General features: G+C 46.2%; 53 protein-coding genes and 1 tRNA gene (2 of these 54 running past the window's edge). 22 read left to right on the forward strand and 32 right to left on the reverse strand.

Features of this window, described 5'->3' with window-relative positions; all coding sequences use genetic code 11:
• Nucleotides 1-15, reverse strand: partial view of a hypothetical protein gene (locus tag Q0N89_RS01690; RefSeq protein WP_294033087.1) — the 5' end (the start) only. Its footprint begins 288 nt before the window's first position; 15 of the gene's 303 nt are visible here — the first part of the coding sequence; the start codon lies at nucleotides 13-15; its stop codon lies off the left edge, out of view.
• 53 nt (nucleotides 16-68) lie between these two features.
• Here Q0N89_RS01690 and Q0N89_RS01695 point away from each other — a divergent pair, with 53 nt between their 5' ends.
• Nucleotides 69-278 (forward strand): hypothetical protein, encoded by a 210-nt coding sequence (locus Q0N89_RS01695; protein ID WP_294033088.1) that lies wholly within the window; start codon nucleotides 69-71, stop codon nucleotides 276-278.
• A gap of 153 nt (nucleotides 279-431) precedes the next feature.
• On the forward strand, nucleotides 432-1,823 hold the full coding sequence (locus Q0N89_RS01700; RefSeq protein WP_294033089.1) for a DUF3482 domain-containing protein: 1,392 nt from the start codon (nucleotides 432-434) through the stop codon (nucleotides 1,821-1,823).
• 142 nt (nucleotides 1,824-1,965) lie between these two features.
• Here Q0N89_RS01700 and Q0N89_RS01705 read toward each other — a convergent pair whose 3' ends face one another.
• The 5 genes from Q0N89_RS01705 to Q0N89_RS01725 form a co-directional block, all read right to left on the reverse strand.
• On the reverse strand, nucleotides 1,966-2,421 hold the full coding sequence (locus Q0N89_RS01705) for a hypothetical protein (RefSeq protein ID WP_294033090.1): 456 nt from the start codon (nucleotides 2,419-2,421) through the stop codon (nucleotides 1,966-1,968).
• A gap of 111 nt (nucleotides 2,422-2,532) precedes the next feature.
• Nucleotides 2,533-3,849, reverse strand: a complete 1,317-nt coding sequence (locus Q0N89_RS01710) for an AarF/ABC1/UbiB kinase family protein (protein WP_294033091.1) — start codon at nucleotides 3,847-3,849, stop codon at nucleotides 2,533-2,535.
• A gap of 80 nt (nucleotides 3,850-3,929) precedes the next feature.
• Entirely contained in the window at nucleotides 3,930-4,715 is a 786-nt protein-coding gene (locus Q0N89_RS01715) for a HesA/MoeB/ThiF family protein (protein ID WP_294033092.1), read from the reverse strand.
• Nucleotides 4,712-5,611, reverse strand: coding sequence for a peptide chain release factor N(5)-glutamine methyltransferase (gene prmC, locus Q0N89_RS01720; RefSeq protein ID WP_294033093.1), 900 nt, complete (start codon nucleotides 5,609-5,611; stop codon nucleotides 4,712-4,714). Before prmC ends, Q0N89_RS01715 begins: the two co-directional genes overlap by 4 nt.
• Before the next feature lie 12 nt (nucleotides 5,612-5,623).
• Nucleotides 5,624-7,171 carry an MFS transporter gene (locus Q0N89_RS01725; RefSeq protein ID WP_294033094.1) on the reverse strand — a complete coding sequence of 516 codons (1,548 nt, stop codon included), beginning with the start codon at nucleotides 7,169-7,171 and terminating at the stop codon, nucleotides 5,624-5,626.
• 194 nt (nucleotides 7,172-7,365) lie between these two features.
• Between Q0N89_RS01725 and Q0N89_RS01730 the strand changes: the two genes are divergently transcribed.
• Nucleotides 7,366-8,307 (forward strand): LysR substrate-binding domain-containing protein, encoded by a 942-nt coding sequence (locus Q0N89_RS01730; RefSeq protein WP_078253841.1) that lies wholly within the window; start codon nucleotides 7,366-7,368, stop codon nucleotides 8,305-8,307.
• A 173-nt stretch (nucleotides 8,308-8,480) separates the two neighbouring features.
• On the opposite strand, the gene Q0N89_RS01735 is transcribed toward Q0N89_RS01730, so the two are convergent.
• Nucleotides 8,481-9,923 (reverse strand): DASS family sodium-coupled anion symporter, encoded by a 1,443-nt coding sequence (locus Q0N89_RS01735; protein ID WP_294033095.1) that lies wholly within the window; start codon nucleotides 9,921-9,923, stop codon nucleotides 8,481-8,483.
• Between the two features lie 312 nt (nucleotides 9,924-10,235).
• Between Q0N89_RS01735 and xseB the strand changes: the two genes are divergently transcribed.
• Nucleotides 10,236-10,463, forward strand: a complete 228-nt coding sequence (xseB, locus tag Q0N89_RS01740; protein WP_294033096.1) for an exodeoxyribonuclease VII small subunit — start codon at nucleotides 10,236-10,238, stop codon at nucleotides 10,461-10,463.
• A 59-nt stretch (nucleotides 10,464-10,522) separates the two neighbouring features.
• Here the strand turns inward: xseB and Q0N89_RS01745 are convergent, their stop codons facing one another.
• Both Q0N89_RS01745 and Q0N89_RS01750 read right to left on the reverse strand, forming a co-directional pair.
• Entirely contained in the window at nucleotides 10,523-11,812 is a 1,290-nt protein-coding gene (locus tag Q0N89_RS01745; protein ID WP_294033097.1) for an adenylosuccinate synthase, read from the reverse strand.
• A 111-nt stretch (nucleotides 11,813-11,923) separates the two neighbouring features.
• The gene (locus Q0N89_RS01750) at nucleotides 11,924-13,210 is read right to left on the reverse strand and encodes an ATP phosphoribosyltransferase regulatory subunit (protein ID WP_294033098.1); all 1,287 of its coding nucleotides are present in this window, start codon (nucleotides 13,208-13,210) and stop codon (nucleotides 11,924-11,926) included.
• Nucleotides 13,211-13,643: 433 nt separating this feature from the next.
• On the opposite strand from Q0N89_RS01750, the gene Q0N89_RS01755 reads away from it, so the two are divergent.
• The 4 genes from Q0N89_RS01755 to Q0N89_RS01770 all read left to right on the forward strand — a co-directional run bounded on the left by Q0N89_RS01755 (nucleotide 13,644) and on the right by Q0N89_RS01770 (nucleotide 18,289).
• Nucleotides 13,644-13,883 carry a hypothetical protein gene (locus Q0N89_RS01755; protein ID WP_294033099.1) on the forward strand — a complete coding sequence of 80 codons (240 nt, stop codon included), beginning with the start codon at nucleotides 13,644-13,646 and terminating at the stop codon, nucleotides 13,881-13,883.
• A 123-nt stretch (nucleotides 13,884-14,006) separates the two neighbouring features.
• Complete coding sequence (locus Q0N89_RS01760) at nucleotides 14,007-14,774, forward strand: hypothetical protein (RefSeq protein ID WP_294033100.1); 768 nt, start codon at nucleotides 14,007-14,009, stop codon at nucleotides 14,772-14,774.
• A 183-nt stretch (nucleotides 14,775-14,957) separates the two neighbouring features.
• Nucleotides 14,958-16,274: a magnesium/cobalt transporter CorA gene (gene corA, locus Q0N89_RS01765; protein ID WP_294033101.1), complete on the forward strand. Its 1,317-nt coding sequence runs from the start codon at nucleotides 14,958-14,960 to the stop codon at nucleotides 16,272-16,274.
• A 164-nt stretch (nucleotides 16,275-16,438) separates the two neighbouring features.
• A complete protein-coding gene (locus Q0N89_RS01770; RefSeq protein WP_294033102.1) occupies nucleotides 16,439-18,289 on the forward strand; it encodes a monovalent cation:proton antiporter-2 (CPA2) family protein in 1,851 nt (616 codons plus the stop codon).
• Nucleotides 18,290-18,405: 116 nt separating this feature from the next.
• On the opposite strand, the gene Q0N89_RS01775 is transcribed toward Q0N89_RS01770, so the two are convergent.
• Nucleotides 18,406-19,722 carry a Na+/H+ antiporter family protein gene (locus Q0N89_RS01775; protein ID WP_294033103.1) on the reverse strand — a complete coding sequence of 439 codons (1,317 nt, stop codon included), beginning with the start codon at nucleotides 19,720-19,722 and terminating at the stop codon, nucleotides 18,406-18,408.
• A gap of 297 nt (nucleotides 19,723-20,019) precedes the next feature.
• Here Q0N89_RS01775 and lon point away from each other — a divergent pair, with 297 nt between their 5' ends.
• Together lon and Q0N89_RS01785 are read left to right on the forward strand one after the other, a co-directional pair.
• The gene (gene lon, locus Q0N89_RS01780; protein WP_294033104.1) at nucleotides 20,020-22,455 is read left to right on the forward strand and encodes an endopeptidase La; all 2,436 of its coding nucleotides are present in this window, start codon (nucleotides 20,020-20,022) and stop codon (nucleotides 22,453-22,455) included.
• A gap of 136 nt (nucleotides 22,456-22,591) precedes the next feature.
• On the forward strand, nucleotides 22,592-23,203 hold the full coding sequence (locus Q0N89_RS01785) for a septation protein IspZ (RefSeq protein ID WP_294033105.1): 612 nt from the start codon (nucleotides 22,592-22,594) through the stop codon (nucleotides 23,201-23,203).
• 117 nt (nucleotides 23,204-23,320) lie between these two features.
• Here the strand turns inward: Q0N89_RS01785 and Q0N89_RS01790 are convergent, their stop codons facing one another.
• Nucleotides 23,321-23,641 (reverse strand): hypothetical protein, encoded by a 321-nt coding sequence (locus tag Q0N89_RS01790; RefSeq protein WP_294033106.1) that lies wholly within the window; start codon nucleotides 23,639-23,641, stop codon nucleotides 23,321-23,323.
• Between the two features lie 542 nt (nucleotides 23,642-24,183).
• Here Q0N89_RS01790 and Q0N89_RS01795 point away from each other — a divergent pair.
• Together Q0N89_RS01795 and mnmD are read left to right on the forward strand one after the other, a co-directional pair.
• Nucleotides 24,184-24,483 (forward strand): YciI family protein, encoded by a 300-nt coding sequence (locus tag Q0N89_RS01795; RefSeq protein WP_294033107.1) that lies wholly within the window; start codon nucleotides 24,184-24,186, stop codon nucleotides 24,481-24,483.
• 15 nt (nucleotides 24,484-24,498) lie between these two features.
• Nucleotides 24,499-26,469, forward strand: a complete 1,971-nt coding sequence (gene mnmD / locus Q0N89_RS01800; RefSeq protein WP_294033108.1) for a tRNA (5-methylaminomethyl-2-thiouridine)(34)-methyltransferase MnmD — start codon at nucleotides 24,499-24,501, stop codon at nucleotides 26,467-26,469.
• A 71-nt stretch (nucleotides 26,470-26,540) separates the two neighbouring features.
• Here the strand turns inward: mnmD and Q0N89_RS01805 are convergent, their stop codons facing one another.
• Nucleotides 26,541-27,185 carry a MarC family protein gene (locus Q0N89_RS01805; protein WP_294033109.1) on the reverse strand — a complete coding sequence of 215 codons (645 nt, stop codon included), beginning with the start codon at nucleotides 27,183-27,185 and terminating at the stop codon, nucleotides 26,541-26,543.
• 184 nt (nucleotides 27,186-27,369) lie between these two features.
• Here Q0N89_RS01805 and queC point away from each other — a divergent pair, with 184 nt between their 5' ends.
• The 3 genes from queC (at nucleotide 27,370) to Q0N89_RS01820 (ending at nucleotide 29,216) form a co-directional block, all read left to right on the forward strand.
• Nucleotides 27,370-28,080: a 7-cyano-7-deazaguanine synthase QueC gene (gene queC / locus Q0N89_RS01810; protein WP_294033110.1), complete on the forward strand. Its 711-nt coding sequence runs from the start codon at nucleotides 27,370-27,372 to the stop codon at nucleotides 28,078-28,080.
• 174 nt (nucleotides 28,081-28,254) lie between these two features.
• Nucleotides 28,255-28,596, forward strand: a complete 342-nt coding sequence (locus tag Q0N89_RS01815; RefSeq protein ID WP_294033111.1) for a multidrug efflux SMR transporter — start codon at nucleotides 28,255-28,257, stop codon at nucleotides 28,594-28,596.
• Between the two features lie 20 nt (nucleotides 28,597-28,616).
• Nucleotides 28,617-29,216, forward strand: coding sequence for a TetR/AcrR family transcriptional regulator (locus tag Q0N89_RS01820; protein WP_294033112.1), 600 nt, complete (start codon nucleotides 28,617-28,619; stop codon nucleotides 29,214-29,216).
• Between the two features lie 111 nt (nucleotides 29,217-29,327).
• Here the strand turns inward: Q0N89_RS01820 and Q0N89_RS01825 are convergent, their stop codons facing one another.
• Entirely contained in the window at nucleotides 29,328-30,641 is a 1,314-nt protein-coding gene (locus tag Q0N89_RS01825; protein ID WP_078254782.1) for an NCS2 family permease, read from the reverse strand.
• Nucleotides 30,642-30,955: 314 nt separating this feature from the next.
• Here Q0N89_RS01825 and Q0N89_RS01830 point away from each other — a divergent pair, with 314 nt between their 5' ends.
• Complete coding sequence (locus tag Q0N89_RS01830; protein WP_294033113.1) at nucleotides 30,956-31,444, forward strand: peroxiredoxin; 489 nt, start codon at nucleotides 30,956-30,958, stop codon at nucleotides 31,442-31,444.
• Nucleotides 31,445-31,456: 12 nt separating this feature from the next.
• Nucleotides 31,457-32,665: a glycosyltransferase gene (locus tag Q0N89_RS01835; RefSeq protein ID WP_294033114.1), complete on the forward strand. Its 1,209-nt coding sequence runs from the start codon at nucleotides 31,457-31,459 to the stop codon at nucleotides 32,663-32,665.
• 63 nt (nucleotides 32,666-32,728) lie between these two features.
• On the opposite strand, the gene Q0N89_RS01840 is transcribed toward Q0N89_RS01835, so the two are convergent.
• From Q0N89_RS01840 to Q0N89_RS01880, 9 genes are all read right to left on the reverse strand, one after another.
• The gene (locus Q0N89_RS01840) at nucleotides 32,729-33,577 is read right to left on the reverse strand and encodes a M23 family metallopeptidase (RefSeq protein ID WP_294033115.1); all 849 of its coding nucleotides are present in this window, start codon (nucleotides 33,575-33,577) and stop codon (nucleotides 32,729-32,731) included.
• Between the two features lie 231 nt (nucleotides 33,578-33,808).
• The gene (locus tag Q0N89_RS01845) at nucleotides 33,809-35,491 is read right to left on the reverse strand and encodes a fructose-specific PTS transporter subunit EIIC (RefSeq protein ID WP_294033116.1); all 1,683 of its coding nucleotides are present in this window, start codon (nucleotides 35,489-35,491) and stop codon (nucleotides 33,809-33,811) included.
• 33 nt (nucleotides 35,492-35,524) lie between these two features.
• Nucleotides 35,525-36,487 carry a 1-phosphofructokinase family hexose kinase gene (locus tag Q0N89_RS01850; RefSeq protein WP_294033117.1) on the reverse strand — a complete coding sequence of 321 codons (963 nt, stop codon included), beginning with the start codon at nucleotides 36,485-36,487 and terminating at the stop codon, nucleotides 35,525-35,527.
• Entirely contained in the window at nucleotides 36,484-39,315 is a 2,832-nt protein-coding gene (gene ptsP, locus Q0N89_RS01855) for a phosphoenolpyruvate--protein phosphotransferase (protein ID WP_294033118.1), read from the reverse strand. The genes Q0N89_RS01850 and ptsP overlap by 4 nt, the downstream gene beginning before the upstream one ends.
• Before the next feature lie 250 nt (nucleotides 39,316-39,565).
• Nucleotides 39,566-39,928 carry a SirB2 family protein gene (locus tag Q0N89_RS01860; RefSeq protein WP_294033119.1) on the reverse strand — a complete coding sequence of 121 codons (363 nt, stop codon included), beginning with the start codon at nucleotides 39,926-39,928 and terminating at the stop codon, nucleotides 39,566-39,568.
• 72 nt (nucleotides 39,929-40,000) lie between these two features.
• The gene (greA, locus tag Q0N89_RS01865; protein ID WP_294033120.1) at nucleotides 40,001-40,477 is read right to left on the reverse strand and encodes a transcription elongation factor GreA; all 477 of its coding nucleotides are present in this window, start codon (nucleotides 40,475-40,477) and stop codon (nucleotides 40,001-40,003) included.
• 221 nt (nucleotides 40,478-40,698) lie between these two features.
• A complete protein-coding gene (carB, locus tag Q0N89_RS01870; RefSeq protein WP_294033121.1) occupies nucleotides 40,699-43,938 on the reverse strand; it encodes a carbamoyl-phosphate synthase large subunit in 3,240 nt (1,079 codons plus the stop codon).
• An 82-nt stretch (nucleotides 43,939-44,020) separates the two neighbouring features.
• Nucleotides 44,021-45,223 (reverse strand): glutamine-hydrolyzing carbamoyl-phosphate synthase small subunit, encoded by a 1,203-nt coding sequence (carA, locus tag Q0N89_RS01875; RefSeq protein ID WP_294033122.1) that lies wholly within the window; start codon nucleotides 45,221-45,223, stop codon nucleotides 44,021-44,023.
• Between the two features lie 305 nt (nucleotides 45,224-45,528).
• A complete protein-coding gene (locus tag Q0N89_RS01880; protein ID WP_294033123.1) occupies nucleotides 45,529-46,605 on the reverse strand; it encodes a DUF475 domain-containing protein in 1,077 nt (358 codons plus the stop codon).
• 375 nt (nucleotides 46,606-46,980) lie between these two features.
• Here Q0N89_RS01880 and Q0N89_RS01885 point away from each other — a divergent pair, with 375 nt between their 5' ends.
• The 5 genes from Q0N89_RS01885 to ybeY all read left to right on the forward strand — a co-directional run bounded on the left by Q0N89_RS01885 (nucleotide 46,981) and on the right by ybeY (nucleotide 49,875).
• Entirely contained in the window at nucleotides 46,981-47,457 is a 477-nt protein-coding gene (locus Q0N89_RS01885) for a hypothetical protein (RefSeq protein WP_294033124.1), read from the forward strand.
• 162 nt (nucleotides 47,458-47,619) lie between these two features.
• Nucleotides 47,620-47,704 (forward strand) — tRNA-Leu (locus Q0N89_RS01890).
• A gap of 132 nt (nucleotides 47,705-47,836) precedes the next feature.
• Nucleotides 47,837-48,235: a diacylglycerol kinase gene (locus Q0N89_RS01895; RefSeq protein WP_294033125.1), complete on the forward strand. Its 399-nt coding sequence runs from the start codon at nucleotides 47,837-47,839 to the stop codon at nucleotides 48,233-48,235.
• Between the two features lie 36 nt (nucleotides 48,236-48,271).
• On the forward strand, nucleotides 48,272-49,336 hold the full coding sequence (locus tag Q0N89_RS01900) for a PhoH family protein (RefSeq protein WP_294033126.1): 1,065 nt from the start codon (nucleotides 48,272-48,274) through the stop codon (nucleotides 49,334-49,336).
• A complete protein-coding gene (ybeY, locus tag Q0N89_RS01905) occupies nucleotides 49,333-49,875 on the forward strand; it encodes an rRNA maturation RNase YbeY (protein ID WP_294033127.1) in 543 nt (180 codons plus the stop codon). The genes Q0N89_RS01900 and ybeY overlap by 4 nt, the downstream gene beginning before the upstream one ends.
• Before the next feature lie 59 nt (nucleotides 49,876-49,934).
• On the opposite strand, the gene pyrF is transcribed toward ybeY, so the two are convergent.
• The 10 genes from pyrF to ppsA form a co-directional block, all read right to left on the reverse strand.
• Nucleotides 49,935-50,624 carry an orotidine-5'-phosphate decarboxylase gene (gene pyrF, locus Q0N89_RS01910; protein ID WP_294033128.1) on the reverse strand — a complete coding sequence of 230 codons (690 nt, stop codon included), beginning with the start codon at nucleotides 50,622-50,624 and terminating at the stop codon, nucleotides 49,935-49,937.
• Nucleotides 50,625-50,695: 71 nt separating this feature from the next.
• On the reverse strand, nucleotides 50,696-51,088 hold the full coding sequence (locus Q0N89_RS01915; RefSeq protein WP_294033129.1) for a LapA family protein: 393 nt from the start codon (nucleotides 51,086-51,088) through the stop codon (nucleotides 50,696-50,698).
• Nucleotides 51,089-51,114: 26 nt separating this feature from the next.
• Nucleotides 51,115-51,420 (reverse strand): HU family DNA-binding protein, encoded by a 306-nt coding sequence (locus tag Q0N89_RS01920; protein ID WP_078253080.1) that lies wholly within the window; start codon nucleotides 51,418-51,420, stop codon nucleotides 51,115-51,117.
• Between the two features lie 232 nt (nucleotides 51,421-51,652).
• A complete protein-coding gene (rpsA, locus tag Q0N89_RS01925; protein ID WP_169835321.1) occupies nucleotides 51,653-53,332 on the reverse strand; it encodes a 30S ribosomal protein S1 in 1,680 nt (559 codons plus the stop codon).
• A gap of 228 nt (nucleotides 53,333-53,560) precedes the next feature.
• Nucleotides 53,561-54,280, reverse strand: coding sequence for a (d)CMP kinase (gene cmk, locus Q0N89_RS01930; protein WP_294033130.1), 720 nt, complete (start codon nucleotides 54,278-54,280; stop codon nucleotides 53,561-53,563).
• 27 nt (nucleotides 54,281-54,307) lie between these two features.
• On the reverse strand, nucleotides 54,308-54,910 hold the full coding sequence (tadA, locus tag Q0N89_RS01935) for a tRNA adenosine(34) deaminase TadA (protein WP_367178543.1): 603 nt from the start codon (nucleotides 54,908-54,910) through the stop codon (nucleotides 54,308-54,310).
• On the reverse strand, nucleotides 54,873-55,586 hold the full coding sequence (gene ung, locus Q0N89_RS01940) for a uracil-DNA glycosylase (protein ID WP_294033153.1): 714 nt from the start codon (nucleotides 55,584-55,586) through the stop codon (nucleotides 54,873-54,875). Before ung ends, tadA begins: the two co-directional genes overlap by 38 nt.
• Entirely contained in the window at nucleotides 55,586-56,515 is a 930-nt protein-coding gene (locus Q0N89_RS01945; RefSeq protein WP_294033132.1) for an RDD family protein, read from the reverse strand. The genes ung and Q0N89_RS01945 overlap by 1 nt, the downstream gene beginning before the upstream one ends.
• Nucleotides 56,516-56,617: 102 nt before the next feature.
• Nucleotides 56,618-57,040: a DUF6636 domain-containing protein gene (locus tag Q0N89_RS01950; RefSeq protein ID WP_294033133.1), complete on the reverse strand. Its 423-nt coding sequence runs from the start codon at nucleotides 57,038-57,040 to the stop codon at nucleotides 56,618-56,620.
• 69 nt (nucleotides 57,041-57,109) lie between these two features.
• A protein-coding gene (gene ppsA, locus Q0N89_RS01955; protein ID WP_294033134.1) for a phosphoenolpyruvate synthase crosses the window boundary here: on the reverse strand, nucleotides 57,110-57,671 show its end. Its footprint extends 1,814 nt past the window's final position; the window shows 562 of its 2,376 coding nt (coding positions 1,815-2,376); its start codon lies off the right edge, out of view — the gene reads right to left on this strand; the stop codon is at nucleotides 57,110-57,112.

Consider the following 57,671-nt stretch of genomic DNA (forward strand, 5'->3'; position numbering starts at 1 on the left):
AGCGGTAAACGCCACGCCATCTATTGGCTTGAGCCTGACTATATCCACAACCAAAAGGAGCAAGCGGTATGACCAAAGCACACGCCCTAGCCCATAGCCTACTTGGTAAATGGCGCATCCCTGCAAGCGAAGTCGAAGGTAAGGTGAATAACACCCATCTTGTTGATGAGATTTTACGCAAACATGGCTATCGCAAAGTGTTTGATCGTACATCCACCAGCCATAAGGGCTGGGCAATCAGCGAACGCTTTACCAAGCATAATGAGTATTTGGCATAAGGAAACACACCGCCAAATAAAAGCCCATCACTGGGCTTTTTTTTCGTCCAACAAAAGACTATAATGCAACAAATCACATCATTCAAAAACATATCATCTCATCATTCTGTGTACATAATTGTGTACATAATTTTAAAATAAAGAAAAATATCAATGATTAATACCAACAAAATCAACCATCTAACCACCATTTCAGTGATTGGGCATACCAATGTCGGCAAGACATCGCTACTGCGTACACTGCTTAGAGATAGCCAATTTGGTGAAGTCAAAAACGCATCAGCGACCACGCGCCATGTCGCCGCTGTGCAGATTTTGGCGCAAAACGGCTCGCCACTGGTTACTCTACATGACACTCCAGGGCTTGAAGATGCCACAGGCGTGATGGATTTTATCCAAGATCATACCGATGGGCGCGCTGATGGTGTGGAGCGGTTGGCAGGGTTTTTGCAGGCGGTGGATGGTGGTGATGCTCGGCTGACGGATGATTTTAGCCAAGAAGCCAAAGTCATCAAAAGCCTGCTGGATGCCGACATCGCCATCTATGTCATCGATGCGCGTGAGCCCGTATTGTCCAAATACAAAGATGAGCTTGCGATTTTGGCAAGTTCGGGCACGCCAATTTTACCGGTGTTTAATTTTATTCATCAAGGGCAGGATAATATGCCGCTTTGGCGCGAGATGCTGTCTCGCCGTGCGCTGCATATCGCTTGTAGTTTTGATACGGTGGCGTTTGATTTTGAGAATGAAATGCAGCTGTGGGACAATCTTGAAACCCTATCCAATCACGATACCAATATCCAAACGCTCAAAACTGAACGCCAAGACGCATGGCATGAGATGATGGAAACAGGCAGTCAGATGATTGGTGATTTTCTCATCAATATCGCTGCCTTTAGCCAAAAAATTGATCAAGACGACGACCCTACGCCGACACTGTCTCGGATGCAAAATGCCGTGCGACAAGGCGAGAGCATCCTACATGGACAGCTACTTGCACTGTATCGCTTTTATCATGCGAATGTCTCAAGCGATACGCTTGCCATCACAGGGGCAACCCAAGACATCTTTGATAGCGAGCTACTGAGCCACTATGGTATCCGCACCGCAGGCGGTGGCATGGCAGGTATGCTGATTGGCGCAGGGATTGATGTGGCGACGCTTGGGGCAAGTCTTGGGCTAGGTACGGCGATTGGTGGTGTGCTCGGTGGCATTTTGCCAAATAGTGGCGCAATCAAGGATAAGGCGATGGGCGTACAGACCTTAACCATCGATTATGCGACCATCACCCTGCTTGCCGCTCGTGCGCAGACCCTGCATCACCATCTGCGCCATCGTGGGCACGCCAGCCTAGATGCGATACGCACTGATGGCAATCAGCTACCGTGGCAGACGGACAAAGTGCCATTCGCTATCAAAAAAGCACGCACACATCCGCATTATTGCAGTCTGACCGAAGCTTATCATGATAAGGCGACGCTTCGAGCCGAGCTTGCCGATCAAGTGGCAGATGTGCTGATTGGGCATTTGGAAGTGTTGGCATAGGTTCTTAAGGGATGGTTGATGGATTGGGATGATATCTCAGCCACTGCCTGAGATGCATTTTGTCCAAAAGCAAAGCCAACCTCCCTTTGTAAATCAATCTCTTTTTGCGCCTTTTGTCTATCAAAGCCACAATCTCTAGCATCTATGATGTTTGTTTTTTCAATCTCACTCGCTCTTGCCATATTTCTTTGGGGATATAATATGGATCATCGAGTTCAGATTCGGTTAAGTCACTGATTCCACGCATATATAAACCATTCCAAGAGTCTTCTTCAGGAATGTAAGCAAATTTAATTTTAAACCCACCTTTTTCATCAAGCGTTACTTGACATTGAGTCCAGGGATCTTTATGAAATAGGGGGAGTTTTTGTAGATTTAATAATAAATCAATAATTTCATTGTCAATATGTTGAACAGGGTTATCCCACCCTTGGTAAAAGCTATACTTTATATTGTTTTTATCAAACCAGCGAGAACCAGCTTGAGTTTTATTTTTGTAAAGCTGAGCCGAAAAAACTATTTTTATTGCTTCAAATGGCATAATAGACCATAGTAATTCACCAATTTTTTGATAGATAATTTGATCTTCTGTTAGCATATTAATTTCCTGTTGATGTGTTTTTGATTTTATGTGTAGATTTTGGGGCTGATGTAGATTAGCACATATAGCTCGGTATTCTTGAGATTTGATAATTGAAAAAAGGATTAATTAATTCAACTTCACCAAATCCAACCGCTCACCTTCAAACAGCTCCATATCAGGGGCAAGCGTCACCATAAAGCGATCAAAGTACAGCAGCTGCTTGACAAGTAGCGCAAAATCTCTTGGGAAATGGATGCCGTGCCTTTTGCCAATCTCCACCATCTCAAGCATCATGGCGTTTAGACTGTCGTTATTGGCATTTGCTTGCGAGTTTTGGGCTTGGTTTGGGACGACCTTACCAAGCATCTTACGCAGATCTTCTGCTAGGCAATCAATATCCATCTTATCACTGCTGTGCGTCATGCCGATATTCACCATCGCTTGTGCCATCCCCCGATAGTCACTGATTTGCAGGCTCTGCACCAAGCTAAAACACGCCTGCAAACTGCTTGGCTGTATCCGCCCCATCAAGCCAAAATCCAAAAATGCAATACGCCCATCATTGAGTAGCATCAGATTGCCTGCATGCAAATCAGCATGAAATTCACCCGTCATCATCAAAGATAAGAACCAAGTATCAAGCACATCACTCATGATTTGCTTACTGTCTCGCCCCGCTGTACCATCCCAAATTAGACTGTCATCAATGAGTGATTTGCCCATCAACAGATCCATGACCAGCACTCGCTTGGTGCTAATCTCATGATGTACGGTCGGTGCGGTGACTTTGGTATTGCCGACTTGTTTTAGATGTGCCAAAAACTGCTCAATATGGCGACTTTCGGCGATAAAATCCGTCTCCGCCAGCATCCGAGTGCGTATCTCATCGACAATGGGGGCAAGATTGGCGGCTTTTAGGTTTGGCACGACTTTTTCAAGCGTCCAAAACACACTGTGCAGTACGCTTAGATCCGTATGCATTACCGTGCCGACATCGGGTTTTTGCACCTTGAGCGCCACTTGTCGTCCATCGGTCAGCACTGCCTTATGCACCTGTGCGATACTTGCCGATGCCAATGGCACAGGGTCAATGTACGAAAAAATATCGCCCAAGCCACGACCATCAGTCTCAAGCTCTTCGATCAGCACCGAGCGTATCTTGGCAAATGGTACAGGCGTCGTCTGATCCAGACAGCCCTGAAACGCCAGCACATACTCACGGGGAAAAATCGATGGCGTACTGGCGATAAATTGCCCAAGCTTGATATAAGTCACGCCCATCTGCTCAAAAGCTTCACGCAATAGATGCGCATCCATCTTGTCGCCTTTTGCGACTCTTAGGGCAGATAGGCCTGCAACGCTGGCGGTTTTTTGGATACGGCTAAGCACCTGCACGCCTTGATGCAGACCTTTTTTGGCTAGGGAAAATGGATTTTTTGGCATTATTTTCACTTAATATTTAATTCATAATAATATAACATTAGCTTGGCTAATCTCTGATGTGATGGCAAATCCGCCAAAATTCAAGGCGAACCGCACACAGGGCAGGATTCATCACGCTCAAATATTCGATGCTTGAGCGTCATACTCTGCCCCTGCCAAGTGACAAGCGTATTTGCAATGGGATTACAAGCCTTACCCAAATATGTCAAAGCCACCTGCGATGCCATCGTCCCGATGACCGCCACCGTACTAGCGAGTACACCCGATGTCGCGCAGGTCATCTCATCACCCACATCATCGCCGAACACACAGCGATAACACCCTGTATCGGGCGTATATAGCGCCAATTGCCCCACTTCACCAATCGCCGATGTCGATAATAGGGGTAGCTGCTGATGACGGCAGGTTTGATTTAATAAATCACGCACCGCAAAATTATCCGTACAATCAATCACCAAATCCGCACCATCAATCAGCTGATGTACATTATCCTGTGTCACTCGATCGGTCATCGCCGTGATATGTGTCAGTGCATTGTGCTGATGTAGTGATGATTTGGCAATGACGGCTTTGGGCTTGCCGATGTCGGTATCAAAATATAGCGATTGTCTTTGTAAATTACTCTCATCGATGACATCATCGTCAATGATGGTCAATCGCCCAATCCCTGCACGCACGAGCACCTGCGCCACAGGGCAGCCGAGTCCGCCCATGCCGACGATGATGGCATGGCTGTGCTTAAGCCGTAGCTGTGCATCAATATCCCAGCCATCGAGCAGGATTTGGCGAGCATAACGCATCATTTCTGTATCGCTTAGGCTGTCGCCCAAGCTGTTTGCTTGGTTATCCACTGCGTGCTGTATCATGTTAAGCCACCAAACGATTTGCCATCGATTGAGCGACAAAAGCCAAGCGTGATGCGGTCATTATTGCCATAATCCTTGACCGTGCGTACATCCACAAAGCCTGCCTTGGTCAGAATCTCACACACTGCCATTCCTTGATCATAGCCATGCTCAATGACCAGTAGCCCGCCTGCTCGCAGATGCCAATGTGCACCATCGGCGATGGTGATGATATCTGCTAGTCCATCTTGGTCAGCAACCAAAGCACTGACAGGCTCATGGGTCAGTGCTGCCATATGGGCGTCATCTTTGGCGATATAAGGCGGATTGCTGACGATGATGTCAAATACGCCATCGATCGCACTGTACCAATCTGAGCGTATCAGCGTGCAATTCTCCGCACCAAGCCTGTCTGCGTTTTGGCTAGCCACCGCCAAAGCCTCATCCGAATAATCCACTGCCACCACCGATGATGACGGCAATTCTAGTGCCAAAGTAATGCCAATACAGCCGCTACCTGTGCCTAGATCCAAAATGGCAGGCGATGCACTGATATCACTCTGCTTGACCATCCCAAGCACCGTCTCAATCAAAATCTCCGTATCCGCTCTGGGTATCAGCGTATGGGCATTGACCACAAACTCACGTCCCCAAAAGCCCTGCATCCCCGTCAAATACGCCAACGGCTCGCCATCCATCATCCGAGCGATACCGATGCTTAGCCGAGTCATTTCATCATCACTAGGTACATAATCACCATCGGTAATCAAAAACACCGATGGCTGATTAATCACAGTAAGCAACCAACCATCAAGCCAATGACGGGGCAAATTCTGCGACTGCCAAGTAGCAAACACCTGCCGAATGCGTGCAATCGACAGGTGTTGTAACTGATTATAAATAGTTAATTGATTCATTATAATATCGGATTAATCACCAATCTGTGGCTCATTGATATCAATGTGCTTATTGACTAGATAAATCAATAATAGCACAGGCACACCGACCAAGAAAGTAAAGCCAAAGAAAAACGCATAGCTCGTCGCATCGACAATCGCCCCCGAATAGCCACCAATCAGCTTCGGCGCAAGGGTCATCAGCGATGAGAACAGCGCATATTGTACCGCCGTAAAGCGAATCGATGTCAAGGCCGACAAAAAGGCAATGAATACCGCACTGGCAAGGCCTGCCGCCAAGTTATCAGTAATCACCGCAAAGTACATCATCGGCACGGTCGGCGTCATAAATAGCAGGATAAATAGCAAATTGGTCACACACGCCAAAATCGCCCCGACGCTCATCGCCTTCATGATGTTCATCTTTTGGGCAAGCCAACCACCAATAAAGCCGCCACCGATACTTGCGACCACACCCACCAGCTTGACCGCATTGGCGATTTGGGTCTTACTAAAGCCCAAATCTTGATAAAAGATATTTGAAATATTACCCGCAATCACATCGCTGATACGATATAGACCAATCAGCGCAAGCAGTAGCAGTGCTTTTTTGCCATAACGAGCAAAAAAATCCGCCACAGGCTCAACCCAAGTTTTCATCGCCACCGCTTGTGCGACCACGCCTGCCTTGACCAAAGCATAGCCAATCAGCGCAAACGCCACCAAGCTTGAGATAAACTGCACACAGCCGTACAAAAAGCCCGCCAGCACGCTTTCGGTCTCAGGCAATGCACTACCGATTACACGGAAAGTGGCAATAAACCCTAGCACCGACAGCACGAACACCAGCACCAAACGCAGATAATCACGGGTCTCATTGGTGATTGGCTTGATGGCGGCTTTTGGCTCACGGATAATGAGCGTCGTCGCCACACCGATGAGCATCACCGCAGCCATAATCAGATAAGTTTTTTGCCAAGCCAGATAATTATACGCCTCCATCGTCGAGCCAAAAAAGTCCGCCAAATACAACGCACCGGCACCCGAGACAATCAGCCCCACCCGATAGCCTGCCACATAGGTCGCCGACAGTGCAGGCTGCATATCGGCAGGTGCTGACTCAATACGATAAGCATCAATCACGATGTCCTGCGATGCTGACGAAAAGCCAAGCAGTACTGCCCCTGCCGCCATCACGCTCAGCATCTGTTCACTATTCTGCGGATTGGTCATCGCCATCAGTACCAATGATGCGATAATCATCACTTGGGTAAGTAGTAGCCAGCCACGACGACGACCCAGCAGGCGAGTCAAAATCGGCAATGGCAAAGCATCGACAAGCGGCGCCCAAATGAACTTAAACGAATAACCAAGCCCCGCCCAGCCAAACATCGTCACCGTCGCACGGTCAATCCCCGCTTCACGCAGCCAAAGCCCCAAGCTTGAAAACACAAGCAAAAATGGTATCCCTGCTGCAAATCCCAAAAACGCCAAAGCAAGCGCCTGCGGGTTAAAATACGCCTTAGTAAACGCTTGCCATGCGCTCAGCTGTGTCGATTGGTCAATGTTTGTACCGCTCATATCGTGCCAACTCATTATCGTGACCAAAATCAAGCTACATTTTACGCTTTTGTTTGGTCTGGTTAGTAATTCAAATTTTACATTTTACCGTATTTTTGATGGATTTGTCATAAATTTCGCAATTTATCCTACCTTTTTGCCCAAAAATTCGGTATGATTAACTATTTTTGATTCATTTATTGACAAGGGCAGTTATGGCAATTGATATCGTCATCAATCAGCGACATTTACAAATTCAGCTCAAACAACTTGAAACCGTATGGCACACGGTGGTCAATGGCTACAACTTAAGCCAAGCCGCCGAACTGCTACATACGAGCCAATCGAGCCTATCTAAGCAAATCGCCGCCCTAGAAAATCAGCTCAAAGCCGATGTCTTTACCCGTCAAGGCAAGCGACTGACTGGCCTGACACCGATTGGCAAGGCACTGCTACCACACATCGAAGCGATTTTTGCTGAGATTCGTACTATTGAGAATCTAAGCCTTGATTTTAATAATGCCCAAGCAGGTACATTGACCGTCGCCACCACACACACTCAAGCACGCTATGTACTACCTCAGATTGTCAAAGAGTTTCGTGAAAAATTTGATAAAGTCAATCTTGTGCTTCAGCAAGCCGACCCCGAGACCATCGCGCAGATGGTGATTCGTGGACAAGCCGATATCGGTATCGCCACCGAATCTTTGCTCAATAATGATGTACTGCGTTGCCATCGCTATTATGACTGGTCGCACGTGGTCATCGTCCCAAAAGACCATGAATTGGCTGTTTTTGCAGGTCAAGTCGATGGCATTGATTTGCCGACATTGGCAAGCTATCCGATTGTGACTTATCATGGGGGCTTTACTGGTCGTGGTGCGATTGATAAAAGCTTTGAGAGTGCAGGCTTTGCGCCTGATATCGTGCTTGCCGCCCTTGACTCGGATGTGATTAGCACCTATGTATCAGCAGGCTTAGGCATCGGTATCATCGCTGAAATGGCGTATCAGCCGAAGCATTATCCGGATTTGGTTGCCATTCCGGTGACTTATTTTGGACGCTTTACCAGCTGGATTGCCGTGCGCGATGACAGCGAAATTCGCAAATTTGGTCATGAATTTATCAAGCTGTGCCAAGCACAGTTTGAAATTTGATGCTTGATAATTGAAATTTGATAATGGAAATTTAATAATTATTGATACACTTTCATAGCATTGATATGAAATAGTATTGATATAAATTGATAAGTTTAATTAATTTAATAAATTATCTTATAAAAAATTCCCTTGATGCTACTCAAGGGAATTTTTATTGCAGGGCTTATAGCTTATGCCAAGAACACATACGCCCAGATGGTAACGATGGCAATGGCAACGAGATTCAGCCACCAACCAACCTTCATCATATCACGCTGTTTGACATGACCTGTACCCATGACGATGGCGTTTGGCGGTGTTGCCACAGGCATCATAAAGGCACACGATGCACCGATACCGATAACCATAATCAGCACTTCAGGTGGCAAGCCAAGCTGTACGCCAATCGGCGCAAACAGCGGCACAAGTAGCGCAGCTGATGCTGTATTACTGGTGAACTCGGTCAAGAAGATGATAAACGCCGCAATCACAAAAATCACCAATAGTGGCGATGCACCTGCCAATGCCACCGAGATACTCTCGCCAAGCACCGCTGATGCGCCTGTATTTTTCATGATATCAGACAAGGCGATACCACCACCAAATAGCATCAACACGCCCCAGTCGGTGTTGTCAGAGACTTGTTTCCAGCTCACCAGACCGCACAGTAGTACCGCCACCGCAGCAAATAGTGCAATCACCGTATCAGGCTGTTTGAAGCCGAACGCTTCGCCCAATTGCTTACCAAAAATCCAGCTCAATGCGGTAATGGCAAAAATCACCAAAGTCAGCACTCGTGGCAACGTCCATTCGATTTTTTCTTGGCTTTGCATTTGGATTTTTTGGTTTAGCTTTGGACGCAATACCAAATACATCGTACCTAGCAAAAATGGCATCAGAATCAGCATCATTGGCAGACCAAAGCCCGTCCACTCACTAAAGCCAATGCCTAGTTCTTTGGCAGCGATAGCGTTCGGCGGTGAACCTACCAAAGTACCCAAGCCACCGATCGATGCTGAATAAGCGATACCCAATAGCACGAATACAAAGGTATTGCGGTCTTTGGCCTCATCCACCGAAGATAGGATACCAATGGCAAGCGGCAGCATCATTGCAGCAGTTGCCGTGTTACTAATCCACATCGATAAGCCTGCGGTCACCGCAAACATCATCAATACCGCACCGCCCAGATGACCACCGGCAAGGCTAATCAAGCCAAAGGCGATTTTACGGTCAAGCTTTTGGACGTGCAAAGTCGCCGCCAGTGCAAAACCACCAAAGAAAACAAAGATAATCGGGTCAGCAAAGCTGGTCAGTGCTTTTTTGGTGTCAAATTCAGGAATGCCAATAAAGATGGCAAGCATCGGTACAAGTATCGCAGTTGCCGTGACATGAATCGCTTCGGTCAGCCATAGGATGCCGATAAAGCTTGCCAGTGCCAAGCCTTTGTTGGCAAGTGGCTCAAACGGTAAAATTGTCGATAAAAAATAAGCAAAAATCGCTGCAACTGCCGTAATCACAATGCCTTTGATCGCATCGCTACGCACCTTACCCGATGGCGGCGTGCTGTTATCATCATGCTGAAAGTCGGTTCTGAGTGTGAAGTCCGACTCTTGGTGAGTATTTTGTGTCATAGTTCATCCTTAATACAAACAAATCATTTGCGCAGCATCAACACCTGTCAATCGCCGTCAAATGAAAACGGATCACGACGGATCGTATTAATGTGAAAAAACTCATGGCAGTACCCCACCATGAGCAATTCACACAATCATCCAATCGTTCATCTGCTATGATAACAAAATAGTAAGAATTTGCAACAGTTTTGTAAGCTTAAAGCAATCAGCCTGCCAAATGAAGAGTAAAAGCAACTCAGCCCCTAGATCACTTAACAAATCATCAAAAATTCGCTACAATACCAAGCATATTTTTATAGGATAGTCCCCATGAGCCAAACTGCACCAGATAATTTTAAAGATGCTTATCTTATTCTAAAGAAAAATGCCGATTACCTAGAACATGCCGATGAGCTTGACATTGATAATCTAGTCACCGTCGTCGAAGAGTCGCTGAGTGCTTATAAAATCTGCCAAGCACGCATTGATGCAGTTGAAAGCGCACTTAAATCCGCTTTTGAAAATGCTCAAGACACTGATGAATCAAGCAACGACTGAGACTGATCAAATCAAAAAACCGCAATGACTTATTCATTGCGGTTTTCATTTGGATTCAATTAAGCATCATACGGGTCACGCAGGACGATGGTCTCAGCACGGTCAGGGCCAGTTGAGATGATGTCCACAGGGCAGCCGACCAGCTCTTCGATACGCTTGATATAGATTTGCGCATTGGTTGGCAAATCTTCAAACTTAGTGATACCGATGGTTGATTCGCTCCAACCTGCCAAAGTTTCAAACTTTGGCGTGACTTTTTCGTAGTATTCAGCGTCATACGCACCAGCGATTTCACTGGTTGGCACTTCGTACTCTGTGCAGATGCGGATTTCTTCTAAGCCATCCAATACATCAAGCTTGGTTAGGCAGATGCCCGACATTGAGTTTAGCACCACAGCACGGCGTAGGCTCACTGCGTCAAACCAGCCACAGCGACGAGCACGGCCTGTGGTTGCGCCAAATTCATGACCGACTTTAGCAAGGTGTGCACCCACTTCATCAAACAGCTCAGTTGGGAATGGGCCAGAGCCGACACGCGTGGTATAGGCTTTGGTGATGCCTAGCACATAATCTAGGTACAATGGGCCAAGACCTGTACCAGTTGAGACACCGCCTGCTGTCGTGTTTGAGCTCGTGACAAACGGATAAGTACCGTGATCGATGTCAAGTAGCGTACCTTGTGCGCCTTCGAACATCAAGTTTTCGCCATTTTGACGGCGAGTCTCTAGCGCATCAGTGACATCGACGACTAAATCTTTGATTTCTGCCGCCCATGCCTTGCACAGTGCCAAAGTCGCATCAAAGTCAATGGCATCAACCTTGTAATACTGGGTCAATGCAAAGTTATGGTATTCAAGCAAGCCTTCAAGCTTTTGTGGCAAATCGTCACGGAACAAATCAGCAACTTTTAGACCACGACGAGCCACTTTGTCTTCGTACGCAGGGCCGATACCACGACCTGTCGTACCGATTTTGGCATTGCCACGCTTGATTTCACGAGCTTGATCAAGCGCCACATGATAAGGCATAATCAGCGGACAGGCAGGCGAGATACGCAGACGCTCACGCACCGGTACGCCTTTTTCGATTAGGCCGTTCATTTCTTTGAGCAGTGCATCAGGGGCAAGCACCACACCATTGCCGATAAAGCAGGTCACGCCTTCACGCAAGATACCTGATGGAATCAGATGCAGAACGGTTTTTTCACCGCCAACCACCAGCGTATGACCTGCGTTATGACCGCCTTGAAAGCGTGCGACCGCCGTTGCTTTTTCGGTGAGTAGGTCAACGATTTTGCCTTTGCCTTCGTCGCCCCACTGGCTACCTAGCACAACAACATTCTTACCCATGATAAATCCTTAAGTTGATAAACACAAAATTAAAATAAACTGATTTATATCAAAATCAATATGGCTAAATAAGGTCAAATCTGATTCATTCAAACCAATTATTAAGACCGACTAAAAGTCATCACCGACCAACTGCACCGCCCAGACGCCCTGCTCACCATCAAAATGCAGTACGCCATCGATGGTCTGCGGCTTATCATCGGCTGACAGTGGCTTGATGACGATACAGCCTTCGGTTTGTAAGGTTTTGATTTGTTCGGATAAATCGGCTTTTTGTTCAGCGGTGGCACTTTGCAAATCTGCATAATCCACCCAAATCACGGTATCTTCTTGTAGCTCAACAAACTCAAGCAAACGGTTAATATCCATACTAAAGCCCGTCGCCGCCCGAGCCTTGCCATCAACCGACAAGCCTTCAAAGCGACCGCCACGCACCAGTGCTTGAGTCTGGGCAGTTTGGCTGTGCGCCAAATAAGCATTGAACACAATCCCTGTATGATAGTGATAGCCTGACAACTCCGTGATATCTAGGCTGACACCCATGCCAAGCGTGCGAATGTGCGCAATCAAGGCGACAATCTCATCGGTCGCTTGGCAGATAATCGTATCTGTGCGTGCTTTGGCAGACAGCTTGGATAATAGATTATCCGCATTTGGCACGCCATCTTGGGCCAGCGTGTGCTTACCGAGCACCAAAAAGTCATTCGCCCCATCGACATCGCCCAAAGTATCGCCAAGCGTTTGGCAAAATGCTTGTAGCTCAGGCAAGGCTTTTTTGTGATAAATCGCCATCAGTGTATCGACATCGGTGGCTGACACTTGGTGCAAAGCACACAGACGCTCAAAAATCGCCACATGACCGACATCCATATGCAGGCTATCACGAGCAAGCCCAATTTCATCCATCAGCGCTGCTAACAAATCAATCAATGAAATCTCAGCATCAATACTCTTGACACCAAAAATCTCCGCACCCATCTGTAGTGGTGTACGCAGACCAAATAGACCGGTTGGCAAAGTTTTGACCACTTGACCGACATAGCAATAACGGCTAACGCCCTGCCCGTATTTGCTATCAATGCGCAAAATCTGTGGCGTGATGTCCGCACGCAGACCCATCAAGCGACCGTTTAGCTGGTCGATGAATTTAAAAGTTTGGCGTTTTAGGTCTTCATCAGCATGACCAAGCAGGCTTTCGGTGTATTCAATCAAAGGTGGCGACACCAAGCGATAGCCATGCGCCGTCAAGACGAACAGCAGTGCATCACGCAGGCTTTCTTGTTTTTGGGCATCGGTAAATAGCACATCCGCCACCCCATCAGGCAACAGCCAGTTTTGTTGTAGCTTTTTTGCGATCGTGTGATCGGTTGGATTGGTATTGGTGCTAGAATGTGGCACAAAAAACCCCTGTTAGGCATACAAAACTTACAAAAGCAATCACATGACACCCTATCAATGCCACATCAATTGCATTTTTTTGACAGTATAAAACTTGTTAATCAACAACCATCAATTAACAAGAATAATAAACAAATCTGGTGAAAAAATTTGACATCCCATCCACTCACAGACAGGAAAAAAGATGCGTCCGCAGACAATCAGAAATTTTTTCCTATCTAGTGTATCATACTAACACGACCTTGCAAGGCATATTTGCAAATTTTTTTTAAATTTTGGGATTTTGCTTGATACACACCTAACGAAAATCATATTTCATACTCAAAATCCGTCCCAATCAAGGTATAATGGGGCCGCCTGTGAGCCATCATCAAGTAGGATTGATGGTGCATGGTATGCACCCTACTGCACTGTAGAAAGGAAGTATAAAAGAATGTCATTAGACAACAAGAAAAAGCCGCATGTTAGAGTTTTTATACTCATCTTTTCGGCTTGGATATGGCTTGCAAGTATGTTAAGTGCTGATTATTATGGTTTTGGACCTGTTCCAAATTTTATGTACTATCTTTTTGGCATAGCGTTTGTATTTGTTCTATTTAAAACGGTTCGGTTTGTTTTTTCTGAACTCAAGATTTTTTTCGCTGAATTAAAAAGACTGTTTGGATCGGATTAAGTACAGTACGGTGCGTACCACGCATCATCAAAAAAACCGTTCAATCAACGGTGCACGGTGTTCACCCTACGCACTAAGGCAGGCAATGCTCGTAATAGCGACATATATTAACAAGAGGTAAAAATGCTATTTGATCCAATACTTAGCAGACACAATGCAATGATTGACTTTTTAGTCAATATGGAATACAACCCAAATCTTAAGATGGGATCGATGTCTGAAGCTAGCATTAGCATGATGATTTCTCATTGGATTGTAGGTCTTAAGCAAGAAACAGAAGTTATTTTACCTAGTCGTATAGCATGGTTGCAAAAAGCAATTGACAGCAAAGAAACGCTCAAAATGATGAGTATGGCATTTCGACAATACCGTATGTACGAAAGTCTTGCCCTAGCCAAATGGCTACATACTGGCACAGATAGCTTAATTGATTGGGAGCAAGCTAGACGATGGTATGCAGATTATTATGTAGATGAACTGTGGTGTCAAAAAAACCAGCTTAAAACTTGTTGTTTAGATGACTATATGGGGTTATGTGTTCAATCCCAAACTTATCAGGCAGGTATTGATGAATTTGAACGATATTATGGCAGTAAAAATATTCGTATCGATAGAAAAACTCTCACACCAAGAGAATACGGTTATTTGGTTTGTCAAAATAAAATAAACCCACAATATGATAATACAACCATGCTTGAGCTTGGCAAAAAACTACTTATCAAACATCTTGAAAGCGATTGGTTAGGCTGTGGTCAATATAACCGTGCTACTATTTGGTTAAAGGTTGTTTATGAAAATTATCATGCACCGCTAAGCCCTGAGCAAGTTTTATTAAGGGCTTATGATAATATGCCAAATGTTGAAAAACCAAGTTTTATAAGTGATATTTAGTGGCGGGGTGCACCCCACACACCATCAGCATAATATACACCCACTGTACTTATGTCGATATTATACGCCAACGCCCATTTTGTGTATCGGATTAATTATCAAAACAGATGAAATCAGCCAAAAATGTTGCTATAATGTTCACTTTTAAGCAGATTTTGGCAGTGAACTTAAGGGGGTTTTGCGATGACTCAACAGCACGAAACAGACACAGACCGCACCCCGAGTGAGACCGCCAAGCCGACTCGCACACCTGTACAAGCCGAACTGTTTGAGCCTGCCGATGAGCGAGATGATGAGCAAGCCGAAGAATGGCTAGATGACGAAGGCGAGCAAGAAGACGATGACGATCTTGACGAAGCCGAGAGCAAATCATCTGCCGAGACCTTCCACGACACGCACGACAGCTATATCTACGGCGACTCTGATGCCACGCTCGAAGACACCATCGAGACGATGACTGTCTATGACCCTGATGCCGACCGCTTTGAAGACATTGAGCAATCAGGGGATAACGAGACCATCATCTGCTATTCGTATTCTCGTAAAACAGGCGCACCGATTGAGCCTTTGGCGATCGAAGATGTCAGCCGTGCCTTGACCAATAACAATCAGTTTATTTGGCTTGGACTATATGATCCGAGCCTTGAGACGGTCAAAGAAGTCCAAGATGCCTTTGATCTGCATGAGCTGGCACTCGAAGATGCCTTTGCCGACCACCAACGCCCAAAAGTCGAAAGCTATGGCAATGACACCATTTTCGTCGTCGTGCGTACCGCCAAGCTTGAAGACAACCAAATCCGCTACGGCACGACTGCAATTTTTATGGGTAAAAATTTCATCATCAGCGTGCGTCGTGGTGCGTCCAACTCATACAGCCCTGTGCGCGAGCATTGCCATCGCCGTCCCGAGAAACTGCGTCTTGGCCCGATTTTTGTGCTGCACGCCATCATGGACTTTATCGTCGATAACTATTTGCCGATTACTGACCGCTTGGGTAACTATCTGCGTGAACAAGAACGCAACATTTTTTCGCATGAATTTAGTAAATCAACGCTCAAAAGCCTGTACGAGCTCAAATCACAACTTGTCCATATGCGTGCGGTGATTTTGCCTGTACAAGATGTGTGTAATTTCTTTATCAATCACAAAAAAAATGAACTCGTAGCCGCTTTTCCTGCTGCTGCCAAGCCCTATTTTCGTGATGTCAATGACCACCTGCTACGCTCGCTCGATGCGGTAAACGGACTTAACGAAATGCTGTCGGTTGCGATGGATACCTACATGGCGATGGTAACAATGGGGCAAAACGATGTCGTGCGTAAGCTTGCTGCTTGGGCGGGTATCGCTGCCGTGCCGACGGCGGTGGCAGGCATCTATGGGATGAACTTTGATTTTATGCCTGAATTGCACTATAAATACGGCTATTTTATCGTGCTGGGTGCGGTGATTGCTGTTTGTTTGTACTTACATCATAAATTTAGAAAAGCAGGTTGGTTATAATTTATCAAAATAAATAATCAGTCCATAAGATTTTCTTATTTTTTCTGATAGTATTGGTGAAATTTTTAATTTTCAGTTAAGATGACAGCATATACGGTATGCTGTCTTTTTTTATAGTTTTTGAAATCATTGTGATAATTTTGACACAATATTGAAGGTGAAATATGGCCGAAGCAGGCATGGCAGGTGAGTTGATCAAAGTTGTCACCCTACTGGGTGCAGCGGTGATTGCAGTACCGATTTTTCGCAAAATTGGACTGGGTTCAGTCCTTGGTTATTTGGCAGGCGGTCTATTGATTGGCCCGTTTGGTTTGGGAATATTTACCGATCCGCAGACCATCATTCATGTCGCCGAGCTTGGCGTGGTGATGTTCTTATTCATCATCGGGCTTGAGATGCAGCCTGCGCATCTGTGGGGACTGCGTCGGCAGATTTTTGGACTCGGCTCATTACAAGTCTTGGGTGCAACTGCCTTGATGACGGCGGTGATTATGCTGTTTGGTGCATCATGGCAAGTGGCATTCATCGGTGCGGCAGGCTTTGTACTGACTTCGACGGCGATTGTGATGTCAAGTCTTGGCGAGAATAATGAGCTTGGCACTGCCAAAGGTCAAAGCATGGTATCGATTTTGCTGTTTGAAGATTTGCTCATCGTGCCACTGCTTGCCATCGTCGCCTTTTTATCACCTGTGGTGCATACGAGCGAAACCCCTGCTTGGCAGTCGATTTTGGTGGCGATTGGCTCATTGCTTGCATTATTCTTTGTCGGTCGTGTGCTGATTAATCCGCTATTTAAGATTCTTGCCAAGACGGGCGTGCGTGAGATCATGACCGCTGCTGCCCTGCTTGTGGTACTAGGCTCTGCACTACTGATGGAGCTTGGCGGACTCTCGATGGCGATGGGTGCATTTGTCGCAGGTGTACTGCTATCTGAGTCTAGCTTTCGCCATCAGCTTGAAGCGGATATTGAGCCGTTTCGTGGGCTGCTGTTGGGTCTGTTCTTTTTGGGCGTGGGGATGGCGCTTGATTTGTCCGTGGTGGCGAATAACTGGCAGCTCATTAGCTTTGGCGTGATTGCGCTGATGGCAACCAAAGGCATTTGGATTTATGTAGTAGCTCGCTTGACCAAATCCGATCATGCGACTGCTACCGAGCGTGCGGTGATGATGGCGCAAGGCGGTGAATTTGCCTTTGTACTATTTTCAGCTGCGACAGCACAGTCGGTCATTGATAACACCACACACGCCAATCTGACCGCCATTGTCGTGCTGTCGATGGTGCTGACACCGCTGTTTTTGGTGATTCATGGTAAATTAACCAGTAAAAAAGGCAATAGTAATGAGCGTGATAGCGATCAGATTGATGAAGAAAATCCAATCATCATTCTAGGTCACGGCAGATACGGACAAGTGGTGAACGGTATGATGACCGCTTGTGGCTATCAGACGACCTTGATTGATAGTGATGCCGATCATGTCGATGGCTTGGCAAGTCTGGGTGTCAAGACCTATTATGGCGATGCGACTCGTTTTGATTTGCTTGAGATGGCAGGGATCGCCAAAGCAAAGCTTGTGGTGATCGCCATCAATGATCCCCAAAAAGCATCTAGCATCGTCAAGCACCTACGCCATGATTACCCTGATCTGCCTATCGTCGCTCGTGCTTATGACCGTATTCACGCCTATCAGCTACATCATGCAGGCGCAAATGCGGTGATTCGTGAGACCTTTGATTCAGCGGTACGCAGTGCCAAAACAGCACTTGAGATTCTCGGGATGGATAATGACATCGCCGAGCGTATCGCCCATCTGTACCACCACCGTGACCGCGATGGCGTGGCAAGTGCTGCCGAGACCTATGATCCTGATATCGGTCGCTACAAAAACACGCACATGATTAGCCTGCTGAACGAGCATCGTGCCGATACCAAAGTCATGATTGATAAGCTGATGCGTGGCGAAGAGATTGATTGGCAGCCAAGAAGTGGGACTTATCTTGGGCAAAGTAGCGATTAACCCACCCATTTAATATTGCCAAAAAAAATCAGGCCGAAAACAAATTTCAGCCTGATTTTTTTATATCTATACATTGGCACATCACACATCGGATTTACCAATTGTACCTGATACCATCACAGCACCATCGCCGCAATCCAACCAAAGATAATAAGCGGAATATTATAGTGAATAAAGGTCGGTACGACACTGTCTTTGATATGATCATGCTGACCATCAGCATCAAGCCCCATCGTCGGGCCAAGCGTCGAGTCAGATGCTGGCGAGCCTGCATCACCCAGTACGCCTGCTGTTGCCACCAGTGCCACGGTCGCAGGTACACTAAAGCCCATCGCCATGCACAAGGGTACATAGATGGTGGCAATGATTGGTACGGTTGAGAATGACGAGCCAATGCCCAAAGTCACAATCAAGCCCACAATCAGCATCGCAAGCGCTGCCATCGCCTTATTACCACCAAACAGCTGCATCGCCCCATCCACTAGGGTGTCAATCTGCCCTGTGGCTTTCATCGCTTCGGCAAAACCCTGCGCACAAATCATGATAAAGCCAATCATCGCCATCATCTTGATGCCATCATTAAAGACATCATTGGCTTCACGCCATTTGACCACGCCTGTCGCCATAAACACCGCAAAGCCCACAAGCGAGCCAATCAGTAGCGAATCTGTCATCAACTGTGCGCCCAGCGCCATCAAAATCGCACCGACAGCGACCGCCACATCATAGCCACTGACCGCTTTGGTCGGTGCTTCTTTGGCAATCTCAATATCACGATACGCTCGTGGCTTACGATAAGTCACAAACACCGCAATGAGCAAACCCAATAGCATCCCAAACGCAGGAATGGTCATGGTTTTCATCATCGAGATATCGCCTGTCACCATGCCAGCGTCATTGACATTTTTTAGGATAATCTGATTTAAGAAAATATCACCAAAGCCATAAGGGATAAACATATAAGTATTGACCAAACCAAAGGTCAAAATACACGCCACCGCACGGCGATCAAGTTGCAAGCGATTCATCACCAATAGTAATGGCGGCACAATCAACGGAATAAAGGCAATGTGAATCGGCACAATGTTCTGCGACATCATCGCCATCACCACCAAAATCCCGCACAATAGCCACTTAAGCTTGCCTGCACCATCAGTGTTGTTCACTTTCACAATCAGCTTATCAGCAATCATCTGTGGCAAGCCTGAATGTGCAATCGCCATCGCAAACGCCCCAAGCATCGCATAAGACAACGCAATTTCAGCGCCATTTTTGATACCACCTTGAAATGCCGTCAAGGTATCTGCCACCGACATACCTGCCACAAGACCACCCACGAGCGCACCAATCACAAGGCTTAGCACCACATGGACACGAGCCAGCGACAGCCCCACCATCACAATGACCGCAAGCAATACTGCATTTATCATCATAGTTCACCTATTTAATACCACATACCAAGACGGTCAAATACCGACTTGGTCAAGATTTTTCGTGCGTTATTATACCTTATTTATCCACAGACCATTTGATAAAATACCATTAAAAATCAATCGGTTATCAATTAAATTGTTATATACAATTTAACAATAGTAACATTTTGGCAAGATTTGGGTAGCACCAAAGCCATGCTTTGCCACAAATTGACCTAAATTTCGTCTGTCTTGACTTGTAATTTATCCGCCTTGCCACCATAAACCACCCATCACTTTAATAAGGAAACAACAACGATGAGCAAAACAAAGAAATCCTTAGAAATCCTGCCTTTATTGGCGGTGCGTGATGTGGTCGTCTATCCACATATGCAAATCGCCCTATTCGTCGGTCGTGAACAATCCATCAAAGCCATCGAACTTGCCCAAGATGTCTATGATGGCGAGCTGATTGTCGTCTCCCAAAAAGACTCACTTAGCGAAGAGATTAGCACGGATAATCTGTACCAATTCGGTACTCGTTGCCGTATCGTCAGCACCATGCCACACGACACCGATGACAAATGCCTAAAGGTGCTCATCGAAGGCCTAAGCCGTGTACATATCAATGCCATCACCACAGTCGATGATGACCCTGCCGAGAGCCTATTGTCTAGCTTTGTACCTGCCGATGTCGAAATTTCGCTTAGCGCTGATGACAGCGATGCCCGCATCAAAACCTTGCTTGAGCTATTCGGTGAATATGCCGACAACAGCCTGCGTAATGCTCGTGAGCTGACCCGTGTCGCAGGCAAAATCGACAATCTGCTTGAGCTGATGTACTTTGTGGCGACACGCACACAGCTGGCTTTGGACAAAAAACAACAACTGCTTGAATCATCAGATGCCGAAGAATATTTCACTATTTTGTGCGATTATCTGACTTCTGCCAAAACCGAACGCACCATCGAAAACGAACTACAAGACACCGTGCGTAAGCAGATGGAAAATAATCAGCGTGAATATTTTCTAAACGAAAAGATGAAAGCGATTAAAAATGAGTTATCGGATTTGAACAATGGCGCTGATGATGACGATGTCGAACTCGAAAATCGCCTAAAAGATGCTGACCTACCTGATGATGTCCGCAAAAAAGCCGAATCAGAATTTCGCAAGCTAAAAATGATGCCTGCCACATCATCAGAAGCATCAGTGGTGCGTGGCTATGTTGAGTGGATTTTGGATACGCCGTGGAATAAGGCAAGCAAAGTATCGATTAATCTTGATAAAGCCAAAGAAACGCTTGATAAAGACCACTACGGACTTGACGATGTCAAAGACCGCATCCTAGAGTATCTGGCGGTGCAATCTCGTGTCAAGCAAATCCGTGGCCCAATCCTATGCCTAGTTGGGCCGCCGGGTGTGGGTAAGACATCGCTTGGCGAGAGTATCGCTCGTGCCACAGGTCGTAAGTTTGTGCGCATGGCATTGGGCGGCGTGCGTGATGAAGCTGAAATCCGTGGTCATCGCCGTACTTATATCGGTGCGATGCCGGGCAAGATTGTGCAGTCATTATCAAAAGTCGAAGTCAAAAACCCATTATTTTTGCTCGATGAAATCGATAAAATGGCGCAAGATTTCCGTGGTGATCCCGCATCGGCGCTGTTAGAAGTACTTGATCCATCACAGAATAAAGCGTTCAATGATCATTATCTTGATCTAGATTTGGACTTATCACAGGTGATGTTCATCTGCACTGCTAACAGCATGAACATTCCGCCTGCCTTGCTTGACCGTATGGAAGTCATCCGCTTGCCGGGCTATACCGAAGATGAGAAACTGGCGATTGCTAATAATTATCTCGTGCCAAAAGCCCTAGAACAAAACGGTCTCAAAGACAGCGAGCTTGATATCACTGATGATGCCATCACCAGCATCATCCGCCACTACACTCGTGAAGCAGGCGTGCGTAATCTTGAAAGAGAAATTAACAAAATCAGCCGAAAAGCAGTGCGCGCCCAAGTCGAAACGCACGGCACTAAGCCCAAAAAAGGCGCTGTGGTCGATACCCTACACATCACTGATGACAACATCAGCGAGTACTTAGGCGTCAAGCCATTTGACTATGGACTTGCCGAAAAAGACCCTGAAGTCGGTCGCATTACAGGGCTTGCTTGGACATCGGTCGGCGGTGAACTACTGACCATCGAGTCTGCAACCATGCAGGGCAAAGGCGAGCTGGTGTTCACAGGCTCACTCGGTGATGTGATGAAAGAGTCCATCCGAGCGGCGATGAGCGTCGTGCGAGCAGGTGGCGAGCGATTTGGTATTGATTATGAAAAATTCAAAAATACCGATTTGCACATCCATATGCCCGAAGGCGCAACGCCAAAAGACGGCCCATCAGCAGGTATCGCCCTGACCACCGCCATCGTCTCGGCACTGACAGGCATCGCCATTCGTGCGGACATCGCCATGACAGGTGAAGTAACCCTGCGTGGCAAGGTACTGCGTATCGGCGGACTCAAAGAAAAACTGCTCGCCGCTCATCGTGGTGGCATCAAGCAAGTACTGATTCCAAAGTCGAACGAACGTGATTTGGCTGAAATCCCTGACAATGTCAAGGCAGGTCTGATTATCACGCCTGTTGAGAGTATCGATGAAGTGCTGGCAGTGGCTTTGGTCGAAAAGCTACGCCCTATCCCACCAAAGGCAATCACCCATGATGCCCCATCGGATAAAGTCGTCAGCTAAGCTGTTTGGTGCTGTTTGATTAATGACTTGCTAAGTGTTGATTTGTTATATAATCATTAAAAGTTATTTAATAAATTGGCACTTAGCAAGTTTTCATTGTGAATTTTCATTGTGAATTATTATTAAGATATCTGATATGAAAGCCTTGATTGATTTTATTCCGCTGATTGTCTTTTTTTATTTGTACAAGACTACCGAGCCGACCAATGCCGAGCATCCCATCTTACAGCTCATCGGTTCGGCAGGCGTGGATAATAATCATGTGCTTGTGGCGACCGCAGGTCTGATTGTCTCGACGGTCATCGTTTATGGATTTTTGTTCATCAGCCAAAAATTTCGCCTAGAAAAACAACAATGGTTCGTGCTACTAATGACCATCGTGTTTGGTGGGATTACGCTAGCTTTGTCCGATGATTATTATATCCGCCTAAAAGCTATTATTATCAATCTTGTCTTTGCGGGCGGGCTTCTTATCTCACCGATTTTTGCCAAAGATAAGACACCGATTGTCAAAAAACTGTTCGGACCTGTCTTTGAACTCACCCAATCAGGCTGGCACAAGCTCAATCTGGCATGGGCAGGGATGTTTGGCGTGATGGCAGGCTTGCACGCATTTTTTGCTTTTGTGCTTGCTGATGGCAAATATTGGGGCGAATTTACCGCCTTCGGTGATATGATTGTGATGTTTGGCTTTATTGCAGTGATGTTTTATAGCCTACGGCATCATATCCGTAAAGACATTCAATAAATGGCTGCCCTGTGATTCAATCACAGGGTGTTTTTTATGGTAAAGGTGGGTGTGGTGGTTTGCCATGTACGAATGAAAACCATTCAATCAATGGTGCGTTGTATGCACCCTACTGAACTATCCATGCAACACTAGGTCAGAAAAATATCTGCCAATTCCAATTATGGCTCTTTTGGGAAAGATGGATATTACCCTATATGTACCTTTATCACAAGCTGACACAATAATGCAATCATCAAAAATATCAAGTGCATAAAATGCGTCAATCGGATTATTGAATAACTCTCCCATAATTTCACATGATTTGTTATTTCCTATAGTCTTTTTTATAAAAAGAATTTCTTCTTTTACCAAATCATCATATGAGACTATTTTACTAGTCCAATACCAATCAGAATCATCATAACTGTATTTCTGTGGGATTTTGATAGTTTTCATTAATCAACCTTTTAATAAAGACAGTAGCTCATAGGTGAGATTGGACGACAGCAAAACCTAACATTTTTTAGGTTAATCCATTGGATTTGTTGGGTTTTGTGAACTCAACTCAATCCAGCCTACGGACTAAAATGGTTTCAAATTTGCTTGGTATAACTTCAATTTCATCCCATAGGGGTTGTAAGCGATGGCTCACTAAATAAGTGCCAAAATCCACAAAGTTTAATAAGTTAATATCTTGGTTTTCAAGCCACATAGCTTCACATTCTTCACACAAGAAGATAAACTTATTAATTTTCTTAATTTTTGCTTTAAGTAAGTAAGCTTGCTGACATCTTGGACATATTAGCATAGTGTATAACTCTGCACTTGCTTAGCGGATTGGTTGAGTCTAATGTATCACTTTTTTAATATTTTTGATAGACACCAAATACCGCTGATAATACAGCGTTATCTATGCAGGATAAGCTGTTATTTTTTACATAGATTTTTTGGCGTTACAGTTGTATAATTTTATAAAAATTCATCACTTAGGAATGATTATGCCATTATTTGCCATCATCGGTCATGATGTCGCCGACAGCACCGAAAAACGCCTAAACGCTCGCCCTGCCCACATCGAACGCCTAACTGCACTCGATGCACAAAACCGTCTCGTCGTCGCAGGCCCAAATCCCATCAAGCATGGTGAGCCTGCCATGAGCGGTAGCATCATCATCGCACATTTTGATGACCTAGAGCAGGCACAGGCGTGGGCGGCGGACGACCCGTATATCAGTGGCGGTGTCTATAGCCATGTCGATGTCAAGCCATTTATCCAAGCTCTGCCAAAGCTAGACTAGGCAGATTGGTGCGTCATGACCCATCTTCAGCGAGCGAGCATCCACTGGCAGACCGATACGCAGGGGCATACTGTGCCTGTGTCGGATGTCTTTGATGATGTGTATTTTTCACAGGCAGGGGGTTTGGCAGAGACGCATTATGTGTTTTTGCAGGGCAATCATCTGCCCGACCGCTTTGGCACTCTGCACGACCATCAACGCTTTGTCATCGCTGAGACTGGCTTTGGCACGGGGCTGAATTTTTTGGCGACTTGCCTGTTATGGGCGGACACTGCACCGCCGAGCGCTCGCCTGCATTTTATCAGTACCGAAAAATTCCCACTATCGATAGCGGATTTACGCACCGCACTTACCGCTTGGCGTGATGAGCGTACGACACCTTGGATTGATGCACTGCTTGAGCAGTATCCGCTGTTGATGGCAGGCTGTCATCGCTTGCATATCAGTGAGACGATTACGCTTGATTTGTGGTTTGGTGATGCTTATGAGAGTTTTAGTAGTATCTTGGCCACATCGACGGCACGACAGGCTGATACTCATGCAGGTGCGATACAAAAAGTGGATGCGTGGTTCTTGGATGGCTTTGCCCCAAGCAAAAATAGTGAGTTGTGGTCGGATGAATTATTCGCTCTGATGGCACAGTTATCCGCCAATCATGCCACCGTCGCTACCTTTACCGCAGCAGGCTTTGTACGGCGTGGGCTGATGAGTTCAGGGTTTATCACCAAAAAAATCAAAGGCTTTGGGCATAAGCGAGAAATGCTCACCGCACACATTGACAAACCCACCGCCAATCACACAGCACAGCCCAAATCCGTCGCCATCATCGGCGCAGGCATCAGTGGCGTGATGAGTGCCATCGCCCTATCTCGTCGTGGTCATCGGGTAACTGTATTTGACAAACACGCACCGATGTCAGGCGCATCAGGCAATCCACGAGCGCTGCTCGCACCCAAGCTCACCTTGCTGAATCAAGCCATGCACCATCTGCCGACGGTGAGTTTTTTGTACGCATATCGTCAGTACAGCGCAATGAATACTAAGCTTGATAAACTTGGCAAACTTGGCAAACTTGGCAAACTTGATAAAGACACACAAGCCCACCCTGCTGTCTTTGAGATGACAGGCGTGGTGGATTTTTTATTACCCAGTCAAAAATCCGCCGAAAAGCGTGCCGAGCAAATCGCCGATTATCCGCACGCACTCATCCATCGTATCGATAATGATGCCTATCCGACCGCCGATATCACAAGCTTTGTGCCGATGGGCGGACTGATTAATACCGCAAGCATCCGCACCCTGATTGAACACGATGACAAAATTAGCTTTTGCCAAACTACCATCGAGCATATCACCACCGATACTGATGGCGTAACGGTGATGACTCAAGATGGGCAAACTCGCTTTGATACCGCGGTGATTTGTGCAGGGTTTGAAAGTGAGTGCTTAAGCGATGCACTGTTTGTCTGTCGCAAGATTCGTGGTCAGCTCTCTTGGCTTGAGCTTGACCATATCGCAGATGCTAGCCTGCCTAGCCACCCTGTCAAATATGATGGCTACTGCGCTAGCTTTTGTGATGATGGCGTATCGAAGTTTTTGTTCGGTGCAAGCTTTGTGCGAAATTCCACCGATACCACCATCAGCGATGATGAACATAAGTTTAATCAAGATAAACTAAACTTCGCCCTACCAACGCTTGGCAAGCAAATAACCCAAGCACTTGATGACAAGCCAAATAAGCTTGATGGCAAAGTCGGTATCCGAGCACAGACACCTGACTATCATCCGCTAGTAGGTCAAGTGGGCAACGAGCCCAATCTCTACACGCTCTATGGTATGGGCTCAAAGGGCTTTAGCTTTGCGCCACTGTGCGCCGAAATCCTAGCCGATGTGATGGATGGTGGGATTTTACCTATTGATAAGACACTGCTTGATAAGCTCAATCCCAATCGCCCACGATTACAAACACCGCTTAGCGATGTCTAATAAGTAATGGCTAGACCAAAAAAATCAGCGTATTTATCACACGCTGATTTTTATGAATTCTAATCAATATCTCATACCAACTGCGGAAAAATCGTCCGAAGTCCACTAACCACAATCTCAACAGCAAGCGCTGCAAGGATAATCCCCATGATACGATTGGTGACATTCATGCCAGTTTGTCCTAGCACTTTACTGATTTTACCTGCTGCCATCAATGACGCATAACAAAACAGACTGATTAATAATCCTGATAACACAATCAAGCCAAGCGATAGCATACTTTTGACATGAGATGAATAAATGATGACCGTTGAGATACCGCCCGGCCCAATCATCATCGGGATTGCCAATGGCACGACCGCCATGCCCGTGAGCTGACTTGGGTCTTTTGGCTGTGGGCTGATTGTATCGTGATTTGGCTTAGCAGGATTATTACCATCATTCATCATGCCAAGCGCAATCAAAAACAGCAGAATCCCGCCCGCCACACGAAACGAACCAAGCGAAATGCCCAAGCCACGCAGCAGCACTTCCCCAAATAGCGCAAAAAACGCAATGACGATAAACACGGTTGCACAGGCAATGCGGGCGACTTTTTTCTTATCCGCTGCCGAATAGCCATCGGTAAAATGCACAAACAGCGGAATGGCTGCTGATGGGTTAATCAGCACCACAAATGCCAAGATGATTTTAAAAATTTCAGCTTCGAGCGCCATTATAATAATCCTGTTTACATGATTGATTTGACTTCTGTTGTCGAATTGATATTGTCCTATAGCTCATGTTGCATTGTAACATATTTTTATCGCCCAAAAAGTAAACACAACGACAAATCGGCAAAAACTATGGCAACTATGGTACAATAAGCCAACTTTTTTTGATTTTTATTATACTTGACCGATGAATACCTACCAAGACCAAAATGCCGTCGTGCTATTTTCGGGTGGGCTCGACTCCACCACTTGCCTATATTGGGCAAAATCCCAATTCAAAAACATCGTAGCGTTAAGCTTTCGCTATGGTCAGCGCCATTCAAGTGAGCTCAATGCCGCCATCAATATCGCCAAATCGCTCGGTGTCGATCATCGTATCATCGATATCGACATCGCTCAGCTTGGTGGCTCGGCATTGACCGATCATAATATCGATGTGCCCGATCATGATGATAGCATCGTCTATGATGACACGACCAATACCGCACCGATTACTTATGTGCCTGCTCGCAATACCATCTTTTTGTCTTATGCGCTAGCCGCCGCCGAAGTCACCAATGCCAATGCCATCGTCATCGGTGTCAGCTCGGTGGATTATTCAGGCTATCCTGACTGCCGCCCTGATTTTATCGCGGCGTTTGAGACGCTTGCCAATCTTGCCACCGTCGCCGCTCGTCAAGGGCGTAAGCTGTCGGTGATTGCCCCATTACAAACACTCTCAAAAGCCGAAACGCTACAACTGGGGCTATCGCTCGGTGTCGATTATAGCCAAACGGTCTCGTGCTACCAAGCCAATGCAGACGGTCAAGCGTGCGGTGTCTGCGACAGCTGTCATCTACGCCGTCAGGGGTTTGTTGATGCAGGTGTGGCTGACCCGACCCGCTATGCCAATAGCTGACATCGGTTACCGTAGTCTTATTCATCATGGTGGATAATTTCTCAACGAATTATCCACTTTTTACTTGCATAAACTCATTTATTCGCATAAAATACCGACCAGTTGGTTTGTTATATACTTGATAAGCCAAACCAACCCATAGAAACTTGGGAAATAGAAACTGGAGAAAATGCAATGAACCCTATCTTTACCGCCTACGCCCTACTTGGCTGTGCCATCGTCACCGAAGTGACCGGCTCGATATTTTTGGCAAAGTCTGATGGCTTTAGCAAGCCCGTACCGACAGCGATTACGCTGATTTGCTTTGCCATCGCTTTTTATTTACTGTCTCATGTGGTCAAGACCATTCCGCTTGGCATCACCTACGCCATCTGGTCGGGTGTCGGTCTGATACTCACCGCCATCATTGGCGTGGTCGTGCTCAAGCAACCGCTTGATTTGCCTGCGATTATCGGTATTCTACTCATCATCGCAGGCGTCGTGGTAATGAATGTTTTTTCAAACGCTGCCCACTGATTAGCCAATTGAGAAATAATATGATTGATTTATTTGATAGCCAAACCGTCAAGTCTGATGACGCGGCAAACGACACCACCTCAAAAAAGCGTAAAAACAACCCCGAACAGCTTCGCCATCTACTCATCAACGCCGCCAAAGATTTAATGATTAAAGATGGTATCGCCAATTTATCCATGCAAAAAGTCGCCGATGCCGCAGGTACAAGTAAAGGCGGTCTGTTTCATCATTTTAAGAGTAAAGAAGAGCTGATTGCGGCGGTAATTGGGCTATTTATTGCACAGCTGAACACGGCGATTTTGGCGCATATTGGGGCGAATCACAGCTATGGCGTGTTTACCCGTGCTTATGTGTCGGTGTTTTTTGACAATGATGCCATCGGGCTACAAAGCGACTGGGCAGGCCTGATTCGCTCCATCAACAGTGATGCCATCATGCAATCGCAGTGGCAGGATTGGATGACCCAAAAACTGCGTCAATTCGCCGATACCGACAGCGATACTAAGCTTGCTATCGTACGCTATGCCGTTGATGGCGCATGGCTGGATGAGACACTGACTGATGATAATGAGCGGTATCAGGCGGTGAAAGCAGGCTTACTTAAGATGATTGATGGCTGATATGCCAATCATAACAGATATGTTTTCTTTATGGCAATTAATTAAACTTACTTATCAAAAAAATCCCTACCTGTTTTTTACAAGTAGGGATTTTATTAGGCCAAGCTATTATCAAATCGCATACCCAAGCGCATAAAACGCCACAAGCACAATGGCAATCAGCACCGTACCGATGTTGAGCTTATTAAACTCACCGCTAATCACACGACCCAGCACCAATGCACCAAAGCCAAGCATGATACCTGTCACAATATTGGCGGTCAAGACGATAAACACCGCACACACAAGACCACTCATCGCACCGACAAAGTCATCAAAATCAAGCTTTGAGACATTGCTTAGCATCAATAGACCCACGTACATCAGCGCAGGTGCAGTCGCATAACCTGGCACCAAAAACGCCAGCGGTTGGAAAAATAGCATCAGCAAAAACAACACACCCACGACAATCGCCGTCAAGCCTGTCTTGCCGCCCACTGCCGTACCTGCCGCCGATTCGATATACACAGCCGCAGGTGCTGTACCGAACACGCCTGACAGCATACTACTCATTGAGTCAGAAGTCAGTGCTTTACCGCCGTTGATGATTTGACCGTCTTTATCCAATAGATTGGCTTGACCTGCCACCGCACGAATCGTACCCGTCGCATCAAAAATCGCCGTCATCACAAGCGCAAATACCACAGGCAAAATCGCTGCATTCAATGCGCCCATCACATCCATCTGCATAAATAGCGACTCAGCGCCAAAGCTTGGCACTTTTAGCACATTGCCGTCAAATTTGACATTTGGGTCAAAAATCAGACCAATCACCGTGATGGCGATAATCACCCACAAGATACTGCCTTTGATTTGTAGCTTTTCAAGACCAATAATTGCCGCCAAACCCACAAGCGACATCAGCACAGGCAATGAAGTAAATTCACCCATCTTGACAGGCAGACCGGCATCATTGGCAACGACCAAGCCCACGCCATTGGTAGCGATGAGCAATAGAAACAGACCGATACCGATACCCGCCCCATGTGCGATGGATGATGGCAAATTCTTAAGAATCCACGCACGGATACCCGTGACCGAAATCAAGGTAAATACCACACCCATCAAGAAAATCGCCCCAAGCGCCACAGGGATGCTCACGCCTTGACCCAGCACTAGGCTAAACGCCGTAAACGCCGTCAAAGAAATCGCACAACCAATCGCCATCGGCACATTCGCCCACAGACCAATCAAAATCGAGCCAAGACCTGCGACCAAACAAGTAGCGATAAACACCGACTCAGCCGGAAATCCAGCTTGCGATAGCATATTTGGTACGACAATCACCGAATACACCATCGCCAAAAAAGTCGTCAGACCCGCAATCACTTCTTGGCGTACGCTTGAGCCACGCTCAGACAGTTGAAATAATGAAGATAAAGACATAATCAATCCACGCAATAATCACCAATACATCACAAAAACCATGTCATTGGCGGTGCATTTTACCAATATTTATCAATATTGACTTTAGGTTTTATAAAAAAATAGATGTGATAATCGCTTAACACATCCTATGATAAAAATAGATAATTTTACCGCAAAACAGGTCGAAACAGCAAACAAAAGATAACAAATTTACAAAAAACTGTATCAATTGCCAAATATTTGCTGGCAGATACGGCTTTTAATGGGATTTATATCAAAATTTTGGTAAAATAGTAGCAATTTTTACCTATGAAGAATTGACAGGATTTAAAATGCTAAAAAATACTCAAGAGCAAATCGCCCTACCCACCGATGACTTTGAGCTGGTCACGCCATCAGGTGAAGTAGTAAGCGTAAATCTATCAACACTGATTAAAGATGGCAATCAAGGTTTGGTATTGTATTTTTATCCAAAGGATAGCACCGCAGGATGTACAGTGCAAGCGACTGATTTTACAGCGAATTTTGATGAGATTACCAAGCTTGGCTATCGTGTTATCGGCGTCTCACGAGATGGCGTCAAATCACACCAAAACTTCATCAATAAGCAGTCATTGGCAATTGAGCTCATCAGCGATACCGATGAGCACCTGTGTCAGCATTTTGATGTCATCAAAGAAAAAATGATGTATGGTAAGACGCATCTAGGCGTGGTGCGCTCGACTTTTGTGTACGACAAAAATGGCGTGATGATTGGCAGTTTTCGTAATGTCAAAGCCAAAGAACACGTGGCAAATTTATTAGAATTTTTGAAAAATTAACACAAAGTTGTCATGAAAGTATTACAGCTGTCATCATCACTGAAGCACGATGAATCCGAACGGGGGATTTATCCGATTTCGCACGCGCTCATCAAAGCAGGTCATGAGTCGATTATCATCGGTGGTGCAGATGAAGACAGTGAGCTGGTGACACGATTGGTACGAGATGGCGCAATCTATCATCAGATGCCGATGCCAAAAAAGAGCTGGTGGGCATTACGCCATGTATTCACCCTAAGACAGCTCATCAATGAACATCAGCCTGACATCATTCATGTACATTCACGCACCCCTGCATGGGTGCTACACTGGGCGCTCAGACCTTATCCCGCAACGATGCGCCCAAAAATCGTCTCAAGTCTTTATGGCTTTTATCCATTGAACAGCTATTCAAAAGCACTGTTTGATGCGGATATATTGATTAGCGCATCAAAGAGCATTGATAAATATTTCAAAACAAAACTGGGTAATATTGCCAATGATGACGACATAGAGTGTCAAGCAGAATTTGACATTGTCTGCGTGCCGCGTGGCGTTGATGTGCGTAAATATCCTTATCGTCATCATGCATCGGTGCATTGGCTACATCAGACTTTTGCGCAGTATCCAGAGCTTGAGCACAAAAAATGGCTGGTTTTCCCCACAGTTATCGGTCAAGAATATGGGCAAGAATGGCTTGTGGATATATTAGGAAATCTACAAGAAAAATTCCCCAATATCCATGCCATCATCATGGATGACGACCCAAGCACCCGACTGCATCAGTGTGTGTTTTATGAAGAGTTCGTCCAACGGCTGCACGCACTAAACCTAAGCGATAAAGTCAGCTACGTCGGCAAAAATCCCCCTGACAAAAAGGACTGGCTATCATCTGCCAATGTCGTGCTTGCCCTTGCCAATCGCCCCGAGAGTATTGGGATGACTGCGCTACAAGCCATTCATCTAGGCACGCCGGTTGTCGGCTGGGCAAAGGGAGCGTTTGCCGATATTCTTACCGACCTATACCCCCAAGGACTAGTCAAAGAACAAACCGCCTTGTCATTGTGCAAATCCATCAAATTTCATCTTGCCAATCGCATCCGCCCTGCGATGACGCATGAATATGTGATTGAAGAGATGGTGCTGCAGACACTCAGTGTCTATCAGATGCTTGATCCAGACTGTCGCTTAGTCAATCGAGATCGTCATGATAATCTTGAGTTGCATATCAGCACTCCATAAGCCTGTATATTGTGAATTGCACCCAATAAAAAAGCCAGATATCAGCAATCTGGCTTTTTTAGGTTATTTAAGTACTGTTAATGGATCTACATAGATATTATTGCGAGCAATGCGAAATTCAAATAAGGCGACACCGCTTGGCTGACTCTTCATGCTAGCGATACGCTGTCCTTGGCTTACTGAATCTCCATTTTTTACACGAGCATCTTTCACATAGACATAGGTAGATGTAAAACCTTCTGGGTGCTGAATAATAATGGCTGAATCTGCGACTCGGCCATCATCAACTTGGACAACTGTACCCGCTCTCGACGCTTGTACTGCATCACCATCACTACCAGAGAACCACATACCATTCGATGAGACTTGCTGACCATTGATGTTATGTGTACCAAAGCGGCGCACCACAGGGTTATTCGTGCCAACAGGGTAACGGAACTGCATCACACCCGAGCTACCTGTAGCAAATGGTGCAGCGCTAGTGCCCGTACTTACGGCAGGTGGCTGCGTGCGTGTTGGCGTCGGCGGTGGTGTCGGCGCCTTAGTAGTGGTCTGTGTCACTTGTGCACGAGCAGGCTGTGATGTTGTCGCTTTATTGGCTTTATCACGAGCACTTAGGCTACCAGTCCACAGAGTGAGCCATTGTCCTGTATAGATGGTGTAGTTACTATTTAGATTGTTGATACGACCAATTTCACGCCAGTCAAGTCCATAGCGCTGAGCGATCTTACCCACTGTATCGCCTTGTTTGACTTGGTACTGGTTAGGTACGCCCTTGCTGTCGGTGATGATTTGAGTGCTACGGACACCGCCTTTGCCTGTGGTGCTGTTATACGCAGGCTTACTTGCACATCCTGCCAACACGCAAGCAATCGCCAAGGTCATCGAAGTTGCCAGTTTTGTTGAGTCCATATGCTGTATCATCACTCGCATTTTACCACGCTCCGCATCATCATTATTTAACTAAAAATTTAATTGAAATCAAATTTTATCATTCAATGAGAAAATTTCTAAACACAATGGCTAAAATCATAAGCATACCATTGAAGCCTAAGTATTTTATCACGATGAGCAATAACACAAAACCCACCAAATGGCAGGTTTTGTTGTTTTTTGTCAATTTATTTTACGCTTTGGCTAAGATCATGCTGAGACATTTGCTACTGCAGCCGCATCATCTTTTTGTTTAATCAGTGCATACGCCACGCCGGTCAATAGGCTGCCTGCCGCAATTGCCACCAAGTACATCAAGGCATGATTGACCGCACCTGGAATCAATAGCACAAACACCCCACCATGTGGCGCAACCAAAGTGATATTAAACAGCGCAACCAAAGCACCAGTCAGTACGCCCCCTGCGATACAGCATGGGATGACACGCATCGGGTCTTTGGCGGCAAATGGAATCGCCCCTTCAGAAATAAAGCAAGCACCCAATACCACAGCGGCTTTACCGGCATTACGCTCATTGTCGGTGAATTTTTTGGCAGCAAAAATCGTCGCAAGACCAATACCAATCGCTGGCACCATACCGCCTGCCATCGCAGCTGCCATCGGAAAATAACTCTCCGATGTCAATAGACCTACCGAGAACGCATACGCCGCTTTATTAATCGGGCCGCCCAAATCCACACACATCATCCCTGCCAAAATCATGCCAAGAATGACCGCATTGGCAGTACCCATATTAGCAAGGAAAGTCTCCATCTGTGTCAAGACATAAGCCACCGGCGTACCGATGACATAATACATGGCAAGACCGACAATCAGTGTACTAAATAGCGGAATAATTAAAATCGGCTTTAGCGCTTCAAGCGTCACAGGCAAATGTAGTTTTTTGGCAAGAAATAGCGAGACATACCCTGCCAAAAAGCCTGCGGCAATACCACCCAAAAAGCCTGCGCCTAAAGTACCAGCGAGCGCACCACCGACCAAACCTGCCGCAAGACCTGGGCGGTCAGCGATTGAGTACGCAATATAACCTGCCAACAGCGGTACCATCAGACCAAAGGCCGCCTTACCTGTACCCATCAAAGCTGCCGCCAATGAGCCTTCGACTTCAAACGCCTTAATCCCAAATACAAATGACAGAGCAATCAACAGGCCACCTGCCACCACCATCGGTAGCATATAGGACACGCCTGTCAGTAGATGCTTATACACGCCTGCTTTTTGGGTGCTGTCGGCTTTTTCGGCACTTGCAGTTTTTGATGTGCTAAGCAGCGATGCGGTAGCAATGGCTTCATCAAAGGCCTTGTCGGTTTGCTTGAGTGCAACCCCCGTGCCACAGCGATAGACTTTTTTGCCGACAAAACGGTCGGTATTCACTTCAATATCTGTCGCCAAAATCACAAAATCCGCACGGCTGATGCTGTCATCGCTTAGGATATTTTTGGCACCGACCGAGCCTTGCGTCTCAACATCAATGGTATAACCAAGACGCTCAGCACCAAGCTTTAGTGCATCTGCTGCCATAAAGGTGTGCGCCACCCCTGTCGGACACGCGGTAATAGCCACAAAATGCAGCGGCTTGTCTGATGCCAGCTGTGCTTGTGGCACTTGATTAAATAGCTTTTCTAAAAAACTATCATCATTAAACTCACTGCCGTCACTACGCTTGGCATTGATCACGATGGCATCGCCATGTGCCACATCACGATCGCTAATGACGATACGCTTGGCATCTGTTGGGCTATCGATATCAATGATACTTGCGATAATGCCTTGATGGTTCAAGCTTTTGGCAAGCTTTTTGGCAAGCATCAAGCCATGAGCCGATAGCGTGGTTACACTGATGGCAACCTGACTTGGAAAATTATTTTGCATAGGAATTACCTATTATTTATAACTATTATTAAATTAATTTGGGAAAATTTGCACTTGTGCTTGTAGTGCATCCAATGTCTGTTGGTCAGGGATGCCAAAGCCGACAATGCTCACCGCATAAGCAGACAACGCCACCGCTTGACGCAAAATCATCTTTGCATCCTGCGCCATCAATAAGCCATAAATCATACCAGATACCAACGTATCACCCGCGCCGACCGTACTTGCAACTGTCATCGATGGTGGCAGTGCTTGATAGGTTTGGTTGCCGGACAGCCAATGCACACCTTTTGCACCCATTGAGATCACGATATGTTCAATATTGACATCCAAACGCTCGAACAACGCTCGCTGTTCATCCAGTGTCTCACAAGGCACACCAAAAGCTTCAGTCAGCTCATCATTATTTGGCTTAATAAGCCATAAAGGATGCTTGAGTGCGATTTTTAGCGCATCACCACTGACATCGACAGCGACTTTTGGGCAAATAGTGGTCAAAGCACCCAGCAATTGATCAAAATCCATCGGTGTAAAGCCCTGTGGCAAACTGCCTGCCACCAGCACCGCATCAACCTTATCGGCAAGTGCAGTCACTTGCTCAAGCAGTGCCACTTTATCAGCTGCACTGACCACAAAGCCCTTACCATTAATATCCGTCGTCACGCCATGATCAACAAGCTTGACATTGGTACGGGTCTCGCCTGCCACACGCACAAAAGCATCTGTTAAGCGAGCGGCGCTTGTTGCACTTTTGGCAATCTTAGCATCTCTATCGGCGAATAATCGCTCAAACACTTGTGCATTATCCGCACCCAAAAATCCTGCCGCCACCGTCTCAATGCCCAAATCAGCCAGCACTTGTGCTGAATTGAGCGCTTTGCCTGCGGCATCGACTTGGCTGGCTGTGGCACGATTGACTTCGCCCACTGCCAAGCCATTGACAGAAATCGTCATATCAATGGCAGGATTGAGCGTGATACATAGTACCGATTTCATGATGATGCACCTTGTAAGGCACGCACTTGTTTGGCGCTTTCGCACTCAAGTGCTTGTTTTGCCAAGACTTTGGCGGACTCATAATTGATCGTACGCACTTGCGCCTTAGTCAACGCAATGCTTGAGCCTGACATCGATAGCTCATCCACACCAAGGCCAATCAAAATCGGCACAGCTTTTGGATCGCTAGCAAGCTCACCACAGACGCCTACCCACTTACCATGCGCATGAGCTGCCGTGACAGTCTGTGCGATCAATCGCAGTACGCTTGGATGCAGACCGTCCGCATCTTTTGATAGCAATGGATGGCCACGATCGATGGCAAGCACATATTGGGTCAAATCATTGGTGCCGACGCTAAAAAAGTCCACTTCTTTGGCAAAGTGATCGACCATCACTGCAGCACTTGGCACTTCTAGCATGATACCCACTTGCAGATTGTCATGCGGATATTCGACCAATACTTCATCCAAAATCTTGCGAGCAGCTCGCCACTCTTCGATTCGACCAATCATCGGGAACATGATGCGCAAATCACGGCCACGAGATGCACGAATCAAGGCGGTCAATTGACTACGCAAAAAGTCAGGACGCTCAAGCAATAAGCGAATGCCACGCAAGCCTAGAAATGGGTTTTCTTCGCTTGGCATCGGTAAATATGGCAATGCCTTATCACCACCGATATCCAGCACACGCACCACCAATGGGCGACCATCAAGCGCATCAAACACTTGCTCATAGTCGGCGATTTGGGTATCGATATCAGGTACTTGTGAGTGCGACATAAAGACAAGCTCAGTACGCAGTAAGCCCACGCCTTCAGCGCCATTTGCCACAGCGTTGGCAGTATCAGCGACATTACCAAGGTTCGCTGCGATTTCGACACGATGGCCATCGGTTGTGATGGCAGGCTCGGCAGCGTGCTGTACGGCTAGGCGTTTTTGTTCACGGCGAGCGACTTGCGCTTCTTGGCAATCGCTAATCAGCGTCTGACTTGGCTCTACCACGAACCAGCCTTCACCGCCATCAAGTAGCACTTGAGTCGCATCACCAATTTCAAGAATACCCTGCCCTGCACCCACAATCGCAGGAATACCAAGCGCACGAGCGACGATGGCACTGTGCGAGCTTGCACCGCCCACTGCGGTGATGATCCCTGCCACACGAGTCGGGTCAAGGTTTGCCACATCTGATGGCACAAGGTCTTCTTTGATCAGCACATACGGATTTTGTGGTGCTTGTTTTTGGGTTTTGCCAAGTAGCTTAAGCAGTACTTTTTGACCGATATCACGCAAATCTTGCGCACGCTCAGCCAATAGATGATTATTCAAAGATGCTTGGGTCTTGGCAAGCTGTTCGATAAAGGCGTGCCAAGCAGCAGGCGCAGATAGTCCATCATCCATGCCGTCTTTAGCGCCATAGATGACTTCTTCGTCTTCTAGCAGTGCAATATGCGCGGTAAAAATCTGCGCAATATCGGCATTTTTGGCATTCGCCACCAGCTCCTTAAGATCCGCTTTGACCGCTTCGATGGCAGTGAGCAGCTTTGCCATCTCTTCGCTTGGGATCTGAGCGGTCATTGGATAGGTGTGTCGCTCATCTTTGGCGATATAAGCTTCACCCACTGCCAAGCCCTGTGATGCGCTGACTGCATAGTGCTTGATGCCATTGGCAATCATCTCAGTGCTTGGTGTGGCGATATCCGCCAAAGTATCGCCTGCGCTGACAGACGGTGCAGTAACCACTTCGCCAAGCCCTGCTTGCACCGCTTCGATAAGTCTTGGCAAATGCGCCACCGCATCGGTTGCTGGCTCAGCGATGAAATTGAGCGTCTGACCTTTCACCGCCCCCAATGACAATAGGCGAGTTAGGCTCTTGGCAGAGACATACGCACCATGATCGACAGCAACTTTGATCTCACCGCTCACTTCTTTGGCAAGCTCAGATAACGCTGTGGCAGGTCGAGCGTGCAGACCATGCTCATTGGCAAGCACCACGCTTGCCGTCGCCCAGTCGCTTGGACTATCCACACCAAGCAGATTTAGCATGGCTTTGCGGTTATTCGCCAATACCGCATTGGCAAAGTCATCATCCATCAGCACATCAAGCACATCAGATAATTTACTTCTATCTACCTTGTCGGTCGCTGTGATGACAGCCAGCGCTTGTTGTTGGTTTGCCACCACTGCCAATGCTGACTCGCCAATCACTGTGCGAGTGCTTTCTTCAAGCACCACACATGATACCGCTTGTGATAATGCTGTCGGCTGATGCGTTGGCAAAAATAGCGACTGAATCATACCGTGAGTTTTGAGCAATTGCACCGCTTGTAGGTACAGCTCATCGGTACTCGTCGCTGTGCTGTCCGTCTTGATTAGACCATCTTGGATGGCAAGACTTGATGTTGCACCCAGTGCATCGACAATCTCATCGGCAGTGGCTGCCGTGCGGATTTTATCAGCAATATCATCGCCGAGCGCACGGGTTAGACTTTGTAAAATTTGCAAATGCTCATCCGACTGTGCAGCGATTGCCACTGCCAAATACACCACATCACCTGCATCATTCCATTTGACACCATCAGCAAAATGCACCAAGCGCACGCCTGTTTTTAGCACGCTACTACGAGAATTTGGCGTACCGTGCGGAATGGCAATCCCTTGACCCAGATAGGTCGATGATTGATTTTCACGGTCTTTGAGCCCTTGGAAATAGTCACTTTGTGTCAAGCCATCAGCGTGCAAAATCTCACTAATGGTCAGCAGCGCTTCGTCTTTGGTGCTTGCAGTTGCCTGCATATGCACGCTGTCAGCAGTTAAGCTTAGCATAATTACCCTTTTAAAAATGATTGACAATGCCAAATCGACGCTATGCGATGGATGAATGATGTTATATTATTTCAATTAACTTACAAGTCCATCGTATAAAAATTAAGCGATTGTATCACACTTGTACTGTTTGGTTTATGTTTGTTTTGTAAAATTGGGCAAATTTATCTCATCAACTTTTGCCAAACTTCAGCCACAAAAAAAAGCAAATTCCATCACTGAAATTTGCTTTTGTCGATCATGCCACCGATTACATCAAAATCGGCTTGGCAATCGCCATATAAATAATGCCTGCATACGCCACAGCAGCAATCATCATCCCTGCTTTGGCTTGGGGCAATGCCGTATCTTGATTGCGAAGCGCCTTAATGTTGGCAGATACTGCGACAATCAACAGCACAAGCTTAGCAATCGCCCAATGCTGTACGCCCGCCACTTGATACAGCTGCCAAAACAGCCACAAGCCTGTCAGCATCAGTACGGTATAAATCAGATGACTGATACCCTTAAAGGCAGCCGATAGCTTGACAGATTTACCGCTAAAGACCATCGCCGCTTGATAAACAAACAAAAGTAGCGTCAAAGCCGCCATCAGCATATGCACATGTTTCATAAATCGCCTTATGTAGTTGCACTATTTATTCGTCAATTGCTTGATTGCCAAGCAATTTATTCGCAAATCACTTTACTCGTAAATCACTTCAAGGATTTCAAATTCTGCCAAACCGCTTGGCGTTTGGATTTTGGCTTCGTCGCCTTCTGATTTACCAATCAAGCCACGAGCGATTGGTGAATTGACCGAGATTTTACCTGATTTAAAATCCGCTTCGTCATCGCCGACAATTTTATAACGACGCTTTGCGCCATCGTCAAGGTTCTCAAGTTCAACGGTCACGCCAAATACCACACGGCCATCTTGGGGCAATTTGGTTGGGTCGATGACCTGTGCACCGCCAAGTTTGGCTTCGATGTCACGAATACGGGCTTCGCACAGACCTTGCTGTTCACGAGCGGCATGATATTCGGCATTTTCTTTTAGGTCGCCATGCTCACGAGCTTCGGCGATGGCGATGGTAATGCGTGGGCGTTCGACGGTTTTGAGTTGTTTTAGCTCTTCTTCAAGCGCTTGATGCCCCTGTGGGGTCATTGGGTAGCGTTGCATGATGTCATCCTTTTAATAAAAACAAATGCAAAAAAGCTTGCCAAACTTTCATCTGGCAAGGCTTTTTGACTTAAATTTGGCTACATTGTACTTGCTTTTTATAAAATTGCAAGTGTTTTATGAGCGGATTTGTCAGGTAGGCACAATTGACAAATCCGCTCATCATCCATTCAGTACACTACAACCAAGCGCCAATCAATGAGCACTTGGCTGATGACAGCTTAAGCAGAATGTAAATCTTGTAGCTTATACACATCAAATGGCAATTTGACTTGGTACGCCATGCACACCGCTTGAGCAGCGCTCATCGTGGTGACATAGAACACCTTGCTTTGTAGCGCACTGCGACGGATTAAGAATGAATCTTCTTGCGCTTGTTTACCTTCGGTAGTGTTAATCACCAAGTGAATTTCGCCATTTTTTAGCATATCAACGATGTGCGGACGACCTTCATTGACCTTATTGATACGCTCGCAAGCAATGCCTGCATCGGCCAGCACCTGCTGAGTGCCACTTGTCGCTACTAGGCTAAAGCCATAGTCAATCAGCTGTTTGGCAACGGCTGGCAAGTGTTTCTTGTCGCTATCACGCACTGATAAGAAGGCTTTTTTGACTTCACCAGCGACAGGTAAGCCCGGCAAGCGTTCGTTTGAACCAATGACAGCTTTATAAAAAGCTTCGCCAAAGGTCTTGCCTACGCCCATCACTTCACCGGTTGATTTCATCTCTGGGCTTAGGATTGGGTCAACACCCGGGAACTTGGCAAATGGGAATACTGCTTCTTTGACCGAGTAATGCGCAGGGATAATCTCGCTAGTAAAGCCTTGCTCTGCTAGGCTCTTGCCTGCCATACAGCGAGCGGCGACTTTGGCTAGCGATGTGCCAATGCATTTTGAGACAAATGGCACGGTACGGCTCGCGCGTGGGTTCACTTCTAGGATATACACCGTGTTGTCCTTGACCGCATATTGCACATTCATCAGACCGACGACGCCAAGCTCTTTTGCCATAGCGATGGTTTGCTCACGGATTTGGTCTTGGATTTCATTGCTCAATGAGTACGGTGGCAAGCTACACGCTGAGTCGCCTGAGTGCACGCCTGCTTGCTCAATGTGCTGCATGATACCGCCGATGACTACAGTCTTGCCATCAGACACACAGTCCACATCCACTTCGATGGCATCATCCAAGAAGCGATCAAGTAGTACTGGCGCTTCGTTCGATGCTTGCACCGCTTCACGCAAGTAGCGCTTAAGCTCATCTTCGTTATACACGATTTCCATCGCACGGCCGCCCAATACATACGATGGACGGACAACAAGCGGATAGCCGACAGATTGCGCCTTGACGATACCTTCTTCGCTACTTGTCGCTAGTGCGTTTGGTGGCTGATTTAGGTTCAGCTGATGTAGCATACGCTGGAAGCGTTCACGGTCTTCGGCACGGTCGATGGCATCAGGGCTAGTACCAATGATTGGTGCACCTGCTTCTTCGAGCGCACGCGCAAGTTTCAATGGCGTTTGACCACCATACTGCACGATGACGCCTTTTGGTTTTTCGGTGCGGATAATTTCAAGCACATCTTCAAGCGTCACAGGCTCAAAGTACAAGCGATCCGATGTATCATAGTCAGTTGAGACAGTCTCTGGGTTACAGTTCACCATAATGGTCTCATAACCATCTTCACGCATGGCAAGTGCTGCGTGCACACAGCAGTAGTCAAATTCAATACCTTGACCGATACGGTTTGGACCACCGCCGATGACCATGATTTTATCTTTATCGCTTGGACGAGCTTCACACTCATCATCATAGCTTGAGTACATATAAGCAGTCGAAGTCTCAAACTCGGCCGCACAGGTATCGACACGCTTATATACAGGATATACACCAAGATCCCAACGCTGTTTACGCAGTTGTTTTTGGCTGATACCCATCAAATTAGCAATGCGCAAATCACTCATACCCTTACGCTTAAAGGTGCGCAGATTATCAGCGTTCAGACCGCCAAAGCCCAGTGATTTGATGTCGCTTTCGGTCTTGACGATGTCTTCGATTTGCACCAAGAACCAAGGATCGATTTTGGTGTATTGATATACCGCATCCAAATCAAAGCCATGACGGAACGCTTCAGCGATATAAAAGATACGATCAGGCGTCGGGATAGATAGCTTGTTTTTGATTTCGCTGTTGATGGCGTCTGCTGATTTGCCTTCAAGCTCGATGATTTCATCAAAGCCTGTTGCACCAGTTTCAAGACCACGCAAGGCTTTTTGCATCGATTCTTGGAAATTACGGCCAATCGCCATCACTTCACCCACTGACTTCATCTGTGTGGTCAGCACATTTTCTGCTTGTGGGAATTTTTCGAAGTTAAAGCGTGGAATCTTGGTCACGACATAGTCAATCGATGGCTCAAAGCTCGCTGGCGTCTTGCCACCGGTGATGTCATTTTTTAGCTCATCTAGGGTATATCCCACTGCCAATTTGGCGGCGATTTTGGCAATAGGGAAACCTGTTGCCTTAGATGCCAACGCTGATGAACGGCTGACGCGTGGGTTCATCTCAATCACGACCATGCGGCCGTTGGCAGGATTGATACCAAACTGCACATTTGAACCACCTGTCTCAACGCCAATTTCACGCAAGACAGCGATGGATGCATTACGCATCAGCTGATATTCTTTGTCCGTCAAGGTTTGTGCAGGAGCAACGGTGATTGAGTCGCCTGTATGCACGCCCATTGGGTCGAAGTTTTCGATGGAGCAGACGATGATGCAGTTGTCGTTTTTATCACGCACCACTTCCATCTCATACTCTTTCCAACCAATCAAGCTTTCATCAATCAGTAGCTGATGGGTCGGTGATAAGTCAAAACCACGCTCACAAATCTCGATAAACTCATCACGGTTATAGGCAATACCACCGCCTGAGCCACCCATGGTAAATGATGGACGAATGATGACAGGGAAGCCAAATCGTGCTTGAATCTCAAGTGCCTGTTCCATCGTCTCAGCGATGTCAGCGCGTGGACATTCTAGACCGATTTTTTTCATCGCCTTATCAAACAGCTCACGGTCTTCGGCTTTTTCGATGGCGTCTTTGGTCGCACCAATCAGCTCACAGCCGTATTTGGCAAGCACACCATGCTTATCCAAATCAAGCGCACAGTTAAGCGCAGTCTGACCGCCCATCGTCGGCAGGATTGCATCTGGACGCTCTTTGGCGATGATGCCTTCGACAGTCTGCCAAGTAATCGGCTCGATGTAGGTCGCATCCGCCATCACAGGGTCTGTCATGATGGTTGCAGGGTTTGAGTTCACCAAGATGACTCGATAGCCTTCTTCTTTTAGGGCTTTACAGGCTTGTGCGCCTGAGTAGTCAAACTCACACGCTTGACCGATAACAATCGGGCCCGCCCCGATGATTAGGATACTTTTAATATCATTGCGTTTTGGCATAATCTTTTACTCGTCAATTCTCTGTTTTTATAACTATCTTTGCTGATTAGCGCTTAATTTGATATTGATAAATTTATGAGACTTATTTTTTGTACTCGTTCATCTGCTCAATAAATTTATCAAACAGCACTGCACAATCATGTGGGCCCGGGCTTGCTTCAGGATGTCCTTGGAAGCTAAAGGCAGGACGATTAGTCAGCTCGATGCCTTGGTTTGAGCCATCAAACAGTGAGCGATGTGTCACACGGATATGGCTTGGTAGGCTGGTTTCATCTACCGCAAAGCCGTGGTTTTGGCTTGTGATCATCACTGTGCCATCTAGGATATTTTGGACAGGATGGTTTGCCCCATGATGACCAAATTTCATCTTCAAGGTTTTCGCCCCACTTGCCAATGCCAACAGCTGATGGCCTAGGCAGATGCCAAAGACAGGGATATTGGTTTCGTTGATAATATGACGAATTGCATCGATGGCATAAGTACATGGCTCAGGATCGCCAGGGCCATTTGATAGGAACACGCCATCAGGATTGTGCTTGAGCACTTCTGCGACAGGCGTCGTCGCAGGCACAACAGTCACATGACAACCACGATCAACGAGCATACGCAGGATATTGGTCTTGACACCAAAGTCATACGCCACGATATTAAAGCGATGCTCGATGTCTTCGCCAAGCTTGCGGAAACGGCCGCCCGTTTCGGTAGTCTTGGCATTGCGACCATCATTGGCAAGCTCCCATGAGCCTTCGGTCCAGATATAGCCATCTTGGTCACAGCAGACTTTGGCAAGGTCCTGACCTTTCATTGATGGTGCTGATTTGGCAAGCTCAATCGCACGCGCTTCATCGATATTACCATCATTATCTGCGGTCATGATGCAGCCGTTTTGAGCGCCTGTGGTGCGTAGTAGCGTGGTCAGCTTACGAGTATCAATATCAGCGATGGCAACGACATTATTAGCAATCAGATACTCAGACAGCGAGCCTGTGGCACGAAAGTTCGAGTGTAGCAATGGCAAATCACGGATAATCAAACCTGTCGCCCATACCTTATGAATGCGACCAGATTCACTATCTTCGTCATTACAGCCTGTGTTGCCGATGTGTGGATAGGTCAAAGTGACCATCTGCCCTGCATAGCTTGGGTCAGTTAGGATTTCTTGATAGCCTGTCATGGCGGTGTTAAATACCACTTCGCCGACAGTCTCACCTGTTGCACCGATGCTTACGCCACGGAAAATTGTGCCGTCTGCCAGTGCCAAAATCGCTTTTTTCGCTGTTGCCATCACATGCTCCACATTGATTTTTTTTCGTTATGTTACCTTTACAGGCTTTGCCATTTGGCAAGTTTTTTTCAAAAAATAGCCCGCAAAAAAGCGAGCAGAAATGAAAAAATAAATAACTTAAACTGCAAAATGTGCAAATTTTAAGCTATTATTTTTCATCTCTGCTCGCCTTGGTATAGATTTTGTATATTATACAAAACACTTTGGTAAATTTCTAGTCTTTTTGTGAGAATTTGTCATAAATAAAAAAACGCCCACCGATTGGCGAGCGTTTTGGTTGACATCTTAAGACTGGTTAAGACAGGTTAAGACTTTGCTTGACGCTTATTATATTGCACCGAATTAAAAATCGACAGCGCAATGAATGCCACACCAATCAAACCTGTTACAATCTCAGGCACATGGAATTTGGTTGATAGTAGCATAATAATCGCGAGCGCACCAATGGCATAATGTGCACCATGCTCAAGATACACAAACTCGCTCAATGTGCCTTTGTCCACCAAATAAATCGTCATCGAACGCACGAACATCGCACCAATCGCCAGACCAATCATGATGATAATCACATCATTGGTGATGGCAAATGCACCAATAACACCGTCAAAACTGAACGACGCATCCAGCACTTCTAGGTACAAAAAGCCTGCCACGCCACCTTTTAGGATGGTCGGTGAAACGCCTGCTGTATTGGTGATGACATTGCCTTTGGCATCATAGACCACTTCATCAGGGTCGCTTTCGCCTTCGAGTAGTGCCGATAGTACGCTTACACCCAGATATACCAAGATACCCCAGATGCCCGCCACAAGTACAACGCCTTGCTTAGCTTCATCCACCCAAGTCATCGAAACCATCAGGATAACGAGTGCCACAAACACACTCATCGCATCTACTTTACTAAAGCGGACAAGGCGTGCTTCTAGCCAGCGGAACCAATGAATGTCTTTGTCGCCGAACATGAATTTTAGGAAAACAAGCAATAGGAACATACCACCAAATGCCGAAATCTCAGCATGGTGCGCGTTCAAATGCTCCGCATATTTGGTTGGGTTGGTCAGTGCCAAGTTCACCACTTCCATCATACCAAGATTGGCGGTGACGGCGACGATGACAATTGGGAATACCAAACGCATACCAAATACCGCAATAATCATACCGATGGTCAAAAAGATTTTTTTCCAAAAATCGCTCCAACCTTTTAGAATCGATGCGTTCACCACTGCGTTATCAAACGACAGTGACACTTCCATGATTGCCAAAATCGCAGTCACGCCCAGTGCCAAGAACATCGCCGAAATACCGCCGTGGCTATAACCCCACCATGCCGCAATAATAAAGCAGACAACGGTAAAAATAATATCAAATAAAAAATGTCGCATAAGTGCCTTTGTCGAAAAAATCGCTCACAAATCCGATAACTCGTCTCCATGAGCGATTAATAAGTGTCCAATGCCAAGCCTAAGCCAATTACTTGACGATGATTAATCCACAGTCAGTTTATGGCTTTTTGCTAAAAACAGCATTTATAAACCAAATCCAATTATTATACCGATTGCTGAGTGTTGTTGCAATGAAATCTGCGTGATAATCAGCAAATATTTGTATGATTTTTACACTTTTATACATAAAGTCAGGATTTGCCTATCTATGTTATGCTTTTTTACCGTTTTATAACAATAAGTTTGCCAAGATATAATTGCAAATATCACCAAAAAGTTTTAAACTCATATCAATTAAATTTCTAAGGATGTGTTATGAAAAAATTCGCCATCGTCGCACTTGCGCTTGCTAGCACCACAGCATTTGCCAATGAGCTAACCAACTATGATTTGCCAACGCCACAAACGCTGGTTCAGTACAATTTTGGTGCTTATAATGTCAATAACGGTGTCGTCACCCCACTTCAAAACAACACCATCTCTCGTGGCAACCCAAATCATCGCCTATGCTGGACTGTCATTGCACCTGTGCCAATGTTCACACAGACCGTCAGCGCCAAAGAGACCATCACATCACCAGTGGGCGGTAGCTTCACAGATGGTAAGTCTATTGTCCAGTCATCCATCGATGGCACGCACCATGTGGTCAGCAGTATGATTACACCGATTGGCGGCACTATCCTTGAGCGTTGCTGGCAGTTCAACACGAGCGACCCACTTGGCAAATACACCCTAAGCAGTGAGTTTAATGGTGAAGTCATGCCTATGCGTGAGTTTACTGTGGTTGACTGATTAAATTGACTGTATTTTGTACTGACAAAGCCAAGTTTTTGATAAATTTGGCTTTTTCTTTTAAAAAAAATCACAAAAAACACTTGCCAAATAAAATTTTTCGGTTATAATAGCCACCATCAAGACGATAAGCAGATTGCAAAGCGTGCTTGAACCCAACATGGGGTCGTGGCGGAATTGGTAGACGCACTGGATTTAGGTTCCAGCGCCGCGAGGTGTGAGAGTTCGAGTCTCTCCGACCCCACCATATATCAAACTCACATTCTTTTGGATGTGAGTTTTTTTGCCTATTTTCCAGTCAAAATTCATAAAATCACTTTGAGAAATCAACAATCCTTTATATAATAAGACATCACTATTTATTCTGATTGGTATCTCAATGTCCAACCAAAACACCTACGCCAGCCAAATGAAAGGCAAAACAGGCATCCGCCGTGTCATCAAGGCAACCGGCTATTCAATTGATGGCTTTAAGGCAGCCTACAAAAGCGAAGCGGCCTTTCGCCAAGTGGCATGGCTCAATCTTATCTTGGCGGTTGCCTTGATTTTTTTGCCATTTAGCCTGCCCGTCAAGATGATTTTGCTACTCGTATCGGCGCTCTCTGTCATCGTTGAGCTATTTAATACAGGCCTAGAAGCAGCGATTGACCGCATTTCCGATGAATTTCATCCCCTATCCAAAGTCGCCAAAGATGTCGGCTCTGCTGCCCAGCTCGTTGTTTTGACCTTGCAATTTATCGTTTGGGCAATGGCGATTTATCAAGCTTATGTTGCTTAATCTCAGCTTTTTATTTGATTTATAAGGATTAATTTTTTGAGCATTACTCGCACCATTACTCTGACCCTAAGTCCGCACGAACAGCGCACCTTAGTCGGCGAATATAATAAACACCTAAAATACATCCAAGAACGCCTAGAAGTCCAAATCACGCATCGCCAAGATAAATTTGTCATTACAGGTGCGCTCACATCGGTTGAGCGAGCCGAGATTATTTTGACCAAGCTTGCTGAACTTGCCCAAGAACAAGACGACATCGACGGTGAACAACTACATCTGATTATCCAATCCAGCCTATCTCGTGAGCATGAGCAAGCTGAGCACACGAATCCACAAGGCTTTGGCGATGTCACCTTACGCACACGCAAAGGTAAAATCACGCCGCGCGGCTACAATCAGCAGCAATATGTCAAAAAAATTCTTGTCTCTGATATCTCATTTGGCGTCGGCCCTGCTGGTACAGGCAAGACCTATCTTGCGGTGGCTTGTGCGGTTGATATGATGGAGCGTGGCGAGATTGAGCGGATTTTGCTTGTGCGTCCTGCGGTTGAAGCAGGTGAAAAACTGGGCTTTTTGCCGGGCGATTTGACCCAAAAAATTGACCCGTATCTACGCCCCCTATACGATGCACTCTATGAAATGCTTGGCTTTGAAAAAGTTGGCAAACTACTCGAACGCCAAATCATCGAAGTCGCCCCACTTGCCTATATGCGTGGTCGTACGCTGAATAATTCTTTTGTCATCTTGGATGAAGCGCAAAACACCACACCTGAGCAGATGAAGATGTTCTTGACTCGTCTTGGCTTTGGCTCTCGTGCGGTCATCACAGGCGATATGACGCAGGTGGACTTACCCCGTGGGCATAAGTCAGGTCTAGCCCAAGCCCTACAAATCTTATCAAAAATTGATGAAATTCACATCACTCGCTTTGATAGCAAAGATGTCGTACGCCATCATTTGGTACAAAAAATCGTTCAGGCCTATGATGCTTTTGATGAAGAGCAAGAAAAACTGCAAGCCGAGCGTAAAGCGCAGCGACTGGCAGAACAACAAGCCAAACAAGCCCAAGACAATCAAGACAATACCGAGAGCCAATCATGAGCCATCAAGTTTTTGTGAGTTTTGCTGAGCAGTTAGCCGATGAGCAAGTGGCTGTTTATGATGCTATTGATTTTGAGCATATCTTGGCGCACACGCTTGATGTGATGACACGCAAATTAGGTGATGGCGTAGAGTTTCGCTATTTTGCAGATGCGCAAGCCTATTGGGATAAGCCAAAATCGCTTGGCATCTATATCACTGACGATGTCGAAGGCAGACAGCTCAATCTCGATGCTCGTGGCAAGGATTACGCCACCAATGTGCTATCTTATCCAAGTGAATTGCCTGCGTTTATGATGACTGAGCTACCAGAGATTGAGCTTGGCGAGTTGATTTTTTGCCACCAAGTGGTACAAAAAGAAGCTGATGAACAATGCAAGACTTTTGAGCATCATTTTACGCATTTGATTGTGCATGGTATTTTGCACTTATTGGGCTTTGACCATGAAATCAGCGATGCTGATGCTGATGAGATGGAAGGCTTTGAGATTGAGATTTTGGCAGGGTTGGGGATTGGCAATCCCTATCTTGAACAGTAACCATATTCACAACATAAAGCCCTTGCAGATACATCAAGAGCTTTATTATTATGCAAGTATTAAATCTGCGACAAAATCAGCTTTAGCTTCTCATTTGGATTATCCGCACCAGTAATAGAGCGTCCAATCACCAGGTAATCTGAGCCATTTGCCAAAGCATCACTTGGTGTACAAATGCGCTTTTGATCATCTTTGGCATCATCATTTAGGCGAATACCCGGAGTGACAAGCTTAAAATCAGCACCAAACTGCTGTTTTAGCATCTTGCTCTCTTGAGCCGAGCAGACGACACCATCTAGCCCTGCTTGATGTGTCAGTCCTGCCAAATGCAGCACCTGCTCACTTGCCGTGCGAGTAATGCCAAGCTCAGCTAAGTTGGCATCTGTCATCGATGTCAGTACTGTCACAGCGATTAGCAGCGTATTATAACCCCCTGCTGTCAATCGCTCCTTGCATAGGCGCATCGCATCCGTGCCGACGCTAGCGTGAATATTGGTCATCCACACGCCCATATCAGCGGCCGATAGCACCGCTTGAGCGGTGGTATTAGGGATGTCATGGAATTTTAGATCCAAAAACACTTCAAATCCACGCTGATGAAATGCCTTGACCACATCCACACCACAGACGGTAAACAGCTCTTTACCCACCTTTAGACGGCATAGCGACGGATCTAAACTATCCGCCAGCACCAAAGCGTCAGTTAAATTGTGCTTATCCACCGCAACAATCACAGGTGATGTACTCATAATTCACTCCAAAATCAAAATTCAAGCAATAAAAAACCGTCTGTTTCAACGGTTTTTATTTTATCACACTTTTATGATGACGTATGGTTAACTTGCTGTTGTGGTGCATTGACCGTCGTCTCAGTCATCGTAGCCAAAGTGTCATTTTGACGAGCCAATTCAAGCTGTTTGGCTTGCTCGGCAAGCTTTAGATTGGCATCGGTCAATTGCCCTTGGATGGTATTGACTTCTTTTTTCAGGCGACTGATTTCCCACTTGTTTTGCAGCACACGGAATAACAAGAGCGCCAACAGAACACCAATTAGCACGCCCAAGAAAATGGTTGCAACAAGCACCAAACCAAGGCTCATGTTGGCAACTTGTGAAAATAGCAAATTAACGGTCACCGCTTGATTGTTCAGTACAACCAATGCCAGTGAATATGCAAAAGCAATAACCAATAAAACAATAAGAACAATATGCATAATAAACTCAGAGTTATAATAATGGATTAATCATTGATGGCATTGACAGATTCACGCAGTGCTTTACCCGGTTTGAAAAATGGTACAGCTTTTGCACCGACAGATACCTTCTCGCCTGTGCGTGGATTGCGTGCTTCACGAGCTTCACGATGATGTAAGCAAAAGCTACCAAAACCACGAATTTCGATACGCCCATCATGCACGAGCTCATCGACCATCATCGCAAGAATCAATCGAACAGCTTCATCAACGATATGCTCTTCTAGCCCATCCGCATTTGCTGCCAAATTAGAAATCAAATCAGATTTATTGATTACCGCTTGCGCTTGCATACATCCTACCTTTTACACTGCAAAATCATTTGTCAAAATTACAAATCATTGTGGGATTGGTTAATCATAGCCCAAAATCTACAAAAAGTGAATGGATTTTTTGTTAAAATTCATCAAATTAGTCAATTATTTGGCAGTTGGTTATATTCATTGGCTTAATCACCGAAATTTTTCTTATCAATGACAAAAAAGCGATGAGTTAAACCCATCGCTTTTTTGCAAAGACAATCAATTAGCCTTTTAGTGCATCACCAAAGATGTCACCAAGAGTTTTTGGTTGTGCTTCAGCAGGTTGAGCATTTGATAGCTCTTTGATTGCTTGACGCTCATCTGCTTCATCTTTTGCCTTGATTGATAGGCTGATGCTGCGAGATTTGCGGTCAGTACCAACAATCTTCGCTTCAACTTCATCACCAACGCTTAGTACTTTAGAAGCATCTTCGGTACGCTCACGAGCGATATCTGCTGCGCGTAGGTAGCCTTCAACTTCGTCAGCCAAAGTGATGACTGCACCTTTTGCATCAACTTCTTTTACTGTGCCTTTAACGATTGCACCACGGTCATTTGCCAATAGGTATTCGTTAAATGGATCAGAGTTTAGTTGCTTGATGCCTAGGCTGATGCGGTTTGCTTCTGCATCTACTGACAATACAACAGCTTCTACTGTATCGCCTTTTGAGTAGTTGCGGATTGCTTCTTCACCAGCTTCAGTCCAAGAGATGTCTGATAGGTGAACTAGACCATCGATACCGCCTTCTAGACCGATGAATAGACCAAAGTCAGTGATAGACTTGATAGTACCGCTGATTTTTTGACCTTTTTCGTGGTTCTTATCAAACTCTTCCCATGGGTTTGGCATGGTTTGTTTGATACCTAGACTGATACGACGACGCTCGCCATCAATCTCAAGAACCATCACATTCACTTCGTCGCCCACTTGAACAACTTTTGATGGGTGGATGTTCTTGTTGGTGTGATCCATTTCAGATACGTGTACTAGACCTTCAATGCCTTCAGCGATTTCAGCGAAGCAGCCGTAGTCAGTTAGGTTGGTTACACGAGCTTTGGTGATTGTGCCAACTGGATAAGTTTTTTCAACTTCGTTCCATGGATCAGTACCAAGTTGTTTTAGACCTAGGCTAACACGGTTACGCTCACGGTCGAACTTCAATACTTTAACTTTTAGGTCTTGACCAACTTCAACAGCTTCTGATGGGTGCTTGATACGCTTCCAAGCCATGTCAGTGATGTGTAGAAGACCATCGATACCACCTAGATCAACGAATGCACCGTAGTCAGTTAGGTTCTTAACGATACCTTCTACTTCCATGCCTTCTTCTAGTTTGGCTAGTAGTTCATCACGCTCTGCTGAGTTTTCAGCTTCCATAACGGCACGGCGAGATACCACGATGTTGTTGCGTTGCTTGTCGATCTTGATAACTTTGAACTCAAGCTCTTTGCCTTCTAGGTGAGTTGTTTCGCGAACTGGGCGAACATCTACTAGAGAACCTGGTAGGAATGCACGTACTGAACCGATTTCAACAGTGAAACCGCCTTTAACTTTAGATGAGATAACACCTTTAACGATTTCGTCGTTTTCGTGCAATTGCTCAAGCGCACGCCAGCTTTCTTCACGCTTCGCTTTTTCGCGTGAAAGCACAGTTTGACCCATGCCATTGTCCACAGCTTCAACAACCACATCGATGCTGTCGCCTACTGCTACTTCAAGCTCGCCAGCTTCGTTTAGGAACTCTTCACGAGCAACGATGCCTTCAGACTTAAGACCAGTGTCCACTGTAATCCAATCGCTGTCGATCGCAACCACAGTACCTGAAATCACTGAGCCACGCTCAATGTTAAGACCTTGTTCTGATTGGCTTGCTTCAAACAGTTCAGCAAATGATACCATTATGTTTACCTTAAAAATATTGCCACAGCCTGCCAGCACAGTGTGGTTCAGTTAAGCATGACGCCAAGCATTGCTGGATTTTCACTTCGCTCACGCATTAAAAAATATAAACCGCATTATTTTACATCATTTTTTAACAAAAATCACCCAATTTTTACGATTTTTTTGGGTGATTTTGATAAAGATTTTGATAAATTGGTCAAATTTTATCGTCATTCGTCGCTTGTTGGTTTAATTTGGCAAATTAATCCCTTTGCTTTGGCAAAATACACGCACTTTTTCATATACTTGCTCCGCATTCAACTCCGAGCTATCAAGCACCAGTGCATCATCAGCAGGCTTGGATGGTGCAACACTGCGGTTTTGGTCACGCTCATCACGAGCCACAATCTCCGCCAAAATCGCTTCATAATCTGCCGCCTTGCCTGCTTTTGTCAGCTGAGATACGCGGCGGTCGGCTCGTGCTTTGGCACTTGCGGTCAAAAATACTTTGACAGGCGCATCAGGGAAAATCACCGTGCCCATGTCACGACCATCAGCAATCAGCCCACCACGCTTTGCCATATCTCGTTGGACATCGAGCAGTGCCGTACGCACCTTTGGAAATACCGCCACTTTTGACGCATAGCCACCGACCGTTTCGTTACGAATGTCATCGACCAATGGCTCACCATTGACCAAAATCTCAACCATCTTGGTTTCGTGATTGATGACAAAAGCTAGGTTTAATGAATGTGTTAATTTTTCTAATTGATTTTCTAAATCAAGTGTCGCATCGCTCAATAAATTTGCCTTGTGCGCCAACAGTCCAATAATGCGATATAACGCACCACTGTCAAGCAAGCTAAAGCCCAGCTCATCTGCCAAGCGATATGCCAGCGTGCCTTTGCCTGCACCACTTGGCCCATCGATACAGATGACTGGATGTGGGTACTGATGAGTTGTTGTCATAATAAGCTCTTATTTGTAATGATTTAATTAAACTTTACTAATTACCATCTGTTTTGCTAGGCGTTTATCCGCGCGTCTTTGAGCAAAAAATTGGCTAAGCATCCGCGAACATTCGCACGAGAGCAACCCATGCGATACCGTCGCTTGGTGATTATAAAACCCCATTTGGCTAAGGTCTAGCTGACTGCCCACCACGCCTGATTTTGGCTCAAAAGTAGCAAATACAATCCGAGCAACCCGAGCATGAACCAGTGCCCCAAAGCACATGGTGCAGGGCTCTAGCGTCACATACAGCGTCGTCTGTGGTGGCAGGCGATAATTATTGAGCCGAGCACAGGCATCCCTGAGAGCCACAATCTCGGCGTGTGCCGTCGGGTCATGCGATAAAATCGGCTGATTAAACCCCCTGCCAATTACCTGACCATCATGCACGAGTATCGCACCGACGGGAATTTCACCCGCCATCGCACCTTTTTTGGCTTCATCGATGGCCAATCTCATCATAGCAACATCAAAAGCTTGCCAAAACTGATGGCTTGATAGCTTGATAGCTCGCCAATCAAGCTGATGTATCGGTGGGTGCAATCGCTGATTATTGTGGCAACTGCCAATCAATCGGGGTCTTGCCATGGCGTATCAGATACTCATTGGTCTTGGAAAATGGGCGAGTGCCAAAAAACCCACCCCGATTGGCAGACAGTGGCGATGGGTGATTGGCGGTCAGCACCAAATGGCGTGATGTGTCAATAAATCGCCCCTTATTCTTGGCATAACTGCCCCATAGAATAAAAACCGTCCGTTCGGTTTGTTCGTTCAGCACTTGGATGGCATAATCAGTAAATTCTTCCCAGCCTTGACGCTGATGACTGCCTGCCATTCCCGCTTCGACGGTCAGTGTGGCATTGAGCAGTAGCACGCCCTGCCTTGCCCAGGATGACAAATCGCCATGCGCACTGACTGCAATACCTAGGTCGGTAGCAAGCTCTTTTAGGATATTTTGTAGGCTTGGTGGCTTAGGAATAATCTTAGGCACGCTAAACGACAGTCCCATCGCCTGCCCTGCGCCATGATACGGGTCTTGCCCCAAAATCACCACCTTAACCTGCGACAATGGCGTCAGATGAAAGGCATTAAAAATCTGATTTTTTGGCGGATAAATTTGCTTGCCATCTTGATAAGCTGACTGCAAAAAATCTCGCAGTGCATCCATCTGAGCACCGAGCAGCACGGGTGCTAGCGCCATTTTCCAATCTTCGGGCAATTGTACTCGAGCGAGCATCGCCTGCTCTGCTTGTGTGTATTGCATCATTTTGTCTTTGCCTTGAATGGGCGTGATGATGTCTTGACCACCACCGTGCCTGCCAGTTTATCATGCCAACCTTGTCTTTGGCGGTTACGCCCTGCGATAAAATAGTTAATCATTAATAAAATCAATGATAAGTTAATCGGTACAGGCAAGCCTGAAGCCAATTGATAAATAACAAACAGCACGCCAACACGCACAATCACTCGTTTAAAGAAACTTGGCATTTCAAAAGTCTTGGCATCCACCGTGCGAATACCCGCCACCATCTTGCCAAAAGACTGCCCACGAGCGATAATTAAAATCAGCTGAATCACCACATACGCCATCAACAGCGCTGTGGTCAAAGTTATCGTCTGCGGACTCATCTGCGCGGCAAGCTCCTGCGCGTATGCCATGCGAGTAGCAAAATCACCAGTATTAAGCTTGACAGGGTCGGGATTTAGCGACATGAAATTTTGTAAAAATGGCAACAATGTCAGCAAAAACAACACAAAATTAACCATCACTGCCATAAATCGTGCACCAATCGTCGCATAGACGATGTCACCCGTCGCTTGCGTTCGCACTTGTGGCTGCGGTGTGGCGGTTGGTTGCTGTGCCGTGCTTGGCTCTTTACGACCGTATAGCTCGGCGACACTCACACGCTTATTGGTGTCTTGTGTTGGCAAGGCGTCATCCGTCGGTCGAAAATCAGGATTATCGCCAAAGCTTTTGACTTCTCGTACGGCAGGTTTGGCAGGTGCTACTTGACCGACAGGCTCATAGCGATATTGGTTATTCGTCAAATCACCCAAGCGTTGCCACTGACTCATACCCGAATGCCACGCCAAATCATCAAGCAACACTTCGCCTGATGCCAACATGGTGTTGAGCTCATCAAGGGTATAAGGCCCTGCTTGTACATTATTTCTTGCCAAATAGATTTTCATAAACTGCCTAACTTTTTAATTTGGTAATTGTCTATTGTAAACCAAAATGCCAAAAAAACAAGGTATTCACCCATAGTAAATACCTTGTCATATGCCATCGTATCAAAAAATTCTTTGGCGTTTTCGGCTCAAGAAAAACCCACGCCCACGAGTATTTTTACAAGTCAGTCCCGATTTTTGGCTTGTGCACGACCAACCATTGCCATGCACGGTTTGACCATAATTAAGCACCATCATCTCATCAGGGTGAATGTATGGATAATCCGAATAGCAGTCAAGTTCGGCTTTTTTGGCATCCAAAGTAAATCGACCGCCCCAATCCAGTGGACACCAGTCAGGCATCGGTCTAGCAGGCTTACTATTGCTACGCTCCGTGATATCACAGGTAACGCCCGATGTACTATGCGCCATATCACCACCGCAGATGATATTGCCCGATGGCGTTTTGAAATATACTTCTGCGTTTGACACCATGCTCACAGACAGCAAAGCAATGGCGGTAAATATTGCACGATAACTTTTCATATCATAAATATCTCACAGATGGCAAAACAGCACAGGCGTCGCCCATGCTGTTTTTTTTAGATGAATGGCTTATGACTTGTTCTTGTCGTCCGCTAGGAATAGCCAAGTATCTAGCACAGTATCAGGGTTTAGCGATACCGAGCTGATGCCTTGTTCCATCAACCAATACGCTAGGTCTGGATGATCTGATGGGCCTTGACCGCAGATACCGACATATTTGCCTTGCGCACGGCAGGCATCGATGGCGATTTTTAGCAGTTTCTTCACCGCAGGATCGCGCTCATCAAACAGATGCGATACGATGCCTGAGTCACGGTCTAGGCCAAGGGTCAGCTGTGTCAAGTCGTTTGAGCCGATTGAGAAACCATCAAAGTATTGCAAGAACTCATCCGCCAAAATCGCATTGGTCGGTAGCTCACACATCATGATGATTTCAAGACCGTTTTCGCCACGCTTCAAGCCATTTTTCTCAAGCAATTCAATCACTTGCTTAGCTTCGCCTGTGGTACGCACAAATGGAATCATGATTTTGACATTGGTCAAGCCCATATCATCACGCACATATTTTAGCGCACGGCACTCAAGCTCAAAGCAATCACGGAAATTATCCGATACATAGCGAGATGCGCCA

The sequence above is a fragment of the uncultured Moraxella sp. genome (assembly GCF_945873075.1).
Lineage (GTDB): Bacteria > Pseudomonadota > Gammaproteobacteria > Pseudomonadales > Moraxellaceae > Moraxella.

Excerpts from the sequence above, each read along its gene's own strand:
- Q0N89_RS01920 (WP_078253080.1), bottom strand. The coding sequence starts at position 51,420 with ATGCAAGCGCAAGCGGTAATCAATAAATCTGATTTGATTTCTAATTTG.
- Q0N89_RS01880 (WP_294033123.1), bottom strand. The coding sequence starts at position 46,605 with ATGCGACATTTTTTATTTGATATTATTTTTACCGTTGTCTGCTTTATT.
- ptsP (WP_294033118.1), bottom strand. The coding sequence starts at position 39,315 with ATGCTAAGCTTAACTGCTGACAGCGTGCATATGCAGGCAACTGCAAGC.
- pyrF (WP_294033128.1), bottom strand. The coding sequence starts at position 50,624 with ATGAGTACATCACCTGTGATTGTTGCGGTGGATAAGCACAATTTAACT.
- ybeY (WP_294033127.1), top strand. The coding sequence starts at position 49,333 with ATGAGCCATCAAGTTTTTGTGAGTTTTGCTGAGCAGTTAGCCGATGAG.
- Q0N89_RS01860 (WP_294033119.1), bottom strand. The coding sequence starts at position 39,928 with ATGAAACATGTGCATATGCTGATGGCGGCTTTGACGCTACTTTTGTTT.
- Q0N89_RS01835 (WP_294033114.1), top strand. The coding sequence starts at position 31,457 with ATGAAAGTATTACAGCTGTCATCATCACTGAAGCACGATGAATCCGAA.
- Q0N89_RS01795 (WP_294033107.1), top strand. The coding sequence starts at position 24,184 with ATGCCATTATTTGCCATCATCGGTCATGATGTCGCCGACAGCACCGAA.
- Q0N89_RS01770 (WP_294033102.1), top strand. The coding sequence starts at position 16,439 with ATGGCCGAAGCAGGCATGGCAGGTGAGTTGATCAAAGTTGTCACCCTA.
- xseB (WP_294033096.1), top strand. The coding sequence starts at position 10,236 with ATGAGCCAAACTGCACCAGATAATTTTAAAGATGCTTATCTTATTCTA.
- carA (WP_294033122.1), bottom strand. The coding sequence starts at position 45,223 with ATGGCAACAGCGAAAAAAGCGATTTTGGCACTGGCAGACGGCACAATT.
- Q0N89_RS01840 (WP_294033115.1), bottom strand. The coding sequence starts at position 33,577 with ATGGACTCAACAAAACTGGCAACTTCGATGACCTTGGCGATTGCTTGC.
- Q0N89_RS01830 (WP_294033113.1), top strand. The coding sequence starts at position 30,956 with ATGCTAAAAAATACTCAAGAGCAAATCGCCCTACCCACCGATGACTTT.
- Q0N89_RS01730 (WP_078253841.1), top strand. The coding sequence starts at position 7,366 with ATGGCAATTGATATCGTCATCAATCAGCGACATTTACAAATTCAGCTC.
- Q0N89_RS01775 (WP_294033103.1), bottom strand. The coding sequence starts at position 19,722 with ATGATGATAAATGCAGTATTGCTTGCGGTCATTGTGATGGTGGGGCTG.
- carB (WP_294033121.1), bottom strand. The coding sequence starts at position 43,938 with ATGCCAAAACGCAATGATATTAAAAGTATCCTAATCATCGGGGCGGGC.
- prmC (WP_294033093.1), bottom strand. The coding sequence starts at position 5,611 with ATGAATCAATTAACTATTTATAATCAGTTACAACACCTGTCGATTGCA.
- corA (WP_294033101.1), top strand. The coding sequence starts at position 14,958 with ATGACTCAACAGCACGAAACAGACACAGACCGCACCCCGAGTGAGACC.
- Q0N89_RS01725 (WP_294033094.1), bottom strand. The coding sequence starts at position 7,171 with ATGAGCGGTACAAACATTGACCAATCGACACAGCTGAGCGCATGGCAA.
- Q0N89_RS01735 (WP_294033095.1), bottom strand. The coding sequence starts at position 9,923 with ATGACACAAAATACTCACCAAGAGTCGGACTTCACACTCAGAACCGAC.
- Q0N89_RS01895 (WP_294033125.1), top strand. The coding sequence starts at position 47,837 with ATGTCCAACCAAAACACCTACGCCAGCCAAATGAAAGGCAAAACAGGC.
- Q0N89_RS01850 (WP_294033117.1), bottom strand. The coding sequence starts at position 36,487 with ATGAAATCGGTACTATGTATCACGCTCAATCCTGCCATTGATATGACG.
- Q0N89_RS01805 (WP_294033109.1), bottom strand. The coding sequence starts at position 27,185 with ATGGCGCTCGAAGCTGAAATTTTTAAAATCATCTTGGCATTTGTGGTG.
- mnmD (WP_294033108.1), top strand. The coding sequence starts at position 24,499 with ATGACCCATCTTCAGCGAGCGAGCATCCACTGGCAGACCGATACGCAG.
- Q0N89_RS01945 (WP_294033132.1), bottom strand. The coding sequence starts at position 56,515 with ATGAAAATCTATTTGGCAAGAAATAATGTACAAGCAGGGCCTTATACC.
- Q0N89_RS01790 (WP_294033106.1), bottom strand. The coding sequence starts at position 23,641 with ATGAAAACTATCAAAATCCCACAGAAATACAGTTATGATGATTCTGAT.
- Q0N89_RS01700 (WP_294033089.1), top strand. The coding sequence starts at position 432 with ATGATTAATACCAACAAAATCAACCATCTAACCACCATTTCAGTGATT.
- Q0N89_RS01710 (WP_294033091.1), bottom strand. The coding sequence starts at position 3,849 with ATGCCAAAAAATCCATTTTCCCTAGCCAAAAAAGGTCTGCATCAAGGC.
- lon (WP_294033104.1), top strand. The coding sequence starts at position 20,020 with ATGAGCAAAACAAAGAAATCCTTAGAAATCCTGCCTTTATTGGCGGTG.
- tadA (WP_367178543.1), bottom strand. The coding sequence starts at position 54,910 with ATGGCAAGACCCCGATTGATTGGCAGTTGCCACAATAATCAGCGATTG.
- Q0N89_RS01755 (WP_294033099.1), top strand. The coding sequence starts at position 13,644 with ATGTCATTAGACAACAAGAAAAAGCCGCATGTTAGAGTTTTTATACTC.
- Q0N89_RS01825 (WP_078254782.1), bottom strand. The coding sequence starts at position 30,641 with ATGTCTTTATCTTCATTATTTCAACTGTCTGAGCGTGGCTCAAGCGTA.
- Q0N89_RS01785 (WP_294033105.1), top strand. The coding sequence starts at position 22,592 with ATGAAAGCCTTGATTGATTTTATTCCGCTGATTGTCTTTTTTTATTTG.
- Q0N89_RS01820 (WP_294033112.1), top strand. The coding sequence starts at position 28,617 with ATGATTGATTTATTTGATAGCCAAACCGTCAAGTCTGATGACGCGGCA.
- cmk (WP_294033130.1), bottom strand. The coding sequence starts at position 54,280 with ATGACAACAACTCATCAGTACCCACATCCAGTCATCTGTATCGATGGG.
- Q0N89_RS01695 (WP_294033088.1), top strand. The coding sequence starts at position 69 with ATGACCAAAGCACACGCCCTAGCCCATAGCCTACTTGGTAAATGGCGC.
- Q0N89_RS01760 (WP_294033100.1), top strand. The coding sequence starts at position 14,007 with ATGCTATTTGATCCAATACTTAGCAGACACAATGCAATGATTGACTTT.
- Q0N89_RS01950 (WP_294033133.1), bottom strand. The coding sequence starts at position 57,040 with ATGAAAAGTTATCGTGCAATATTTACCGCCATTGCTTTGCTGTCTGTG.
- queC (WP_294033110.1), top strand. The coding sequence starts at position 27,370 with ATGAATACCTACCAAGACCAAAATGCCGTCGTGCTATTTTCGGGTGGG.
- Q0N89_RS01815 (WP_294033111.1), top strand. The coding sequence starts at position 28,255 with ATGAACCCTATCTTTACCGCCTACGCCCTACTTGGCTGTGCCATCGTC.
- Q0N89_RS01845 (WP_294033116.1), bottom strand. The coding sequence starts at position 35,491 with ATGCAAAATAATTTTCCAAGTCAGGTTGCCATCAGTGTAACCACGCTA.
- Q0N89_RS01705 (WP_294033090.1), bottom strand. The coding sequence starts at position 2,421 with ATGCTAACAGAAGATCAAATTATCTATCAAAAAATTGGTGAATTACTA.
- Q0N89_RS01715 (WP_294033092.1), bottom strand. The coding sequence starts at position 4,715 with ATGATACAGCACGCAGTGGATAACCAAGCAAACAGCTTGGGCGACAGC.
- Q0N89_RS01885 (WP_294033124.1), top strand. The coding sequence starts at position 46,981 with ATGAAAAAATTCGCCATCGTCGCACTTGCGCTTGCTAGCACCACAGCA.
- greA (WP_294033120.1), bottom strand. The coding sequence starts at position 40,477 with ATGCAACGCTACCCAATGACCCCACAGGGGCATCAAGCGCTTGAAGAA.
- Q0N89_RS01915 (WP_294033129.1), bottom strand. The coding sequence starts at position 51,088 with ATGCATATTGTTCTTATTGTTTTATTGGTTATTGCTTTTGCATATTCA.
- ung (WP_294033153.1), bottom strand. The coding sequence starts at position 55,586 with ATGCAATACACACAAGCAGAGCAGGCGATGCTCGCTCGAGTACAATTG.
- Q0N89_RS01745 (WP_294033097.1), bottom strand. The coding sequence starts at position 11,812 with ATGGGTAAGAATGTTGTTGTGCTAGGTAGCCAGTGGGGCGACGAAGGC.